Source organism: Frigoribacterium faeni (assembly GCF_007988805.1).
Classification (GTDB): Bacteria; Actinomycetota; Actinomycetes; order Actinomycetales; family Microbacteriaceae; genus Frigoribacterium; species Frigoribacterium faeni.
Window position 1 is genome coordinate 1 of sequence record NZ_BJUV01000025.1, and the last position, 41,753, is coordinate 41,753.

Annotated in this window: 33 protein-coding genes; 14 read left to right on the forward strand and 19 right to left on the reverse strand. The window is 73.4% G+C overall.

All coding sequences use genetic code 11. The annotated features are described in order from the left end of the window. From FFA01_RS11585 to FFA01_RS11600, 4 genes are all read left to right on the forward strand, one after another. On the forward strand, positions 1-598 hold a 598-nt coding region (locus tag FFA01_RS11585; RefSeq protein WP_146856273.1), incomplete at its 5' end, for a glycosyltransferase. Positions 599-714: 116 nt separating this feature from the next. Further along, a complete protein-coding gene (locus FFA01_RS11590) occupies positions 715-1,230 on the forward strand; it encodes a heme-degrading domain-containing protein (protein ID WP_146856275.1) in 516 nt (171 codons plus the stop codon). Between the two features lie 22 nt (positions 1,231-1,252). Next, the gene (locus FFA01_RS11595) at positions 1,253-1,780 is read left to right on the forward strand and encodes a hypothetical protein (protein WP_146856277.1); all 528 of its coding nucleotides are present in this window, start codon (positions 1,253-1,255) and stop codon (positions 1,778-1,780) included. A 181-nt stretch (positions 1,781-1,961) separates the two neighbouring features. Then, positions 1,962-2,558 (forward strand): hypothetical protein, encoded by a 597-nt coding sequence (locus FFA01_RS11600; protein WP_146856279.1) that lies wholly within the window; start codon positions 1,962-1,964, stop codon positions 2,556-2,558. Between the two features lie 51 nt (positions 2,559-2,609). On the opposite strand, the gene FFA01_RS11605 is transcribed toward FFA01_RS11600, so the two are convergent. From FFA01_RS11605 to FFA01_RS11620, 4 genes are read right to left on the reverse strand one after another with little or no spacing between them, the layout of a single operon-like run. Further along, positions 2,610-3,119 carry a DUF427 domain-containing protein gene (locus tag FFA01_RS11605; protein WP_146856281.1) on the reverse strand — a complete coding sequence of 170 codons (510 nt, stop codon included), beginning with the start codon at positions 3,117-3,119 and terminating at the stop codon, positions 2,610-2,612. A gap of 34 nt (positions 3,120-3,153) precedes the next feature. Further along, a complete protein-coding gene (locus FFA01_RS11610; RefSeq protein WP_146856283.1) occupies positions 3,154-3,699 on the reverse strand; it encodes a hypothetical protein in 546 nt (181 codons plus the stop codon). 35 nt (positions 3,700-3,734) lie between these two features. Continuing rightward, positions 3,735-5,069, reverse strand: coding sequence for a hypothetical protein (locus FFA01_RS11615; protein WP_146856285.1), 1,335 nt, complete (start codon positions 5,067-5,069; stop codon positions 3,735-3,737). Next, on the reverse strand, positions 5,066-6,235 hold the full coding sequence (locus tag FFA01_RS11620; protein ID WP_146856287.1) for an OmpA family protein: 1,170 nt from the start codon (positions 6,233-6,235) through the stop codon (positions 5,066-5,068). Before FFA01_RS11620 ends, FFA01_RS11615 begins: the two co-directional genes overlap by 4 nt. 243 nt (positions 6,236-6,478) lie before the next feature. Here FFA01_RS11620 and FFA01_RS11625 point away from each other — a divergent pair, with 243 nt between their 5' ends. Then, positions 6,479-7,561 (forward strand): NAD(P)/FAD-dependent oxidoreductase, encoded by a 1,083-nt coding sequence (locus FFA01_RS11625; protein WP_146856289.1) that lies wholly within the window; start codon positions 6,479-6,481, stop codon positions 7,559-7,561. On the opposite strand, the gene FFA01_RS11630 is transcribed toward FFA01_RS11625, so the two are convergent. The 4 genes from FFA01_RS11630 to FFA01_RS11645 all read right to left on the reverse strand — a co-directional run bounded on the left by FFA01_RS11630 (position 7,548) and on the right by FFA01_RS11645 (position 14,024). Then, positions 7,548-10,688 (reverse strand): glycoside hydrolase family 2 TIM barrel-domain containing protein, encoded by a 3,141-nt coding sequence (locus FFA01_RS11630; protein ID WP_146856331.1) that lies wholly within the window; start codon positions 10,686-10,688, stop codon positions 7,548-7,550. The genes FFA01_RS11625 and FFA01_RS11630 overlap by 14 nt on opposite strands. Positions 10,689-10,759: 71 nt before the next feature. After that, positions 10,760-11,731 carry a carbohydrate ABC transporter permease gene (locus FFA01_RS11635; protein WP_146856291.1) on the reverse strand — a complete coding sequence of 324 codons (972 nt, stop codon included), beginning with the start codon at positions 11,729-11,731 and terminating at the stop codon, positions 10,760-10,762. Next, on the reverse strand, positions 11,728-12,690 hold the full coding sequence (locus FFA01_RS11640; RefSeq protein WP_146856293.1) for a carbohydrate ABC transporter permease: 963 nt from the start codon (positions 12,688-12,690) through the stop codon (positions 11,728-11,730). The genes FFA01_RS11635 and FFA01_RS11640 overlap by 4 nt, the downstream gene beginning before the upstream one ends. Then, a complete protein-coding gene (locus FFA01_RS11645; RefSeq protein ID WP_146856295.1) occupies positions 12,687-14,024 on the reverse strand; it encodes an extracellular solute-binding protein in 1,338 nt (445 codons plus the stop codon). Before FFA01_RS11645 ends, FFA01_RS11640 begins: the two co-directional genes overlap by 4 nt. Positions 14,025-14,129: 105 nt before the next feature. Between FFA01_RS11645 and FFA01_RS11650 the strand changes: the two genes are divergently transcribed. Then, positions 14,130-14,822, forward strand: coding sequence for a TetR/AcrR family transcriptional regulator (locus FFA01_RS11650; RefSeq protein WP_146856297.1), 693 nt, complete (start codon positions 14,130-14,132; stop codon positions 14,820-14,822). A gap of 17 nt (positions 14,823-14,839) precedes the next feature. Here FFA01_RS11650 and FFA01_RS11655 read toward each other — a convergent pair whose 3' ends face one another. Then, positions 14,840-15,292 (reverse strand): DoxX family protein, encoded by a 453-nt coding sequence (locus tag FFA01_RS11655; RefSeq protein WP_146856299.1) that lies wholly within the window; start codon positions 15,290-15,292, stop codon positions 14,840-14,842. Between the two features lie 59 nt (positions 15,293-15,351). On the opposite strand from FFA01_RS11655, the gene FFA01_RS11660 reads away from it, so the two are divergent. Both FFA01_RS11660 and FFA01_RS11665 read left to right on the forward strand, forming a co-directional pair. Continuing rightward, complete coding sequence (locus FFA01_RS11660; protein ID WP_146856301.1) at positions 15,352-15,867, forward strand: DoxX family protein; 516 nt, start codon at positions 15,352-15,354, stop codon at positions 15,865-15,867. Positions 15,868-15,983: 116 nt separating this feature from the next. After that, complete coding sequence (locus FFA01_RS11665; RefSeq protein WP_146856303.1) at positions 15,984-18,107, forward strand: RecQ family ATP-dependent DNA helicase; 2,124 nt, start codon at positions 15,984-15,986, stop codon at positions 18,105-18,107. Positions 18,108-18,142: 35 nt separating this feature from the next. Here FFA01_RS11665 and FFA01_RS11670 read toward each other — a convergent pair whose 3' ends face one another. From FFA01_RS11670 to FFA01_RS11680, 3 genes are all read right to left on the reverse strand, one after another. Then, positions 18,143-19,693: a flavin-containing monooxygenase gene (locus FFA01_RS11670; RefSeq protein ID WP_208720911.1), complete on the reverse strand. Its 1,551-nt coding sequence runs from the start codon at positions 19,691-19,693 to the stop codon at positions 18,143-18,145. Next, the gene (locus FFA01_RS11675; protein WP_146856305.1) at positions 19,690-20,691 is read right to left on the reverse strand and encodes a zinc-binding dehydrogenase; all 1,002 of its coding nucleotides are present in this window, start codon (positions 20,689-20,691) and stop codon (positions 19,690-19,692) included. The genes FFA01_RS11670 and FFA01_RS11675 overlap by 4 nt, the downstream gene beginning before the upstream one ends. A gap of 157 nt (positions 20,692-20,848) precedes the next feature. Then, entirely contained in the window at positions 20,849-22,405 is a 1,557-nt protein-coding gene (locus FFA01_RS11680; protein ID WP_146856307.1) for a cation:dicarboxylate symporter family transporter, read from the reverse strand. A gap of 178 nt (positions 22,406-22,583) precedes the next feature. On the opposite strand from FFA01_RS11680, the gene FFA01_RS11685 reads away from it, so the two are divergent. Both FFA01_RS11685 and FFA01_RS11690 read left to right on the forward strand, forming a co-directional pair. After that, positions 22,584-24,227 carry an ATP-binding protein gene (locus tag FFA01_RS11685; RefSeq protein WP_146856309.1) on the forward strand — a complete coding sequence of 548 codons (1,644 nt, stop codon included), beginning with the start codon at positions 22,584-22,586 and terminating at the stop codon, positions 24,225-24,227. Next, entirely contained in the window at positions 24,224-24,967 is a 744-nt protein-coding gene (locus tag FFA01_RS11690; protein ID WP_146856311.1) for a response regulator, read from the forward strand. The genes FFA01_RS11685 and FFA01_RS11690 overlap by 4 nt, the downstream gene beginning before the upstream one ends. A gap of 50 nt (positions 24,968-25,017) precedes the next feature. Here FFA01_RS11690 and FFA01_RS11695 read toward each other — a convergent pair whose 3' ends face one another. Both FFA01_RS11695 and FFA01_RS11700 read right to left on the reverse strand, forming a co-directional pair. After that, entirely contained in the window at positions 25,018-26,637 is a 1,620-nt protein-coding gene (locus tag FFA01_RS11695) for a molybdopterin-dependent oxidoreductase (RefSeq protein ID WP_244289823.1), read from the reverse strand. A 53-nt stretch (positions 26,638-26,690) separates the two neighbouring features. Beyond that, positions 26,691-26,987, reverse strand: coding sequence for a hypothetical protein (locus tag FFA01_RS11700; protein WP_146856313.1), 297 nt, complete (start codon positions 26,985-26,987; stop codon positions 26,691-26,693). 39 nt (positions 26,988-27,026) lie between these two features. Between FFA01_RS11700 and FFA01_RS11705 the strand changes: the two genes are divergently transcribed. Next, on the forward strand, positions 27,027-28,133 hold the full coding sequence (locus FFA01_RS11705) for an ATP-dependent DNA ligase (protein ID WP_167627356.1): 1,107 nt from the start codon (positions 27,027-27,029) through the stop codon (positions 28,131-28,133). Between the two features lie 32 nt (positions 28,134-28,165). Here the strand turns inward: FFA01_RS11705 and ligD are convergent, their stop codons facing one another. Beyond that, positions 28,166-29,182 (reverse strand): non-homologous end-joining DNA ligase, encoded by a 1,017-nt coding sequence (gene ligD / locus FFA01_RS11710; protein ID WP_182501128.1) that lies wholly within the window; start codon positions 29,180-29,182, stop codon positions 28,166-28,168. A gap of 60 nt (positions 29,183-29,242) precedes the next feature. Between ligD and FFA01_RS11715 the strand changes: the two genes are divergently transcribed. After that, positions 29,243-29,608, forward strand: a complete 366-nt coding sequence (locus tag FFA01_RS11715; RefSeq protein WP_146856315.1) for a hypothetical protein — start codon at positions 29,243-29,245, stop codon at positions 29,606-29,608. Positions 29,609-29,660: 52 nt separating this feature from the next. Here FFA01_RS11715 and FFA01_RS11720 read toward each other — a convergent pair whose 3' ends face one another. The 4 genes from FFA01_RS11720 to FFA01_RS11735 form a co-directional block, all read right to left on the reverse strand. After that, positions 29,661-32,171 carry a glycoside hydrolase family 65 protein gene (locus FFA01_RS11720; RefSeq protein WP_146856317.1) on the reverse strand — a complete coding sequence of 837 codons (2,511 nt, stop codon included), beginning with the start codon at positions 32,169-32,171 and terminating at the stop codon, positions 29,661-29,663. Then, on the reverse strand, positions 32,168-33,046 hold the full coding sequence (locus FFA01_RS16285) for an HAD family hydrolase (RefSeq protein ID WP_307725053.1): 879 nt from the start codon (positions 33,044-33,046) through the stop codon (positions 32,168-32,170). Before FFA01_RS16285 ends, FFA01_RS11720 begins: the two co-directional genes overlap by 4 nt. A 157-nt stretch (positions 33,047-33,203) precedes the next feature. Next, entirely contained in the window at positions 33,204-35,771 is a 2,568-nt protein-coding gene (locus tag FFA01_RS11730) for a carboxylate--amine ligase/circularly permuted type 2 ATP-grasp protein (protein ID WP_146856322.1), read from the reverse strand. A 100-nt stretch (positions 35,772-35,871) separates the two neighbouring features. Beyond that, the gene (locus FFA01_RS11735) at positions 35,872-36,546 is read right to left on the reverse strand and encodes a TetR/AcrR family transcriptional regulator (RefSeq protein WP_146856324.1); all 675 of its coding nucleotides are present in this window, start codon (positions 36,544-36,546) and stop codon (positions 35,872-35,874) included. A 75-nt stretch (positions 36,547-36,621) separates the two neighbouring features. Here FFA01_RS11735 and FFA01_RS11740 point away from each other — a divergent pair, with 75 nt between their 5' ends. Together FFA01_RS11740 and FFA01_RS11745 are read left to right on the forward strand one after the other, a co-directional pair. Next, positions 36,622-38,214, forward strand: coding sequence for an MFS transporter (locus FFA01_RS11740; protein ID WP_146856327.1), 1,593 nt, complete (start codon positions 36,622-36,624; stop codon positions 38,212-38,214). A 112-nt stretch (positions 38,215-38,326) separates the two neighbouring features. Beyond that, the gene (locus tag FFA01_RS11745) at positions 38,327-41,701 is read left to right on the forward strand and encodes a DEAD/DEAH box helicase (protein WP_167627357.1); all 3,375 of its coding nucleotides are present in this window, start codon (positions 38,327-38,329) and stop codon (positions 41,699-41,701) included. Positions 41,702-41,753: the final 52 nt, after the last annotated feature.

The following is a 41,753-nucleotide window of genomic DNA, read 5'->3' on the forward strand; positions in this document are numbered from 1 at the left end:
CCCGCCCGCCCGCCCCTCCGTCGTCGTCGCCGGCCGCCTCGAGCCGCTCAAGGCCCCCGACCTCGCCATCCGCGCGGTCGCCGCGGTGCCCGCCGACGTCCGCCCCGACCTCGTGATCGCCGGTGGCGCCTCCACCGAGTTCGCCGGCTACGAGGACGACCTGCTCGCGCTCGTCGGGGAGCTCGACCTGACCGTGCGCTTCGTGGGTCCCCGCACCCGCACCGGCCTCGCGAGCCTGCTGCGCGACGCGAGTCTGGTGCTCGTGCCCTCGCACTCCGAGACGTACGGCCTCATCGCCCTCGAGGCGGCCGCCAGCGGCGTCCCCGTCGTGGCCGCCGCGTCGGGCGGGCTGCGCGAGTCCGTCGTCGACGGGGTCACCGGCGTGGTGCTCGAGTCCCGCGACCCCGGCGACTGGGCGACGACGATCACGCGGATCCTCCGCGACGGCGAGCTCGCGTCCCGGCTCTCACGCGCCTCCAGGGCCCGGGCGCTCGACCACCCGTGGTCGCTGTCGGCGGCCGAGCTCGCCGACGTCTACTGCCGCGTCTCGGGCAGCGAGGACTGCACCGAGCTCGTCGCCGTCGGCGGGCGGCGCTGACCGATCCCGGACCGGTCGCTCCGCCGTCGTCGCGCCGTCGGCGACACCGGAGCCGACCGTCAGGGGCCGCGCCTAAGCTCGGGTCGACAGCACGCCCTGCACCGACCGGAGGCCCCATGACCGACGACAGCCAGCCCACCGACGATGCCTCCGGCACCGACGACTCCCTGCTGACCCGGCTCGCCGAGCAGGAGGAGCGCCTCGTCTTCCGCCGGTTCAGCACCGACACCGCGCTCGACCTCGGCGCGTCCCTGCTCGCCGAGGCGCGTCGCCGGGGGCTGCCCGTCACCGTGACCGTCCGCAAGGGACGCCAGCGCGTCTTCCACGCCGCCCTGCCGGGGACGTCGCTCGACAACGACGACTGGCTCGACCGCAAGGCCCGGGTCGTCGAGCGCTACGGGCAGAGCTCGTTCCGGGTGGGCGAGTCGTTCCGCGTCGCGGGCTCGACCTTCGATCAGAAGTCCCGCCTCGACACCTCCCTCTACGCCGCCCACGGCGGGATGTTCCCCGTCACGGTGACCGGTGTCGGCGTCGTCGGAGCGGTCGGTGTGTCGGGGCTCCCCCAGGCCGACGATCACGCCTTCGTCGTCGAGGTGCTCGAGGACTTCCTCGCCCACGGCTACGACTCCTGACCGGGCCGTGGCGCACGATGCCGTGACCGACGGCGACCCCGGGGCCCGCGCCGAGGCCGACGCCCGGGCCGCCGCCGGTCTCCGCGACCTGCTCGCCGAGACGGTGCGCTCCCTCGCGGCCCGCGACGCCCGCACCGAGGCGCTCGCCCGCTACAAGCCGGCTCGGCGCCTCGTCGTCGTCACGACGGCCGAATCGCTCGAGCCGGTTGGCCGGGCCTGGCGCCTCGGCGTGCTGCTGCTCGAGACCGACGGCCGCGTGCACGAGACGGGTCGGATCACCCGTGCGCTCGAGCCGACCCGGTCGCAGAACCTCTCGGCCTCGGTCGAGAAACGCAAGGCCGAGCGACGGGCGGCCGTCCGCGGCCGCTTCGCCGAGGGCGAGGTGATCGACTACGCCTACCTGCCGATCGACCTCTCGACCGAGGCTCTGCTGGCGGGCGACCAGCGCCTCCTCGTCTCCGACGGCCGTGCGCTCGTCCGCTGGGGGGCCGCCTCGGGCGAGGTCCGCGACGCGGCCGCCTACCTCGCCGACCGGGGCGATCTGCTCTAGGCGACGCCCACGAGGGCGACGCCCACGAGGGCGACGCCCGGCACGGACCGGCGACCGGCCCGACGGGGCCCGGCGGCGGCCCGGCCGAGGGAGGACGCCGGGAAGACCGTTTATCCTCGACTCTCGGAGCCCGCCGACAGGGGCTCCGACCGACCACCGCCGCCCCTGCGAGAGGACCCCGATGCGCCGAGCACTCATCGCCGTGTCCGTGGTGTTCTGCGCGGCCGTCCTGGCGCTGATCGTGGCGCTCGTCATGGTCGTGTCGTCGCTGGCGTCGCCGCGGGTCGAGGCGGAGAGACCGACGACGCCCCCGGTGACCTGCCCCGTGGTCGACCCCGTGATGGTCGGCGGCATCGAGGTCCCCGCCGGTCCGGTCGCCGGCTACTGCCAGGACCGCCTGATCAACGCCGCCTGGATCATGGAGGCCGCCAAGGCGCAGGGGATCGGCAAGCACACCCAGGCGATCGGGGTCATGACGGCGATGGGCGAATCGAGCCTGCGCAACATCGACCACGGCGACGCCGTCGGTCCCGACAGCCGCGGGCTGTTCCAGCAACGCGACAACGGGGCCTGGGGCACCTACGCCGAACGGATGGACCCGTACACCGCGGCGTCGCGCTTCTTCTCGAAGCTCGTCGCGATTCCCGGCTGGAAGGAGCTCTCGCCCACGGAGGCGGCCCACGCCGTGCAGATCAACGCCGACCCCGACCACTACACGCCCTGGTTCCCGGCGGCCGAGCAGGTCGTCGCGGTGCTCTCGGGCGACGTGCCCGCCTGACCGGGCGGGCAGCCGGAGCCGAGGAGGCGCGGGGCGGCCCCTCCGGGCCCGTCACCACCCGAGAGTGCCGGGCGGACCCTTGAACGGGCCGACGACGGCGTCGGTGATCCAGCCGCCGTAGAAGTCGCCCTCCTGCGCACGGACGGTCTCGCCGTCGATCTCGATGGAGTCGACCCGCCCGGGGTAGAGCGCCACGTGGTCGACGAGCTGCTCGTAGCCCTGCCACGGAGACGGGTAGAACCAGCCGGCGCCGTGCGCCGTCGCTCCCCCGCCCCGCAGATCGACGTACCCGGCGCTGCCCTTGAACTCGCACATGCTGGCTCCGTCGCCGCGCGAGAGGGCGCCGTCGACGAAGGCCGACCGGGGCAGGTAGTAGACCGGCGGATGACTGGTCTCGAGCACCCGGAACGAGCGGGTCGTGTCGGCGACCACCTCGCCTCCGAGGCGCACGACGATGCGCTCGCTCCGCGCCTCCACCCGGGGAGGCCGGGGGTAGTCCCAGACGGACTCCTGCCCGGGGCCGGGGATCTCACGGTGCGGGGTCCGGACGCTGCGTCTCATCCCGCCATCGTGCACCCGTGAGCCCGGGACGCTCTCAGACGCGGGCGGCGTCCTCGGTCGCCCGGAGCGAGCGGGCGAACCCGTCGAGCGACGCGAGCCCGCCGCGCGAGCGCCGCGCCGAGGCCACGAGCAGCTCGAGGGCGGCCCTGGCCGTCGAGGGCGACACGTCGACGTGCTGGGCGACGCTCAGGGCGAGATCCTCGAGGGCGAGCGCCAGATCGGCGAGCGACCCGGCCAGGGCGTCGTCGGCCGGACGGCCGGACGCCCCGTCGAGGGGTGGGTCGCCGGACGGGTCGTCTACGGGCGGTCGGCTTCCGGCGGAGCGGCCGTCGAGCCGGTCGAAGGCGGCCCGGGCCTCGGCCGCGACCGTCGTCGCCGTCGGGTGGAGCGTCGTCACGCGGGTCGCCGGCGTGTCCGCCGCCGTGACGGCGAGGCACCCTCCGAGCGCGGCCGCGACGTCCGCGACCCGGAGCCCGTCGCGGACGGCGCCGAGCGACCAGGTCGAGGCGACCTCGGGCCGGCCGAGCAGCTCGACGGCCACGGAGGCGCAGGCCAGGTAGGCGAGTCGGGTCTCGGTCACGAGGTCCATCCTCGCACCGAGCCTCGCCCCCGACGTCACCGACGCAGGAACCCGAGGTTGGGACGGGGCTCGCGCAGCTGGGCCGTGGCGGTGTCGAAGGGGGCGCGCGCCGGGTCGACGCGAGGGAGCCGCGCCCCTTCCTGCGGCGAACCCGACAACGACCTCGTGTAGTGCAGCGTGCGCGCGCTGGGACCCCGGTTGGCGATCCGGTCGCCGCGCTGCTCGATGCGGACCGCGGCGCGCTCCGCCGACATCGCGACCCGGACCGCCCGGCGTTCGAGGCGGTCGCGGGCGAGCTCGAGCCGCGCGTCACGACGACGGGCGGCCTGCAGAGCGCGGCCGAGGTGGAGCAGCCGATCGGTCTCGGCCGTCCCGTCGCGCAGCTCGGTGCGGTAGATCATCTGGTTGACGCCCGACATCACGATCCCGATGGCGACCCCGAGCAGGATCGCGAGGCCCCACGCGGCTCCGGCGAGGAGGGCGTCGTCGACGATGCGGACGCCGATGAGCACCCCGGGCAGGACCATCAGCAGGTGCGCGAAGACGAGCTGGACCCGCAGCGACGTGCGACCGGTCGGCACGACCACCTCGCCGTGGTCGTCCGTGAACGCCCGGTGCCCGTGCCCCAGGTGATGCAGCGTGTAGGCGATCCCGAGGGTGAACAGGAGGGCGAAGACGATCGAGGTCGTGAACGCGATCGGGTCGGTGGCCGGCAGGAACAGATCGACGTTCAGGATGCGCGACATGAAGTACGCGAAGAGGGCGAAGTCGGCCAGCACGAAGAACAGCAGCACGCGCTTGCGCCAGCGCGACTCGGTCCGGTGCCTCTCGGAGCCCGCCGCCAGCGAATCGTCCAGCGCCCGGCCGAGTCGGTCGACCGCGTCGTGCGCCTCGCTCCTCGTCATGGTGCGGCCCGTGATGTCGACGACGAGGTCGTCGGCCGCGCGGTCGAGTCGACGCGTGACCGCGTCGTACCGGGCGACCAGCGCCGACAGCCGCCGTGCCGCCGGATCGAGCCGCGCCCGGGCGCCTCGGGCGAGCGACCGCTCGGCCGCGAGCTCGGGTCGGAGCCGCAGGGCGCTCTCGAGCGGGGTGTGCTCGCCGGCCTGCCCCACGGCGGCGACTCGGAGCCGCTCCTCGTGCAGCCGTGGTGCACTCGCGGCGTACCGGGCGGGGATCGGACCGACGCCGAACAGCGAGAGGACGATGTCCCGCCTCGGCACCGAGGCGCGCGCCGTGCCCCGACGCGGAGCCGCCGACCCGGGCGTCGAGGGCGTCGGGGGCGTCGTGACGGACGCCGGCTCGAGAGGGGGTGTCGCGGGCCACGGCAGGACGCCGTCCGGGACGGGGCGGGTGGTGGTGCCGGTCATCGTGCGTCCTCGTTCGTGAAGGTGATCTCGACCCGGCGGTTCTGCGCCGCCAGGGACTCGTCGAAGACGCCGCCGGGACGGTCGTCGACGACCGGATCGGTGTCGCCCCGACCGGCGACCGAGCCGAAGACCGAGGAGGGGACCCCGCTCCCGACCAGGGCCTCGTGCACGGCGGACGCACGCTCGAGGCTCAACGCCTCGCCGTCGACCGCGTCGGTCACGTCGGCGGCGTGGCCGACGACGTTCGCGGCGACACCGGACGGACAGCGTCCGAGCTCGTCCACGACGTCGGTGAGCGCCGCGTCGGCATCCGAGTCGAGCACCGCCGAGTCCCCGCCGAAGAGCACGGCCGTGGAGAGCACGAGCGGCGTCGTGCACGGCGTCGCGTCGGTGGACACCGGGACGATCGGGGTGTCCCGGGAGGCGGTGGGAGCCTCGAGGGCCGACCCCGCGCCTCCCTCGGTGCAGGAGTCCGCGCCGGCGGCCTCGCAGATCGCCAGCCAGAGATCGCTCAGCCGGGTCGTGGTTGAGAGGGCCGGAGCAGGCTGGTCGCCTCCCGTCACCCCGAGGCCGACGAAGGTGACGTCGTGACGCGAGAGGTCGGGCAGCGCGCCCCGCTCGGCCAGAGTCGATGCGATCGTGGCGGGGTCGAACGACCAGCCCAGCTGACGCAGATCGACCGGGTCGGCGGTCTGCAGCCCGCTCGACACGACCACGATGGAGCCCGAGTCGTGCAGCCGCGACGCGTCCGCGAGGACGGAGAGCAGGTCGAGGCCGTCGTCGCCGGCCTCGAGGCCCGAGACGCGGGCGTCCAGGTCGTCGAGCGACTCCGCGACCGCGGCCTCCCGCTCGTCGGGGACCTGCTGCACCCGGTCGGCGCCCAGCATCGGCGTCAGATCGACCGTGTCACCCGCCGGCACCCCCTGCACCACCAGGTCGATCGCGCCGTCGGCCGGGCGGTGGGCGGCCAGGGCGTGGGTCGACACGGCGTCGCGGGCGCTCGCGGCGAGGGCGGGACGCGGCTCGGCCGACGTCGCCGTGAATCCGAGCACGAGCGGGGCGGGGGCCTCGAGCGTGCAGCCGGACAGCGCGGTCAGAGCGAGAGCCGCCGCGGCGAGACCGACGGCGGCGCGCATGGGGCGGATCCGGTGGAGCGGGGATGTCACGGGTCGTTCCTCCTCGGTGCCCGGCCGGGGTCTCCGGCACGGGCGGACGGCACGCGTCCGATCCCCGAGCGTAGGGAGCGCCGTCCGGGCTGCGCAGCCCGCCCGGGGATGACTCACCCCGCCTCCGGGATGACTCCGGATGCTCCCTCCGGCTGCCTCATCACGCGAGTTCTTGCCAATACGGCAACAACCCTTGCCGGAGTCTCACGAGGCGACGAGCATCGAGGCAGGAGGTCACCCATCATGACGAACACCGCATCCGCATCAGCCGCTGCATCCGGCACCCCCACCGCCCCCGCCGACGAGCTGGTCACCGGCAGCCCCGCCGCCCCCGCCGCTGAGCCGGTCACCGCCGTCCACGCCGACGACCGACTGCACGACGCCGTCGTCGTCGGCGGAGGCGCCGCCGGCCTCAGCGCCGCCCTGACCCTCGCCCGGGCTCGCCGCGACGTCGTCGTGATCGACTCGGGCGAACCGCGCAACGCGGCGGCCGCCGGCGTCCACGGGTTCCTCACCCGGGACGGCGTCTCGCCGCTCGAGCTGCTCCGGCTCGGCCGGGCCGAGGTCGAGTCCTACGGCGGCGTGGTCGTCGCGGGCACCGCGACCGACGCCCGACGGGACGGCCGGGGAGGCGCACTCGGCTTTGTCGTGTCGTTCACGACCGAGGGCGGTCGCCTCCGCACCCTCCGCGCCCGACGCCTCGTCGTCACGACCGGCCTCGTCGACGAGCTGCCCGACGTCGAGGGCCTGTCCGACCGATGGGGCCGGGACGTCGTGCACTGCCCCTACTGCCACGGCTGGGAGGTCCGCGACCGTGCCATCGGCGTGCTCGGCACCGGTCCGAACTCCGTCCACCAGGCGCTGCTCTTCCGCCAGTGGAGCGACGACGTGACGCTCGTCACGAACGACGCCCTCGAGCCGAGCGACGCCGACCGGAGCGCGTTCGCCGCCCGCGGCATCCGGATCGTGTCCGGACGCGTCGCCTCCGTCCGGATCGACGACGACCGCCTCAGCGGGCTGGTCCTCGCCGACGGCCGGGTCGTCGACGTGGGTGCCGTCGCCGTCGCCTCGACCGTCGTGGCCCGCGACGGCGTGCTCCGATCCCTCGGACTCGAGGCCGAGCCGCACCCGTCGGGCATGGGGTCGGCCGTGCCGGCCGATCCCCTCACCGGCATGAGCCGGGAGCCCGGCGTCGCCCTCGCCGGGAACGTCACGAACCCGGGTCAGCAGGTGGTCATGGCGGCCGCCTCCGGGGTGATGGCGGGGGCCGTGATCAACATGGACCTCATCACCGAGGAGACGGCCGCGGCGGTCAGAGCGCTCTGACCCGCAGCCGCATCGCGTGCGCCGACGGGCGCAGCACGTGCGGTGCGGACACGTCGGGCCCGCAGGCCCGCGAGCCCACCCCGTTCTGGGCGGCGTCGAGCCAGAGGTGGGTCGCCTCGGGCACGGGCAGCTCGTACGGGTGGTCGGCCGCGTCGACCTGCTGCGCCGTGTGCCGACGGACGGTGAAGCCGGGTCGACGGCCGGCCGCGTCGGGCGTCACGTCGAGACGGAGCCAGCCTGCTCCGTCCCCGGTGCGCAGCTCGAGGCTGCGGAGGTCGCTCCGGTGCCCGCTCTCCTGCGGCCGGGCGTAGTCGACCGTGAGGTCGTCGACGCTCGACTCGTAGCGGCCGACCAGGGCGGATCGACGGCTGTCGGGGTACGACTCCCGCGGTCCGGTGCCGAACCACGACACGGCGTCGACGTCCGCGGGCAGGTCGAAGCGGACGCCGACCCGCGGCCAGGAGAGGTCCCACCCCGCCGTCGGCACGAGGTCGAGCGCGAGCTGGAGCTCGCCGCGCTCGAGCGTCCAGCGCTCGTCGACGGTGACCGCCTGACGGGCGTCCGCGGCGGCCCAACGGGTGCGCACGTGGACGCCCGCCGCGGTCGCCGCGATCGACTCGACGCGCGAGGTCAGCCGATCGAGACCGGCGCGCTTCGCGATGGTCTCGGCGCTCGGCAGCAGCTCGTCGGCTCGCAGATCGGTGCGGTGCCGGTCGCGCATCGGGTCGGCGTCGATGTCGCGCGGGGCGTCCCAGTGGCCCCGCTCGTTGTCGGTGGTCGCCCGCCACAGCTCGAGCCGCGGCCCGTCGACCGGGCGTCCCGCGAGCGAGACCAGACGGCCGTCGACGAACGACGCCGGTCCCAGGTCGATGCGCCCGGAGGAGGCGCCGGCGAGCTCCGCGCGTCCGTCTCCCGGCATCAGGGGCCGCGGATACGCCGCCCCACGCCGGACGTCGACGTGGGCTCCGAGCTCGACCTGGCTGGCGGAGAGGACGTGTCCGGCGTCGGCCCACCCGTGGTCGGCGCGGAGGACCGCCTCGACGGTCAGCCACGTCTCGCCGGTCGCCGAGACCGGGAGGTCGGGCAGGGCCAGCGAGACCTGCTCGCCGGCGGCGAGGGCGCGGCCGGCGCCGTCGAGGGGCTCGAGCACGCCGGTGAGGACGACGTCGCCGTCGTGGGCGACCGTCCAGCGCAGCTCGACGTCGGCCGTCGTGGCGCTGTGCCGTCGGTTGTCGACCGTGATCGACGCCCCCGTGCTCGCCTCGTCGCCCGCCGACTCGACGCGACGCGCCGTGAGGCGGATCGGCGACACGACCTGGGCCCACTCGAACAGGCCGGGGCTCGGCGTGCCGTCGGAGAGCACCATGCCGTCCATCACGAAGTTGCCGTCGTGGACGACCTCGCCGAAGTCGCCGCCGTAGCCGAAGTACTCGACGCCATCGGCGGTCCGGGTGCGGAGTCCGTGATCACGCCACTCCCAGACGAAGCCGCCGTGCAGCCGGGGGAACTCGTCGACGAGGTCCTCGTACTCGTCGACGGCGCCGGGGCCGTTGCCCATGGCGTGCACGTACTCGCAGAGCACGAACGGCTTCGAGCGCTGGCGGGCGGCCTCGGCGGCCGAGCAGCCCAGCAGGCGGACCGACTCGTCGCCGGCGCCGATCGCGCGGGTCTCGTCGATCCACGAGTACATCCGCGAGTAGACGTCGGTGTAGGCGCCCGTGTAGTCGCCCTCGTAGTGCACCGGGCGGCCGCGGTCGCGGGCATGCGTCCACGCGGCCATCGCGGCGAGGTTGCGTCCCGTGCCCGACTCGTTGCCGAGCGACCACATCACGATGCTCGGGTGGTTCTTGTCGCGCTCGACCGTCCGGACCATGCGGTCGACGTAGGCGTCGTGCCAGCGGGCGTCGTCGCTCGGGTTGTCGACCCAGCGGTCGCGCTCGAACCCGTGGGTCTCGAGGTCGCACTCGAGCACGACCCAGAAGCCGAGCTCGTCGGCGAGGTCGAGCAGGCGCGGGTGCGGCGGGTAGTGCGAGGTGCGGATGGCGTTGACGTTGAACCGCTTCATCAGCTCGAGGTCGCGGCGGGCGAAGTCCTCGTCGAAGACGCGCCCCTGGTCGGGGTGCACCTCGTGCCGGTTGACGCCGTGGAACACCACGCGGCGGCCGTTGACCTCGAAGAGGTCGCCGACGATGCGCACCGTGCGGAAGCCGAGCCGCTGCGAGATCGTCTCCGCGCCTCCCGCGCTCGTCACGGTGGCCTCGTAGAGGCGGGGCGTCTCGGCGCTCCACGGCTCGACGTCGATCAGCTCGATCGGGGCGACGTCGGCCGGCGACTCGAACGTCACGTCGACGCCGAGCTCGGGGACGGCGAGGGTGACCGGCCAGGCGGCGGGACCGGCGGTGATCTCGGCGACGATCGTCGCGCCTCCCGCCGTCTCGCCCGCGGTGCCGTGCCACTCGCTGCGCAGCCAGACGTCGTCGAGGCCGCCGACCGGTCGCGCCTCGAGCGTGACGCTGCGGAAGATGCCGGGCAGCCACCACTGGTCCTGGTCCTCGACGTAGCTCGACGCCGACCACTGGTGCACGCGCACGGCGATCGTGTTCGCGCCCGGGCGCACCAGATCGGTGACGTCGAACTCCTGGGCGAGCCGGCTCCCGACGCCCACGCCGACGTGGACGCCGTTGACCCAGACCACCGACCGCGACTCGACGCCGTCGAAGCGCAGCAGCACGCGCTCGGCGCCCTCGAACGAGGCGGGGAGCTCGAAGGTGCGACGGTGGTCGCCCGTCGGGTTCTCGTCGGGCACGTTCGGCACGTCGGTCGGGAACGGGAACTGCACGTTCGTGTAGATCGGCGCCCCGCGCGTGCCGTCGCCGGTCAGCACCCAGTGCGACGGCACGGCGATCGTCTGCCAGCCGGAGTCGTCGAGGTCGACCGACCCCACGTCGTCGGGGCCCTCGCCCTCGGGCAGGACTCCCCGTCCGCCGACGGTGCCGGGAGCGCCCGCCAGCAGTCGGAAGGCCCACTCGCCGTCGAGCGACAGGGTGGGGGCGTCGGTGTGCAGCCACGACCGCGCCGGCGAGCGACGGCCGGAGCCCGGCCCGGTGTCGGTGAGGTAGCCGGCCAGCGGGGCGGTCGGCCCGGCGCCCGTCGTGGTGGTGGGAGACGAGGAGGCGCGGGTCGGGGAGACGGCGGGGGTCACTTGACGGATCCTTCGGTGAGGCCGCCGCGCCAGAAGCGCTGCAGCACGATCATGGCGATGACGAGCGGGATGATCGACAGCAGGACGCCGCCGGTGGTCAGCTGGTAGAACTCGGGCAGTCGGTCGGTCTGGCTGAGCCAGTTGTTCAGACCGAGTGTGACGGGGAACTTGTCGACGTCGCTGAGCATCACCAGCGGCAGGAAGTAGTTGTTCCAGATGCCGACGAGCTGGAACAGGAACACCGTCACCAGGGCGGGGCTGAGGATGCGCAGCCCCAGGGTGTGGAAGATCCGGAGCTCGCTCGCGCCGTCGAGCCGGGCGGCCTCCATCAACGAGGTGTCGACCGTGGCCTGCGCGTAGATCCGGCAGAGGAACAACCCGAACGGCGACACGAGCGACGGCAGCAGCACGCTCCAGTAGGTGTTGGCGAGGCCCAGCTGGCTGAAGAGGAGGAAGAGCGGCAGGGCCGTGGCCGTGCCGGGCACGAGCACGCCGCCCAGGATCGCGCCGAACACCAGGTTGCGGCCCCGGAACTCGTACTTGGCGAGGGCGTAGCCGCCGGCCGCCGCGAAGTAGGTCGCCAGGACGGCGCCGACGCCGGCGTACAGCAGCGAGTTGCCGAGCCAGCGGACGAAGATGCCGCCCTGGAACGACAGCACCTGGCCGAGGTTGCTCCACAGCGCGAAGTCGGGGGCGAACCAGAAGCCGAAGGTGCCGAACAGGTCGCCGGTGGTCTTCGTGGCCGCGACGACCACCCAGTAGACCGGCACCAGGAAGTACAGGGCCACGACGACGAGCACGCCGGTGACCAGGATGGTCGACGTCCGGGTGCGACCGGCCGAGCGGTCGGGGCCGGCCGAGCGCGACCGGCGGGCGGCGGCGGACGACGACCCGCGCCTCCTGCCCTGGGAGGTCACGATCGACTCGGTCTCGGTGGCGTGCTCGGAGGGCCGCGTCGTGGTGCTCATGCGCTCTTCCTGTTCGTGATGCTGAGGAACGTGATCGAGAGGGCGAAGGCGACGAGGGCGATCAGCACCGATTGGGCCGCCGCGACGTTGTAGTCGTTGTAGGCGAAGGCCGTCGTGTAGGCGCTGAGGTTGGGCGTGTACTGGCTGTCGATCGCCGGCGCCACGCGCTGCAGCACCTGCGCCTCGGCGAACAGCTGCAGCGTGCCGATGATCGAGAAGACGGCGGTGAGCAGCAGGGCCGGGCGGATCAGCGGCAGCTGGATGCTGACCGCGACGCGCAGCGGCGACGCTCCGTCGACCTTGGCCGCCTCGTACAGCTCGACCGGGATCGATTTGAGCTGGGCGATGATGATCAGCATGTTGTAGCCGGTGTAGCTCCAGGTCACGATGTTCGCGATCGACCAGAGCACGGTGTCCGCACCGAGGAAGTCCGGGCTGAGACCGACGACCTCGCCGATGTCGATGATCGGGCTGAGGCCCGGCACGTAGAGGAACGACCAGAGGATGGTGGCGATCACCCCGGGCACGCCGTACGGCAGGAAGTACGCGGCGCGGAACACGCCGGGCCACTTCGCCGAGGCGGACTCGAGCAGCAGTGCCAGCACCGTGCAGAGGATCAGCATGACCGGCACCTGCACGACGCCGAAGAGGAGCATCCGTCCGATCGAGGCGAGGAAGTTGCCGTCGCCGAGCACCTGCGCGTAGTTGTCGAAGCCGGCGAAGCCGCTCGTGACGCCGCCCTCGCCGAACAGCCCGGCGCGGGTCACCGAGGTGAAGCTCGAGAAGACGGCGATCACGATCGGGATCATGAAGGTCAGCACGAACAGCGCCAGGAACGGCGCGAGGAGGATCCAGGGAGCCCGCTTCGTCGCCCCCTTCGAGCGGGAGCGACGGGGGCCCGAGGAGGCGCGGGTCGAGTCGGTCGCGGGCGTCGGCCGCGCGTCGGTCGCGGCGCTCATGCGCCGGCCCTGCGGATCGACAGGCCCTTGTTGCGGAACACCGAGATGATGTCCTGCTCGGCCTGCGCGACGGCGTCGACGAGGGTGCCGCCGGACGCCTTGCCGCGGAACCCGTCGCTGAGGATGTTGAACGACTGCTGGGTGACCGGCCACCAGCTCCAGTCCTGGTTCTGGCTGCTCTGCTCGGTCGCGGGCACGAAGACCTCCTGGTTGTAGTCCTGCCCGCTGAAGAAGGCGCTCGGCTCCTGCCGGGCGGTGCCCACGACGTCGCGGGCGGGCGACCAGCCGATGCCGCAGTGCTCGATCATGGCGTCGACCCCCTCACGGGTGGTCGTCATCCAGACGGCGAAGTCGAGCGCCTCCTTCGGGTGCGCGCTGTTCGCCAGGACGGCCGAGGTGGAGCCGCCGATGAAGCTCGAGGCGTAGCCGCCGCTCCAGGTGGGCATAGGGGCGACCTCCCACCGGCCCTCGGCACCGCTGACGCCCTCGATCAGGGCGTCGCCCCACGAGCCGGTGGTGCAGGTGGCCAGGCCGTCGTTCGCGGCCGCGGCGAACCAGGCGGGCGAGTAGGCGGTGTACGAGGTCGTGACGATGCCGTCGTCGATGGCCCGGTCGAAGAACGCGGCGACCTGCAGCGTGGCGTCGTCGGTCATGTCGATCACCCACCCGTCGTCCTCCGCGCGCAGCCAGGCGGCGCCGGCCTGGGTGGCGTAGGCGGCGAAGACCGAGGCGTCGGACAGCGGGAAGACGTCCATGTAGATCCCCTGGCCCGTCAGCTCGGCGCCGGTCGCCGCCCAGTCGTCCCACGTGCGGGGCGCACCGGCGCCGACGGACTCGAGGATGTCGGGTCGGTAGAACGTGCCCATCGGCCCGCTGTCCTGCGGGATCGCGTAGACGCCTCCGGCGTAGTTGACCTGGTTCCAGAGGGTGGGGTCGTAGAGCTCGGCGTACTCGTCGGCGCCGTAGCGACGGAGGTCGACGACGCCGTTGGCGAGCAGGAACTCGGGCAGCGAGCGCAGCTCGACCTGCGCCAGGTCGGGTCCGGCGCCGGCCGCCAGAGCCGAGTAGAGCTTCTGGTAGCCGCCGACGTTGCCGCCCGGGATGAAGACCGCCTCGACCTGGACGTCGGGGTGCGAGCGGTTGTAGATCGCGCAGACCTGGTCGAGTCCCTTGAGCCACGCCCAGTACTGGAGCCGGACGGGGCCGTCGGCCGGCGGGATGGTCGGGAGGCTGTTCACCGAGGTGGTGCCGGGCGTCGCGCACCCGGCCAGCAGGGCCGCGGCCCCGGCGCTCAGGCCGAGGCCCAGGAGCTGTCGTCGACTGAGGGGACTCATCTGCACTCACTTCATCGTGGACCGGACCAGGCGAACCTAACACAATGTCGAGTGCTCGCTCGAAATTCACCCGGGGAGGCGCGGGCGAGCCGTAGGCTGCCCCTCATGACCGCAGCCGACCGCTCCGACGCCTCGCCCGCGGACGGCGTCGAGGCGACGCCGCGCCCGGCCGCGCCGGGCCGAGGGCGCGGCTCGCGCGGCCCCTACGCGAAGTCCGCGGAGCGGCGTGCGGCCATCGTCGACGCCGCCTTCGACGTGTTCTCGTCCCGCGGCTACCGGGGCGGGTCGCTGCAGGAGGTCGCCGACCGCGTCGGCGTCAGCCAGACCAGCCTGCTGCACTACTTCCCGTCGAAGCGCGATCTGCTCCGGGCCGTGCTCGAGCGGCGCGACGCCGTGTCGATCCGGGGCGACGGGTCCGGAGGCGCGGGTCCCGGCTCCGCGGCCGACGGCGACGAGGACTTCACCGAGGCCGTCCTGCGACAGGCCCGCCACAACGAGGCGGTGCCCGGCCTCATCGGGCTCTACACGGCGCTGGCCGGCGAGGCGACGACGGACGACTCCCCCGTGCGCGACTACGTGGCCTCGCGCTTCGACGACCTGCGGTCCGAGTACGCCGCGGGCTTCCGGGCCCTCCGTGAGCAGGGCCGCCTGGTCGACGGGGTCGACCCCGACCGGGCGGCGGCCGCGCTCGTGGCCCTGTGGGACGGCATCCAGCTGCAGTGGCTCATCGATCCGACGAGCGTCGACGTCGTCGCCCAGCTGCGGGAGCACATCGATCGGATCGTGCTCCCCGCCTGACACCGGGCCCGCGAGCGCTACTTCGAGGAGGTCAGCTGCGCGCGGAGGGCCTGACGGTCGCGCCAGGCGCCGGTCGACCAGAGGGCGAGCAGCACGAGGAGGGGCTGGCCGATCAGACGGACGGCGCGCTTCGTGTCGGTGTCGAGCCCGAACGCGCTGGTGTGCGTGACGAGCTGCGAGATGTTGCCGGGGAAGATCGCCACGAAGAACGCGGCGACGAGCCAGCCGACGGCCACCCGCTTCCTGCCGAGGACGAGCAGCGCGCCGCCGAGGGTGATCTCGACGAAGCCGGAGGCGAGCACGACGGCGTCCTCGTCGAACGGGAGCCACTCGGGCACCTGCGCGCGGAAGTCGTCCCGGGCGAAGGTGAGGTGGCTCGTTCCGGCGAAGGCGAGCATCGCACCGAGGGCGAGGCGCCCGATGGTGCGCGGGAGGGAGGTGGGGCGGGGGCGTGTGAGTCGGCGGGCCATCCGCCCAGTCTGCTCCCCCCGGGCGGGCGCTCGCGACCCGGTCGGGGTAGGAACGAGCCATGAGCCTCGCATCCACACTCCTCCGCCTCACCGTCGGCGGCTTCTTCGTGGGCCACGGCCTGCAGAAGCTCACCGGCGCCTTCGACGGGCCCGGCCTGGCCGGCACCGAGCAGATGATGGCCGGCACGGGCATGCACCCCGCGGCCCGCAACGCCCGCCTCGTCGCCGTCACCGAGACCGCCGGCGGGGCCGCTCTCGCCCTGGGCGCGGCCACCCCGCTGGCCGCGGCCGGGATCGTCGGCACCATGGTGACCGCCATCCGCAAGGTGCACGCCGCCAAGGGCCCGTGGAACACCGAGGGCGGCTACGAGTACAACGCCGTGCTGATCGCGGCGGCGGCCGCCGTCGCGGCCGGCCCGGGAGGCCCGTCGATCGACCAGGTCTTCGGCAGGAGGTCGTGGGGCGCGGGCGGCACGGTGTTCGCCCTCGTCGCGGGCGTGATCGCGTCGTTCGTGGCGGTCGAGCTCGGCCGTCGCGCGACGCCCGCCGAGACCCCGGCTCCCGACGCGGACTGAGCTCCGTCCACCGACCCCGCCTCGTCCTCCCCTCCCCCGGCGCGGCGACTCCTCGCGGAGTCGTCGCGCCGTCCGGTGTCGCCGGCGCTGACGGTGGCCTCTGACACCATGGGCGCATGACACCGACGAGCACCGCGACCGACATCGACGCCGAGGCCCTCGAGCTGCTCCGCGCCCTCACCGGCCGTGACGACGCCGTGTTCCACGACGGCCAGCTCGAGGCGATCCGGGCGCTGGTGGCCGACCGGCGTCGCGCGCTCGTCGTGCAGCGCACCGGCTGGGGCAAGTCGGCCGTCTACTTCATCGCGACGCTGCTGCTCCGCCGCCGCGGCACCGGGCCGACCCTGCTCGTCTCCCCGCTGCTCGCGCTGATGCGCGACCAGGTCGCCGCCGCCCGCCGGGCCGGCGTCCGCGCCGTCGCCGTCAACTCCGCGAACGCGCATGAGTGGTCCGACGTCCAGCAGCAGCTCGTCGACGACGAGATCGACGTCCTCCTCGTCTCGCCCGAGCGCCTCAACAACCCCCGGTTCCGCGACGAGCAGCTGCCGGTGCTGATCGCCCGGCTCGGCATGCTCGTCGTCGACGAGGCCCACTGCATCTCCGACTGGGGACACGACTTCCGACCCGACTACCGCCGCCTGGCCGACCTGATCCGCACCCTGCCCTCGGGCGTGCCCGTCCTCGCGACGACCGCGACGGCCAACGCGCGCGTCGTCGCCGACGTGGCCGAGCAGCTCGCGGTGGGGCCGGGCGACGACGTCCTGACCATCCGCGGATCGCTGGCCCGCGCCTCCCTGCGGCTGGGGGTGCTGCAGCTGCCGACCTCGCGCGACCGGCTCGGCTGGCTGCTCAGCCACCTCGTCGATCTCCCGGGCAGCGGCATCATCTACACCCTGACCATCGCGGCCGCCGACGACACCGCCCGTCTCCTGCGCGAGGCGGGGCACGACGTCCGGTCGTACTCGGGTCGCACCGACCCGGAAGAACGCGAGCAGCTCGAGCAGCGCCTGAAGGACAACGACCTCAAGGCCCTCGTGGCGACGAGCGCCCTCGGCATGGGGTTCGACAAGCCCGACCTCGGCTTCGTCGTGCACCTCGGGGCGCCGTCGTCGCCCGTCGCGTACTACCAGCAGATCGGCCGCGCCGGTCGGGCCACGGACAACGCCGACGTGCTCCTGCTGCCCGGCACGGAGGACGCCGAGATCTGGCAGTACTTCGCGACCGCGTCGATGCCCTCCGAGGCTCGCGCGTCGGCCGTGCTCGCCGAACTGGGCGATGCCCCGCTGTCGACCCCGGCCCTCGAGGCACGGGTCGACGTGAAGCGCACGCCCCTCGAGCTGATGCTCAAGGTGCTCGACGTCGACGGCGCCGTCCGGCGCGTGCAGGGCGGCTGGGTCAGCACCGGCACCCCCTGGGTCTACGACGGCGAGAGATACGACCGGATCGCAGCCGCCCGCGTCGCCGAGCAGGAGTCGATGCTCGCCTATCAGCGCGCGACCACCTGCCGCATGCAGATGCTCCAGGTCGATCTCGACGACCCCGACGCGAAGCCCTGCGGCCGCTGCGACGTGTGCGCGGGCGCGTGGTACCCGACCGGGATCACGGGCGATGCGGCCACCTCGGCCTCGAGCTCGCTCGATCGGGTCGGCGTCGAGATCGACCCGCGCGCCCAGTGGCCGACGGGCGCCGACCGCGCGGGGGTGCCCGTCAAGGGCAAGCTGGCGGAGGGCGAGCGCATCGAGCAGGGCCGAGCCCTCGCCCGGCTCACCGACCTCGGCTGGGGCAACACGCTGCGCGAGGTGTTCGCGACCACGGCGGCGGACGCGCCGCTGTCCACGCACCTGCTCGACGGCGTGGTCCGGGTGCTCAAGGAGTGGCCGTGGGCCGAGCGTCCCGTCGGCGTGGTGGCGATGCCGTCGAGCTCGCGTCCGCAGCTCGTGGGGTCGCTCGCGGAGGCGATCAGCACCGTCGGACGTCTCCCTCTGCTCGGCACGCTGTCGAGCACGCGGCCCTCGACCGGGCGCGGCCAGGGCGGGAACAGCGTCTACCGGCTCGCCGACGTCTGGCAGTCGTTCACGGTCGGGCCCGAACTCGCCGAGGCGCTGGCCGGCGTCGACGGACCCGTGCTGCTCGTCGACGATCTCGTCGACAGCCGCTGGACGATGACGGTGGCCGGTCGCGAGCTGCGCCGTGCCGGGGCGAGGGCCGTGCTGCCGTTCGCCCTCGGCGTGGTCGGCTGAGGGTCGCCGGTACCTCCGTCCCGCGCACCCCGCCCTCAGCGTGAGAAGCGCATGCCGTCACGGGTCAGGGTGCTGTGCCGCATCAGCCACACGTCGCGGGGGTAGTTCTGGTGCAACCGCCAGGGCGACCTCGCGCCCTGGCGGGGCATCAGGTGGATCCCCCGGGTGACGTAGCCGCTCGTCAGATCGATCAACGGGCTGGTCCGCCCCGGGTCCGCCGGTGCGACCGGCGTGGCCGAACGGAGGCCGCGGCGGTCCATGCGGCGCAGCATACGCGACAGGTACCGGCCCACCAGGTCGATCTTCAACGTCCACGACGCGTTGGTGTAGCCGATCGCGAACGCGAAGTTCGGCACGTCGGCCAGCATGAACCCCTTGTAGGTCAGCTTCGTGGCCGGGTCGACGGGCTCGCCGTCCATCGACAGGCGCAGACCTCCGAAGAGCAGCAGATTCAGCCCGGTGGCCGTGACGACCACGTCCGCGGGCAGCACCCGCGCCTCCTGACCGTCGCGCCCCTCCACACGGACGCCCTCGGCCGTGAAGCGATCGACGCCGTCGGTGACGACCGACGCCGCGCCGGACCTCAGACTCCGGAAGAGCGCGCCGTCGGGGGTGATGCAGAGGCGCTGGTCCCACGGGTCGTAGCTCGGCTGGAAGTGCCGGTCGACGTCGAATCCCTCGGGCAGGCGGCGCTCGACGCCCGAGCGCAGGAACGCCTTCATCCGCTCGGGTGACCGGCGACTCGCCTGATAGCTGAGCAGCGCCATGCCGATGCTCCGCCACCGGACCAGACGGTCGTCGACGGACCTCGGCAGCAGGCGGCGCCAGGCCCGGGGCTCCTTGCGACGGGACGGCAGCGAGAGCACGTAGGTCGGCGACCGCTGCAGCATGGTCACGTGCTCCGCCTGCTCCGCGAGGGCCGGCACGAGCGTCACCGCCGTCGCGCCCGAGCCGATCACGACGACGCGCTTGCCGGACACGTCGAGGTCGACGGGCCAGTGCTGCGGATGCACGACCCGGCCGGCGAAGTCCGCGCGCCCCGGGAACTCCGGCGACCAGCCCTCGTCGTAGCGGTAGTACCCCGAGCAGACGACGACGAAGCCGCAGGTGATCGTGACGCGCCGGGTCGGCGGGACCGGTTCCGTGCCTCCTCCGGGTCCGGTGACCTCCATCGTGATCGTCCAGCGCGCGTCGGCTGACGACCAGTCGGCGGCCACGACCCGGTGGCCGTATCGCACGAGGTCGGCCACGCCGGTCTCGACGGCGGTGTCGCGCACGTAGTCGCGGATCGCCTCGCCGGGAGCGATCGACCGCGGGTCGCGCCAGGGACGATCGGCGTAGCCCAGCGTGAACATGTCGCTGTCCGAGCGCACCCCGGGATAGCGGAAGAGGTCCCAGGTGCCGCCCATCGCGTGGCGCGCCTCGACGACGGCGAGGCTGCGCGCCGGGTGGTCCCGACGCAGGCGCGCGGCGATGCCGACGCCCGACAGGCCCGCCCCGATCACGAGCAGGTCGACGTGCTCGGACGCGCCGTCGACGGGGACCCCGGGTCCGGACGCCGTGGAGGCGCGGGTCGGGTCGGTCACGGGACCAGCACGATGCGGATCGGGTCGCCCTCCTTGCGCTCGAGCATCTCGACGGCGCGGGCGGCCTCGGCCAGCGGCACGGTCGCGCTCACCGAGCGGGAGAACTCGAGTCGGCCGAGGGCCGTGAGGGCCACGAGCGTCGTCACGTCGGCGGGCTCGGAGCCGTAGTGACCGAGGATCTGCTGCTGCAGGTAGCTGAACCTCGTGCCGTCGGCGACGGTGATCGGCTGGTCGGTCAGACCGACGAGGGTGAGCCTGCCGCGGTAGCCGAGGCAGGCGACGGCCTGCTCGCGCACCGCGGGCACCCCGGCGAAGTCGAACGCCCGGGCCAGGCCCGCCCCGCCCGTCGCGGCCCCCATCGCCTGCGCGAAACCGGGGTCGGCCGGATCGAGCGCGACGTCGGCCCCGAAGGCGAGTGCCCGTTCGCGGGCGCGAGGCAGGGGGTCGACGGCGATGATCGGCGCCGCGCCGAGCAGAGCCAGCAGCTGGACGGCGTGCGCGCCGAGACCGCCGACGCCCCAGACGCCCACGGCCGTGGCGGGACGGGTCTGCGCCGTGGTCGTCAGTGCGGCCCATGGCGTCGAGACGGCGTCGGGGATGAAGCAGGCCTGCTCGAAGGGCAGGGAGTCGGGGATCGGCACGACGGTGTCCGCGCGGGCCACGGCGTACTCGGCCCAGCCGCCGTCGTAGTCGACCCCGCGGGTGTGCACCGTGCCGTCGCGCTCCTCGCCGGCCTGCAGCAGCACCCGGTCGCCGACGCTGAGGTGCCGGACGCCGTCGCCGACCTGGTCCACCGTGCCGGCCACCTCATGGCCGAGGGTGACGACGTCGCCCTGGAGGTGCAGGGGCGTGAGCGCCCCCTGGATCAGGTGCACGTCGCTGAGACAGACGCCCGCGGCGGCCACCGCGATGCGGACCTCTCCGGGGCCGGCGTCGGGCGTCGGCACCTCCTCGACGGAGAGACGACGGGTGGCGAGGGAGAGACGTCCGGCGAGCATTCTCGAATCCGTTCTGCGGCGGCCTCGACCCGGTCTGCTCTGACCGGTGGGTCCGTTCCGCGAGGTGGACGTTACGCCGCGACCCCGGGACGAGGCTCGGACGGCGCTCGACCCCTCGCCGGGACGAGGGGTCGGGCGCCGTCCGAGGCCGCCGGCGTCAGCGTCGTCGGCGCTCGTCGTCGGAGACACCCTCGGCGAGGTGCTCCTCGGCGCGACGGCCGTCGGTGCCGACCATGGCGTGCAGCGAACCGGTCGAGATGCGGTCGGGCGAGGTGCCCTCGAGCGATCCCGGGCCCCCGGTGCGTCCGTCCGCGGCGGTCCCGTCGACCTCCGCGGCGCCGTCGGACGCCTCGTACGAGGCGCCGTGCCCGTCGGCGTTCATCGTGGCCTCGTCGAAGGGGGCCCCGCCCGAGAGCACCGTCTCGACGCGCTCCTTGTCGATCTGCCTGGTCCAGGTGCCGACCAGGATGGTCGCGACGGCGTTTCCGGTGAAGTTCGTCAGCGCCCGCGCCTCCGACATGAACCGGTCGATGCCGACGATGACGCCGACGCCGTCCACGAGGTCCGGACGGTGCGCCTGCAGCCCGCCCGCCAGGGTCGCGATGCCCGCGCCGGTGACGCCCGCCGCGCCCTTCGAGGCGATCATCATGAACAGCAGGAGCGAGACCTGCTCTCCGACGCTCAGCGGCGTGCCCATCGCGTTGGCGATGAACAGCGAGGCCATGGTCAGGTAGATCGCCGTGCCGTCGAGGTTGAACGAGTAGCCGGTGGGCACCGTGATGCCGACGACGGGCTTCGAGACCCCGAGGTGCTCCATCTTGGCGATCAGACGCGGCAGCGCGACCTCGCTCGACGACGTCGAGACGATCAGCAGGTACTCGCGGCCGAGGTACTTCATCACCCGGAAGATGTTGACGCCCGTGACGAGCTTCAGGATCGTGCCGAGCACGACGGCGACGAAGAGGATGCAGGTGATGTAGAAGGCGACCATCAGCGTGCCGAGGGCGACGATGGCGGCGACGCCGGTCTCGCCGACGACCGCCGCGATCGCGCCGAAGGCGCCGATCGGGGCGACCCACATGATCATGGCGAGGATGCGGAAGACGAGCAGCTGCAGGTTGCGGACGCCCTCGAGGATCGTCTTGCCGCGGTCCCCCATGCGCTGCAGGGCGAAGCCGACCAGCAGCGCGACGAAGAGCGTCTGCAGGATCGATCCGCTGGTCAGCGACGAGACCAGCGTCTCGGGGATGATGCCCAGCAGGAACGCGGCGGTGCCGCCCGCCTCCTCGGCCGCCGGGGCCTCGTAGCCGGTGGAGCCGACCATGAGCCCCTCGCCCGGGTGGATGAGGTTGCCGACCACGAGACCGATCGCGAGCGCGAAGGTCGACATGGCGATGAAGTAGCCGAGCGCGAGCCCGCCGACCTTGCCGACGGTCGCGGCCTTCGCGATCGAGCCGACGCCGAGCACGATGGTGCAGAAGATGACCGGTGCGATCATCATCGAGATCAGCGACACGAAGGCGGTGCCGATCGGCTTGAGCTGCACGGCCACATCGGGCGCGGTGAGCCCGACGACGATGCCGGCCGCGACGGCGACGATGACGGCGATGTACAGCCAGTGCGAACGGTCGATGCGGCGGCGGGAGCGGACGCCGTTCGCCAGGGTCGAGCCGCCGGGGGCGGGGGTCGTGGGGCCCTTGTGCGTCTTTGCCATGGGGACTTCCTCGTTCTCATGACCGGCGGCGTCGTCGTCGACGGTCTGCGGAGTGCGTTCGGGCGAGCTTGGCGCGCGTCGCGGTCCGGGTCGAGGTTCTGGTCATACTGGTCGCGGCGGTGCGGCGTCCGACCGTGCGTCATGATGGATCCCGCGCAGCGCAGCGAGGAGCGACCCGATGATCAGACCCCACCCGAGGTGGAGCATCGCCGCACGCCTGTTCGCCCTCCAGGTCGTCTTCGTCGTGCTGATCGCCGCCATCGCGACGGTCTGGACGATCCGCTCGGCCCGGGCCGACGCCGACGCGTCGGCCGCCCGCGCCTGTCTGGCCCTCGCCACGGGCGTCGCGGACAACCCGTTCGTGGTCGACGCCCTCGCCACGAGCGACCCGAGCGCGACCCTGCAGCCCTACGCGCTCGACCTCATGCGCGACACGTCCACGGACTTCGTCACGATCATGGCCCCCGACCGCACGAGGTACACGCACCCCGACCCCGACGAGATCGGACGCCCCTTCGTCGGCACCATCGCACCGGCCCTCGACGGGCGCTCGTTCACCGAGACGTACGCCGGCACCCTGGGGCCCTCGGTGCGCGCGGTCGTCCCCGTGCGCGACGCCGACGGCGAGGTCGTGGCGATCGTCGCCGCGGGGGTGACCGTGCTGGCGATCGCCGACGCGCTCGGCCAGCGCCTCCCCCCGGTCCTCCTGGCGGCCGCGGCGACCGTGCTGATCGGCGCCCTCGGCTCGTGGCTGCTCAGCCGGTACCTCCGGCGTGTGACGCGGGGGCGCGGGCCGGAGGAGCTCGGACGGCTCCTCGACTACTACCAGGGCGTGCTGCACTCCGTGCGCGAGGGGCTGCTGCTCGTCGACGACCGCGGGCGGCTCACCCTCTACAACGACCAGGCCGCCCACCTGCTCGACCTGCCGCCCGGCGGCGTCGACCGACCGGTGCCGCTCGACCGACTCGACCTGCCCGACTCGCTGGCGCAGCTCCTCGTCGACGGCCGGCGGGCCGACGACGAGGTGCACGTCACGGACGACCGCGTGCTGGTCGTCAACCAGCAGCGGACCGGGATCGGCTCCCCGGGAGGCGCGGGTCGAGACGGCGCGCCCCGCACCTCCGGCACCGTGACCACCCTCCGCGACCACACCGAGCTGACCCAGCTCGCCGGCGAGGTCGAGACGATGCGGACGCTCTCGGACGCCCTCCGGTCGCAGACCCACGAGTTCTCGAACCGTCTGCACACGATCGTCTCGCTGATCGAGCTCGGACGCGGCGACGAGGCCCTCCGCTTCGCCGCGACCGAGCTCGACGTCGACCAGCGGCTCGCGGACAGCCTCGTCGCGTCGATCGAGGAGCCCACCCTCGCGGCGCTGCTGCTCGGCAAGTCCGCCCAGGCGCGCGAGCGCTCGGTCGAGCTCGTGATCGACGTCGACCCGCTCCTCGGGGTCGTCGACGTCGAGCCGCGCGACCTCGTGACGGTGCTCGGCAACCTCGTCGACAACGCCCTCGACGCGGCGACGACGGGCGTCCGGTTCACCGCGGTCCGCGAGACCTCGGGGGCCCGGTTCGAGGTCGCCGACGACGGGCCGGGGGTCGGCGACGTCGAGCGGGCCTTCCACCGCGGATTCAGCACCAAGCGGCCCGGCGAGACCGGCCGCGGAGTCGGGCTCGCCCTCGTCCGACAGGCGGTGTCGCGCGCCGGCGGACGGATTCACGTGGCGACGGGCGACGGCGGGACGGTCTTCTCGGTGACGTTCCCCGACGCGCGGCACGACGACGGCCCGGACGCTCCGGACGAGAGCGGGGCGGGGCGATGACCCGCGCCTCCTCGGAGTCGACCGGCTCGGGGCCGCCGACGGCGGGGCGCGACGGCTCCGAGCCGCCGATCCGCGTGCTCGTGGTCGAGGACGAGCCCCTCACGGCGGAGGCCCACGTCGCCTACGTCGAGCGCGTCGACGGGTTCGCCGTGGCCGGCCTCGCCCGCGACGGTCGCGAGGCGCTGGCGCGACTGCGCGACGATCCCGGCATCGACCTGGTCCTGCTCGACATGAACCTGCCCGACACCCACGGGGTGTCGCTCTGCCGTGCGCTGCGCTCGGCGGGGTCGACGGTCGACGTGATCGCCGTGACGGCCGTCCGCGACGTCGCCGTGGTGCGCGCCGCCGTCTCGCTCGGCATCGTCCAGTACCTCATCAAGCCGTTCACCTTCGCGGCGTTCGCCGAGCGCCTGACCGGCTACCGGACCTTCCGCACGGCGCTGCGCGACGGCGACGGCCTCGTCACGCAGGGCGACGTCGACGCCGGGCTCGCGACCCTCCGGCCCGCGGCGCCCCCGGTGCTGGCGAAGGGGCTCACGCCCGAGACCCTCGACCGCGTCACCGCCGTCCTGCGCGCCTCCGACGACCGCTGGACCGCCGAGGGCGTGGCCGCGTCGGCGGGGGTCTCCCGGGTGACGGCACGGCGGTACCTCGAGCATCTCGTGGCGTCGGGGCTGGCCCGACGCGAGCAGCGCTACGGCACCCCGGGCCGACCCGAGAACACCTACCGCCTGCGGTGACGGCGCCGGGCGCGCGGTACGACGTCAGCGCACGGCGTCAGCGCACGGCGTCAGCGCACGCTGAAGGTGTGCTCGTCCCAGCCCTCGGCGCCGTTCGGCGCCGGAGGCAGCGGCGACTCGGACTGGGTCACGCCGTCGGCGCCGGTCGCCCTGACCTGCACCGTGTGGTCCCCGGACGCGGCGTCCCATCGGTGCACCCACTGCACCCAGGTGTCGGCGGACACCGAGTCGGCCAGCTCGGCCTCGACCCACTCGCCGCCGTCGATCCGCACCTCGACACGCGAGACGCCGGTGTGCGGGTGCCACGCCACGCCGGCGATCGGCACGGTGCCGGCGTCGACCGACGCGCCCGCCTTCGGGGTGTCGATGCGCGACTCGAGCTTGACCGGGCCGAGGGCGTCCCACCCGCGGGGCGTCCAGTAGCCCTCGGCGTCGGCGAACCGCGTGACCTCGAGGTCGACGACCCACTTCGTCGCCGACACGTAGCCGAACAGCCCCGGGACGACCATCCGCACCGGGAACCCGTGCTGCTGCGGAAGCGGCTCGCCGTTCATGCCGACGGCGAGGATCGCATCGGTGCCGTCGTCGAGCAGCACGTCGAGCGGGGTGCCGGCGGTGAACCCGTCGCTGCTGGTCGAGAGCACCATGTCGGCGTCTGCGGCGGGCCCCGCCCGACCGAGCAGTGTGCGGATCGGGTGGCCGAGCCAGAGCGCGGTGCCGATCAGGTCGCCGCCCACCTCGTTCGAGACGCAGCTCAGCGTCGCGTAGTGCTCCTCCAGCGGCAGGGCGAGCAGCTCGTCGAACGTGATCGTGACCTCGCGATCGATGAGTCCGTGGATCCGCAGGCTCCAGTCGGCGGGATCGATGGAGGGCACCTGCAGGGCGGTGTCGATCCGGTAGAAGTCGCCGGTCGGCGTGACGTAGGGGGTGATCCCGTCGACGTCGAGCGAGGCGCCGGCCGGTACGGGGTCGGCCGCGACGGCGGGCTTCGGCAGTCTCAGCGCGTCGCGCAGGGCGCGGACGTCGGCTTTGGTGGCGTTGACGATCCGCGCGCCGGTCCCGGCCAGGGCGGACACGACCCCGACGGCGACGGCCATCGTGAGGAACCCGCGACGCTCCATGCCCTCGCCCCGCAGCGGCGGAGACGGCTCGGTGGCGGCGGCCCAGCCCGGCGCGCTCGAGGTCGTCCACCGGCGCAGACGCGTCATGAGGGTGGTGAGCACGAGGAGCGAGACGAGGGTCCCGACGGCGGTCGGGGCGCCGTCGATCGAGCTGCCGTCGGCCCGGGTGAGCACCGCGACCAGCGCGATGACGCCGCCGAGCCCGAAGACGACCTTGCCCCCGGGCGGGCGGCGCCATTCGAGGACGCCGGCCCCGGCGGTGATGACGACGAGCAGCACGCCCATCAGCACGAAGAGCGCGACCTTGTCGCCGGTGCCGAAGAGCGACACCATCAGGTTCTTGACGGCGGCCGGCGCGAGGTCGATGGCGGCCGAGCCGACGCCGAACAGCGGACTGCCGCCCGGGCCCGTGGCGAGGGCGACGATCTCGGCCGAGGCCAGGAACGCCGCGACGGAGACGACGCCGGCCAGAGCGGCCCAGCCCGAGGAGGCGCGGGGCGTCATCCCCACGTCGGCGGGGCGAGGCGGGTTCTCGAGTCGGACGGACATGCCCTCAGATTAGGCCGCGCCCCCTGGGGGTCCGGCCGCCCCGACGGGCCCGATCAGTCGTCGTCGTCGCCGGCGAGGCTCTCCATCAGCTCGGCGACGAGAGCGACGGCGGACTCCGACCCGGGCGGGTCGCCGGCGGCGGCGTCCGCGTCCGACGCGTCGACGACGAGCAGCGGGATGCCGGGGCCGAGCAGCAGCTGGGCGATCTCGGCGCGGCCGTCGAGGCGGCAGGCGACGGGCACCCGGAAGGTCCGGTCGTCGTCGGCGAACTCCATCGACGCGGCCAGGAGCACCTCGGCCAGCTCGTCGGTCACGGTCAGGCGGGCTCCGGCGTAGTGCAGGGTCTTCATCCCCACACCTTAGGTGCCCGATCGGAGCACACTCGGGTCATGATCCCCGACGCCGCGCATCCTGTCGTCCCGATGCTCGCCAAGGCCGTGTCCGAGGTCCCCGCACCCGACTCGGTGCCCGGCGGGCTGTCGTACGAGCCGAAGTGGGACGGCTTCCGCGGCATCGTCTACGCCCGCCGTCGCGAGGCGGAAGCCGGCGGCGACACGGACGACCGGTCCGACGCCCGGCCGGCGCTCGACATCGAGATCGGCAGCCGCGGCTCGAAGACGCTGACCCGGTACTTCCCCGAGCTCGTGGCCTCGCTCGCCGAGCTGCTGCCGGGGCCCTGCGTCCTCGACGGCGAGATCGTCGTCCGGACGGGCGAGCCTCATCACGGACGACTCGACTGGGAGGCGCTCGGACAGCGCATCCACCCGGCCGCCTCCCGCGTCGCGGCCCTCTCGGTCGAGACCCCCGCGCTCTTCGTCGCCTTCGACCTCCTCGCCCTCGGCGACCGCGACCTGCTCGACGCGCCCTTCGCCGAGCGCCGCGCCCTGCTGGTCGAGGCCGTCGGCCATGCGGGGGCTCCGCTGCACGTCAGCCGCGCGACCGACGACGTGGTCCTCGCCCGGCGCTGGCTCGCGGAGTTCGAGGGCGCCGGACTCGACGGGGTCGTCGCCAAGCCCCTCGACGCCCCCTACTCGCCGGGCAAGCGCACCATGCTCAAGATCAAGCATCACCGCACCGCCGACGTGGTGGTGCTCGGTTACCGGGTGCACAAGAGCGGCACGGGCGTCGGCTCGCTCCTGCTCGGCCTCCACGACGCCGACGGCGCGCTGCGGAACGTCGGAGGCGTCTCCGCCTTCTCCGACGCCCGACGACTCGAGCTCGTCGACGAGCTCGCCCCGCTCGTGGCCCGCGACGACGACGGCGAGGTCGTGCACGCCGAGACCGACCGCAGCCGCTTCTCGTCGGGCGCGGACGTCTCGTACGTCCCGCTCCGACCCGAACGGGTCCTGGAGGTGCGCTACGACCAGATGGAGGGCTCCCGGTTCCGGCACACGGTGCAGTTCGACCGCTGGCGACCCGACCGCGACCCGCGATCGTGCGGGTTCGACCAGCTCGAGGTGCCCACGGCCTACGACCTGGACGAGGTGCTCGGCTAGACGACCCGCGCCTCCTCGGGGCGGCGCCCGCCTCAGTCGGCCGCGGCCGCCCGTGCGCGGCTCGGCTGCACGCGAGGCGGCTCGCCCGGCATCTTCGGGAAGTCGGGCGGGAACGGCAGCTCGCCGAGCCCGTCCGCCAGGTCGCGGTCCCACCAGGCGAGGAGGGCGTCGATGCGGCCCGGCCGCTCGTGCATCCCGGCCCAGGGGTCGCCCTTCCGCTGCAGCCGGTCGGGCACGGTCAGCACGGTGTGCTCGGCGGGATCCACGGTCGGCAGCTCGTCCCAGGTGACGGGCAGGGACACGGAGGCACGGGGCAGCGCCCGGGGAGACCAGGCCCCGGCCATGGTCCGGTCGCGGTTCGCCTGGTTGTAGTCGACGAAGACGCGCTCGCCGCGCTCCTCCTTCCACCAGGCGGTCGTCACGCGGTCGGGCGTCCGGCGTTCGAGCTCGCGGGCCGCCGCGATCACGGCGTGCCGGACCTCGAGGAACTCGTGCTCCGGCTCGATCGGCGCGAAGACGTGCAGGCCCCGGTTGCCGCTCGTCTTGACGAACGCCGTCAGCCCGGCCTCGTCGAGCACGGTCCGCAGGTCGAGGGCGGCCGCGACGGCGTCGGCGAAGGACGTGCCCGGTTGCGGGTCGAGGTCGATGCGGAGCTGGTCCGGGAGGTCGGGACGCTCGGCCCGCGAGGCCCACGGATGGAAGACGAGGGTGTTCATCTGGGCCGCCCACACGGCGGCGGCCGGCTCGTCGAGCACGAGCTGCGGATGCACGCGCCTGCTCGGGTAGGTGACGTCCACGGCCCGGACGTGGTCGGGCGTCCCGCGCGGCGGGTTCTTCGAGAAGAACTGCTCGCCGTCGACGTCTCCCCCGAAGCGCTGCAGCGAGATCGGCCGGCCGCCGTTCGCCTCGATGAACGGCGCGCCGACCTCGATCAGATAGCGGGCGAGATCGAGCTTCGTGACGCCGAGGTCGGGCCAGAGCACCCGCGAGGGGCTGCTGATCCGCACGTCGCGGTCGCCCACGCGGAGGGTCGTCGATTCGGAGGCCATGCGCGGGACGGTAGTCCGGTGCGGCGGCGGCGGCCCGGGCGAGAGCGCTAGCCTGTGCGCATGAGCAGCCCTCGAGAAGCCAGGGGGCCCCGGATCGAGCGGGGCGATCCCGACCTGACCCGCGCCTCCCTGGATCTGGCCCTCCCGCCCGCGATGCTGGCGGGCCTCGTGCGCCGAGCCGTGCAGACCAGCCCGTCGTTCACGGTCACGACCATCGACGACGCCGGCGCCGTGCTGTCACGGCGCTCGGCGTTGGCGACGGGCGACCTGGCGTTCCGCCTGACCTTCACCCCGGTCGACGGGGGCACGCGGATCGACGGCGAGCTGCGCCCGCCCTCGGGGACGATCGGCGCCTCCGTCAAGCGCCGCGACGACGACGCGACCGCCCTCTTCGAGGCGATCGCATCGGCCGCCGGGCCCTTCTGACCCCGCGCCGTCGTGGACGGACGGCGAGCGTCCGGGCCGACGGGCGCCGCGGCTAGGCCGCGCCGTCGTCCTCCGCGTCGTAGCGGTCGACGCTGATCGTCGGGATCGACGCGGTGATGACCGAGCCGTCGGCGCGGACGAGACCGCGCAGGTCGCTCGTGGTGGGCACCTTCGTCGTGATGCGCGGACCCTGGTCGTCGAGGGCGACCCGGACGGGAGCCTCCGGCGTGACGCGCACGGGCTGGTCGCGCACCGAGAGGTCGACGGGGCCGCCGCTCTCGACGGTGAAGACGATCTCGTGCTGGGCCAGGTCGACCCGCACGCGGCTGCCGCGGATCTGCACGCGGAAGGCCAGGTCGGTCCAGTCGCCCGGCAGACGCGGGTCGAAGCTGAAGGTGCCGAGCCAGTCGCGCATGCCGCCGTAGCCGTTGACCAGAGCGCTCCAGATGCCTCCGGTGGACGCCACGTGCACGCCGTCCGCGGTGTTGTTGTGCAGGTCGGCGAGATCGACGAACAGCGACGACAGGAAGTACTGCTGCGACAGCTGGTGGTGCCCGACCTCGGCGGCGACGATCGACTGCACGACGCCCGAGAGGGTCGAGTCGCCGGTCGTCAGCGCGTCGTAGTATTCGAAGTCGCGGAGCTTCTGCTCGGCCGTGAACTCGTCGCCCTGCAGGTAGAGCGCCAGCACGACGTCGGCCTGCTTGAGCACCTGGAAGCGGTAGATGACCAGCGGGTGGTAGTGCAGCAGCAGCGGGCGCTTGTTGGCGGGCGTGGCCTCGAGGTCCCACAGCTCCTTGTCGAGGAACTGGGCGTCCTGAGGGTGGATGCCGCGGTGCTCGTCGTAGGGGATGTGCATCGCCTCGGCCGCGAGGCTCCAGTCGGCGGCCTCGTTCTCGCCGAGGCCGAGACGGGCGACCAGACGGTCGTACGCGGCCGGCGAGTCGCTCTTCAGCCAGGTGACCGCGCGGACCGCCGCCCGCAGGTTCGCCCGCGCCATGACGTTCGTGTAGAGGTTGTCGTCGACCACGGTGGTGTACTCGTCGGGACCGGTGACGCCGTCGATGTGGAACCGGCGGTCGCCGTTGGACCGCCAGAACCCGAGGTCGGCCCAGAGCCGCGCGGTCTCGACGAGGATGTCGGCGGCGCCCCGTTCGAGGAAGTCCTGGTCGCCGGTGGCCTGCACGTACTGGCTCAGGGCGTGCGAGATGTCGGCGTCGATGTGGTACTGGGCGGTGCCGGCCGCGTAGTAGGCCGACGACTCGAGACCGTTGATCGTCCGCCACGGGAACAGCGCGCCGCGCTGGTTCAGCTCGACGGCCCGGTCGCGCGCGGCGTCGAGCATGCCGAGCCGGAAGCGCAGGGCGTTCCGGGCGACGTTGGGCGCCGTGTACGACAGGAACGGCAGGACGTAGATCTCGGTGTCCCAGAAGTAGTGCCCGCCGTAGCCCGACCCCGTCACGCCCTTCGCGGCGATGCCCTGTCCGTCGGTGCGGGCGGTGGCCTGAGCGAGCTGGAAGAGGTTCCAGCGGACGGCCTGCTGGATCTCGGGCTGGCCGGCGATCTCGACGTCGCTCCTGGTCCAGAAGTCGTCGAGCCAGGCGCGCTGCGCCTCGAAGACCTCGGCGACGGGTCGCTCCTTCACCCGGTCGAGGGTGCGGTCGCAGCGGTCGGCGAGCTCGCGCGGCGGCACGCCCCGCGACGTGTGATAGGCGATCGCCTTGGTCAGTCTGACCTTCTTCCCGGCCTTCGCCGAGATCCGGTAGACGTGCTTGGCGATGTCGGCGTCGATCTGCGAGGACTCGTCCCACTCGTTCTCGGTCTCGAGGTCGTGCTCGGCCCCGACGGCGATGGTCATGCCCGAGTTCGTGGTGCGGTAGCCGAGGATCGCGCGCGTGCCTCCGTTGCGCTTCAGCACCGGCTGCAGCACGCGATCGTCGAACGACTCGGCGCGGCGCGGGTCGAAGGCGTCGGCGGCGGCCCGCATCCCGGCGTGGTACTCGTCGCCGAGGTCCTGACGATTGAGGATCTGACTCGAGATGAGCAGCGACGCGTCGGCGTCGAGCACCGTGACCTCGTACTCGATGACCGCCAGGTGGCGCTCCTCGAACGAGACGAGCCGGCGGCTGCTGACCAGCACGCGCTTGCCCGACGGCGTCCGCCACTCGATGTCGCGCACCAGCACGCCGTCGCGGAAGTCGAGGCGGCGGCAGTGCCGCAGGATGTCGGCCTCGAAGAGCACGAAGGGCTCGTCGTCGACGTAGAGGCGGATCACCTTCGCGTCGGGCACGTTGACGATGGTCTGACCCACGCGGGCGAAGCCGAAGGCCTCTTCGGCGTGGCGGATCTGCCAGGTCTCGTGGAATCCGTTGATGTAGGTGCCGAACGAGTGACCGCCTCGACCCTCGTCGGGATTGCCCCGGAGGCCCAGGTAGCCGTTGCCGACGGCGAAGATCGTCTCGGTGCGACCCTCGTCGCCCTGGTTGTACTCGTCCTCGACGAGGGCCCACTCGTCGACGGGGAACCGGCTGCGGTCGAGCGGGTCGGACGTGATCTGGTTCACGAGCGTTCCTCCGTGGGGCGGGTGCTGCTGTCGGTCGATGGGGCGCGGGATCCGGGCGTCGTGTGACGGGGATTCGGAGCGGACCCGGGAGGCGGCGGGTCGGCCGGCCCGTCGGCCGACGTCCGCGAGGAGCCCAGGGAGTCGACGACCTCCCCGAGGTCGTCGACGACGACGTCCGCGCCGAAGTCGAGCAGGGCCTGGGCGCCGGTGCCGCGGTCGACGCCGAGCACGAGGCCGAACGCGCCGCGCCTGCCGGCCTCGACGCCGGACTGCGCGTCCTCCACCACGACGCAGTCGGCCGCGGTCAGCCCCAGACGACGGGCTCCCTCGAGATAGGTGTCGGGGGCCGGCTTGCCCGCGATGCCCTCGGTCGCCGCGACCACGCCGTCGACGATCACGTCGAACCGGTCGCGGAGACCCGCGGCCTCGAGCACGGGCACGGCGTTGCGCGAGCTCGAGACGACCGCGACCCGCACGCCGAGCTCGATCGCCCGGTCGAGGAACGCGACCGACCCCGGGTAGGGCGTGACGCCGTTCTCGGCGAGCTCGGCGGCGAAGGCCGCGTTCTTGCGGTTGCCGAGGCCGCGGACGGTCGGCGCGTCGGGGCCGTCGTCGTCGGACCCCTCGGGCAGGGTCACGCCGCGGGCGGCGAGCATCGCGCGGACGCCGTCGTAACGGGGACGGCCGTCGACGTGCTCGAAGTAGTCGGCCTCGGTGTAGGGCGCGAGGCCGCGCGGGGCGAAGTACTCGGTGAACAGACGCGACCAGGCCCGCATGTGCACCTCGGCGGTCGGCGTGAGGACCCCGTCGAGGTCGAAGAGCAGAGCGTCGAGCCGCGCGAGTCGGTCGGCGTCGCGAGGGGAGGTGTCGGGCACGGGCCGCTCTCTTTCGGGCGCGAGGGTGGGTCGGGGGAGGCCTTCGGAGCGGCGGCGATCCGATGAGGCGGGACGGCACCTGCTGGCGGGGCCGCCCATCAGTGTGGCAGGTCGGAGGCGACCGACGGGAGTCCGACTCGCGGACCGGCGCCGCGCCTCAGACGATCGCGCCCGACCCGCCGCCCGACGGTCCGACGATCCAGGTGTCCTTCGCGCCGCCGCCCTGAGACGAGTTGACGATCATGCTGCCCTCGGGCGCGACGCGGGTCAGGGCCAGGTCGGCGAGCGCCGCCTCGCCGGGCTCGACCCCGGTGAGGTACACGAAGCAGCGCAGGTCGACGTGCCGGGGCTGCAGACCGCTCGAGGTCAGCGTCGGGTGCGATGAGAGCAGCACGACCTCCTGCGCGACCCAGTGCGCCGGATCGGCGGCGATCTCGGCCCGCCGCTCGGCGACCCGGGCGGCCGACGCCGACGGCCCGATCAGCACGCCGTGCCCGCCCTGGCCGTCGACCGGCTTGGTGACGAGCTCGCCGACGCGGTCGAGCACCGCCAGCCGCTCGGCCGGGTCGCCCGTGCGGTAGGTGGGCACCGACTCGAGGAGGGGCTTCTCGCCGAGGTAGTACCAGATGAGGTCGGGGACGGCGCAGTACATCGCCTTGTCGTCGGCGAGGCCGTTGCCCGGGCCGTTGGCCAGCACGACTCCCCCGCCCTCCGCGACGTCCATCAGGTGGACGCCGAGCAGCGGGTCGTCGGGCGACGCGAGGTCGATGAGCTCGTCGTCGAGCCGCAGGTACAGCGCGTCGACGACGGCGCCGGTCGACGCCTCCACGACGCGTCCGTCGCGCACGGCGAGGTCGGCCGGCTGCACGAGCAGCAGCCCCGCCCCCTCGGCGAGCGCCCGGTGCTCGTACCAGGCCGAGCTCGTCGGACCCGAGCTGAGCAGCGCGGCGACGGGTTCGCGCTCCTCGTGCGGCCCGGGAGGCGCGGTGCGGGCCAGCAGCGTCCGTCTCAGCAGGGCGAACACGGTCGTCGGATCGAGCAGGCCGGAGGGTCGGGGGGCGTCGGGGACGACGGCGTCGAGGAGGTCGCGGACCGCGAGGGAGAACGCCGCGCCGCTGGGCGAGCGGACGTTGTCCTCGAGCACGCGCCAGCCGCCGAACTCGGTGCGGATCAGGTCGAACCCCTGCACGGGTGCCCGGACGGCCCCCGCCGGCAGGCGCGTCGCCTCGTCGCGCCAGCCGGCCGCCCCGACCACCTGGTGCGCGGAGAGGATGCCGTCGGCGACGGCACGGCGCTCGCCGTAGGCGTCGCGGAGGAACGCCTCGATCGCGCGGGCCCGTTGCGTCAGGCCGGCCTCGAGCTGCGACCACTCGTGCCGGCTGACGACGCGGGGCACGAGATCGCAGTGGAACGGATCCTCGTGACCGTCGACGACGAAGCCGACGCGCGCCTCCTCGGCCCATCGGTCGCGTTCGGCGGTGCGGCGGCCGATCTCGGCTGCGCCGAGTCCCTGGAAGAAGGCGGCGATGTCGGTGTAGGCGGTGCGCGGGTGGAGGCCGGGGCCGATGGCCTCGTCGCCGGCGCGGAGGCGGTAGCCGGTGAGGGTCGGCAGGGCGGCGCCGACGCCGGCGGCCGGCCCGCGGGTCTCGTCGATCACCTGGGCGACGACGTCGTCGAGCTCGCCGCGCTCGGCGAAGGCGGCGCGCTGCCGGTCGGCGCTGTTGCCCCGGGCGAGGGTCCCCTGGACGAGCTCGCGGACGTCGTCCCAGTCGCCGAGCTCCTCGAGCTGGGGACGGAGGCGGTCGACGAGACCGAGCACGGCCTCGCGGGCCGGGAGCCGGGTGGGGTGCGCCTCGAGGTCGAGCAGCTCGCCGGAGAGGCCGCTGCGGGCCGCCTGCCACATGGCGGCGCGGTGCAGGGGCTGGGCGCGGAGCTCGTGCGGGCGGTCGTCGAGCACGTCGAGCTCGGCGCGGCGGACGGCGGCCCGGAACAGCCCGGCGATCAGCACGGCGTCGTCGACGAGAGGGCAGGCGTCGCAGGTGCGCAGCTCGAGGGTGGGCGCGTGCGACGAGGGACGCACGTCGAAGTAGGCCATCTTCGCGTCGGCGATCACCCCCGAGCCGATGAGGTCGTCGAGGAGGCGCTCGTACTCGGCGGCGTCCTGCATCGGTCCGGTGGCCCCGGCGCTGGGCCAGCGCTGCCAGATGATCGAGCGGATGCTGGCGTATCCGGTGTCCTGGCCGTTCCAGAACGGCGAGCTCGCCGACAGCGCGAGCAGGGCGGGCAGCACGGGGGCGACGCGGCCCGCTATCCGCACGGCCATGTCGCGGTCGGCCACGCCGACGTGCACCTGCAGGCCGCAGATCAGCTGCTCGTCGACCAGCAGGCGGTACTGCTCGTGCATGCGGCCGTAGCGGCCGGTGGTGGTGAGCTCGAAGTCGGAGAACTCCGATCGGGGCGCCGTGCCGACCGCGCCGATCGCGAGGCCCTCGGCCGCGGTGACCTCGGCGAGCTCGCGCCGGAGCTCGAGGATCTCGCGGCGCAGGTCGGTCAGCGTCCAGACCACGGGGACGTTCGTCTCGACCGTGGTGCGCTGCAGCTCGGCGCCGAACCTGTCGGCCGGCAGCCTGCTGAGCAGGTGCGGGGCCCTGGCGGACAATCGCCCGGTCTCGACATCGATGAGGTGCAGCTCCTCTTCGGCCCCCAGCGTCAACTCCGCAGTCATGGCCCGACCCTACGGCGAGGCCCGGGTGTCGTCCTCGGTTTCATGAGGAGTTCACACGATCGGAATACGAGGAGGCGCGGGCCGGGCCCGCGGGAGGGCGTCAGACCTCGGCGGTCTGCCTCACACCGGCCGCGGGGAGGAGCACCCCGTCGATGAGCGAGACGAGGAACTCGCGATCGACGGGCTTGCGCAGCACGAGGACGCGGTACGAGACCATCGACGGCGTCACGAGGGCGAGCGTCTCGATGTCGGTGTCGGCGCCGATCTCGCCGCGATCGCGGGCGCGGCGCATGAGCAGCCGGTTCGCCTCGGCACGGGGCTGCACGATGGCGGCGTCGACGGCGTCGGCGAGCTCGGGCGTGGTCGACAGCATCGTGACGACGCCGGCCATGACGCGCATCTTCTTCTCGGCCTCGTCGATGCTGTGCGGCTTGATCATCGCGACGAGGTCGCCGCGCAGGGTGCCGGTGTCGGGCAGGCTGCCGAGGTCGACGTCGCCCTGCTTGAGGCAGGCGACGGCGTCGACCACCAGTTCGCCCTTCGACGCCCACCGACGGTAGAGCGTGGCCTTGCCGGCCTTGGCCCGGGCGGCGACCATCTCGATGGTCATGCCCTCGAAGCCGGTCTCGGCCAGCACGTCGATGGTGCAGCGGAGGATCTCGGGGTCTCGACTGTGGTCGCGCTTGCGACCGGGGCGCGCCGGCGCGGAGGGGTCGGTCTCGGTGGCGGAGTCGCTCTCGGCGGGCGTCGTCGCCTCGCCTCCCCTGTCGGTCATGCCGCCGAGCATACCTCTCCGCTTTGCGAAACTCGCCATATCCGAAACTGCTCGGACTCGTATATGCTCGCCCCCATGTCTCGGACTCACCCCTCTTCTGACGACGCCACCCGCGCCTCCTCGTCCCCCGCCGGCTCCGCCCATGCCGTGCACGCCACGACCGGCGGCCGCGCCGGCGCCACCCCGCCGCCCGCCCCCTCGTCGCGCCGCTGGTGGACCCTCACCACGGTCGCCCTCGCCCAGCTGATGGTCGTGCTCGACTCGACCGTCGTCAACATCGCCCTGCCCGCGGCCCAGAGCGACCTCGGATTCTCGGACGGCGACCGCCAGTGGATCATCACCGCCTACTCGCTCGCCTTCGGCAGCCTGCTGCTGCTCGGCGGCCGCGTCGGCGACCTGATCGGCCGCAAGCGCACGTTCATCATCGGCCTGATCGGCTTCGCCCTCGCCTCGGCCCTCGGCGGCGCCGCGGGCAGCTTCGGTCTGCTCGTCTTCGCCCGCGCCCTGCAGGGGGCGTTCGGCGCACTGCTCGCCCCGACCGCCCTGGCCGTGCTGACCACGACCTTCACGATCCCGAAGGAGCGCGCGCGGGCGTTCGGCGTCTTCGGCGCCATCGCCGGAGCGGGCGGCGCCATCGGCCTGCTGCTCGGCGGGTTCCTGACCCAGTACGCCTCGTGGCGCTGGAACCTCTACATCAACGTCGTCATCGCCGTGGTCGCGATCATCGGCGCGGCTCTCTTCGTCTCGCACGTCACCCGCACGGGCCCGCGCCCCAAGCTCGACGTGCCCGGCACCGTGCTCGTCTCGGCGGCGCTGTTCTCGCTCGTCTACGGCTTCTCGAACGCCGAGAACGAGGGCTGGGGCTCTCCGCTGACCTGGGGCTTCCTGGTGATCGCCGTCGTGCTGCTCGCCGCCTTCGTCGCCTGGCAGCGTCGCGCCGAGCACCCGCTGCTGCCGATGTCGATCGTGCTGGACCGCAACCGGGGCGCCGCCTACAGCTCGGTGACGATCGCCGGCGCCGGCATGTTCGGCATCTTCCTGTTCGTCACGTACTACCTGCAGACCTCCCTCGGCTACACGCCGACGAAGACCGGCCTGGCCTTCCTGCCGATGATCGGCATGCTCGTGCTGGCCGCGCAGCTGTCGACGAACATCTTCGTACCGCGCTTCGGGCCGAAGATCATGGTGCCGTTCGGCATGACCCTCGGCGTGATCGGCATGCTGCTGCTCACCCGCCTCGACCTCGACAGCACCTACGCCGCCACCGTGCTGCCGGCGCTGATGGTGCTCGGCTTCGGCATGGGCTCGATCATGCCCGCGTCGATCCAGACCGCCACGCTCGGCGTCGACCGCGGGCACGCGGGCGTCGCCTCGGCGATGGTCAACACCAGCCAGCAGGTCGGCGGCTCCATCGGCACCGCGCTGCTGAACACCCTCGCCGCGACCGCCACGGCGGACTACCTCGCCGACCACCTGCCGACCACGGGCGCCGTCGCGGCCGAGGCCGCCGTCACGGGCTACGCCGCGGCCTACTGGTGGGGCGCCGGCTTCTTCGCGGTCGGAGCCGTCGTCGCCGCGCTGCTCTTCCGTCGCCGCGTGCCGCAGACGGACGACGCGTCGCACGGGTCGACCGGATCCCTCGCCGAGGCCCCCGCGACCGCCCGCTGACCCGCGCGCATCGAGGTGCCCCGTCGAGGGTCCGGGGCGGTCCCGACCGCCCTCGACGGGGCACCTCGATGCGCGCCGTCGACTGTCGGCGGCGGCTGACATCATGGACGGCATGCACGACGACGACCGGCTCGACGACGGGCTCGACGACGGGCCGCACCTGTTCTCGACGGTCGCGCCTCTCGTCGACGCGGTCGACGTCATCCGGCTGGTCGGGCCCCGCTCCTTCAACCGCGCGAAGGAGTACGCCCGGCAGGGCCAGGTCCTCGAGGTCACCTGGGATCCCGACGCCGAGCGCATCGCCGGCACGGTCCAGGGCGCCGATGCGCAGCCCTACCGCAGCGTCGTCGACGTGCGCGCCACCCGGGGCGAATACAGCCGTCCGGTCCGCAGCACCTGCAGCTGCCCGATCGGCGGCGAGTGCAAGCACGTCGCGGCCCTGCTGCTCCAGAGCAACACCCTGGCGCTCGCGCAGCGTCGCGACGCCTCCCCCGCGTCCGGAGGCACGGCGGCGGTCGATCCCGCCGGCCTCGCGGGCACGGGGCGGGCCGACGCCACGGCGACCCCGGGCGACGGCGACTGGCGTTCGGTCGTGGGGGCGATCGGGCGGACGACCCGCGCCTCCTCGGCTCGGACGACGTCGATGGGTCTGCTCTTCGAGCTGCGCGACCGCGCGCACTCGCCCCGGGGCCGATCGCTCGGTCGCCCGGCACCGGGCCCGCGAGCCGGCGCCGCCCCCCGGCTGGGCGTGCGCCCCGTCACCCTCAGCGGCACCGGCAACTGGGTCCGTGGGACGCTCACCTGGTCGTCGCTCCCCTATCAGCTCAACCGGCTCGCCATCGCACCGGAGCAGCACGCCTGGTTCGGCCAGTTCGCCGCCCTGCACCGCTCGGCCGTGTCCACCTACACGGCCGGCGAGGCCGAATGGCTGCATCTCGACGAGTTCTCGAGTCCGCTGCTCTGGGCGCTGCTGGCCGAGGCCGACCGGCTCGGCATCTCGCTCGTCACCGGCAAGCGGGCCACCGACGTCATCGTGGCCGCCGAGGCCCGGGTCACCGTCGACGCCGTCTCCTCCGACGACGGCTCGCTGCGACTGACCGCCGGAGTCGCCGTCGACGGCGTCGTCCGACGGCCGGAGGTCTCCGGGGTCGTCGGCGACCACGGGGTCTGGACGGCCGATCGCACCCCCGCCCTCGAGATCACCCTGGCCCCGACGGCGAGACCCCTCGACGACGACCAGCGCCGCCTGCTGACCGTCACCCCCGAGCTCGTCGTGCCGGCCGGAGACGCCGACGAGTTCCTCCGCGACTTCTACCCGTCGCTGCGCCGCAGCGTGGACGTCGTCAGCTCGGACTCGTCGGTCGTCTTCCCCGAGATCGTGCCGCCGACGCTCGGCCTCACCGCCACCTTCGAGAAGGGGCACACCCTCCGGCTCGCCTGGGGCTGGACCATCGACGGCCGACGGCTGCCGCTCGACGCGCACGGGCCCGTGCCGGCCCTCGGCGAGCTCGACGCTCCCCCGCGCGACGCGGTGCTCACCGGCATCGCGGCCGCCGAGTTCGCGGCCGACACCCTGCCGGCACTCGAGGCCCGACCCGACGTGAGCGTCGACCTCGTCGGCACCCGCCCCGACTACCGCGAGCTGACCGACGCGCCCCGCCTCACCGTCACCACCCTCGAGACCGACAAGCGCGACTGGTTCGACCTGGGCGTGCTCGTCACGGTCGAGGGCCACACCATCCCGCTGGCGCCCCTGCTCACCGCCATCGCCAGGCGTCAGCGCAAGCTGCTGCTCGTCGACGGGTCGTACCTCTCGCTCGGGGCGCCGGTGTTCGACGGGCTCAAGCGGCTGCTCGACGAGGCCGCGTCGCTCGACGAGTGGGAGGCCGGCCCGCGGATCAACCGGTACCAGGCGAGCCTCTGGGCCGAGATCGACGACCTCGCCGACGAGACCGTGCAGGCCGATCGCTGGCGCGAGAGCGTCGGGGGCCTGCTGGCCCTCGGCGCCGCCGTCGCCGGCGACGAGCCCGAGGCGCCCCTCGCCGTCGCGGCCCCGCCCGTGCCCTCCTCGGTCGCCGCGACCCTGAGGCCCTACCAGCGCGAGGGCTTCGAGTGGCTGGCGTTCCTCTACGAGCACCGGATCGGCGGCGTGCTCGCCGACGACATGGGCCTCGGCAAGACCCTGCAGACCCTCGCCCTGATCGCCCACGTGCGCGAGACCGAGGCGCCGGCCGACCGTCGCCCGTTCCTCGTCGTGGCGCCGACGTCGGTCGTCGCGAACTGGGTGTCCGAGGCGGCGCGCTTCACCCCCGGACTCGTCGTGCGGGGCGTCACGGCGACCGAGGCGAAGAGCGGGCACGGGCTGGCCGCAGCCCTGGCCGGCGACGACGCACCCGACGTCGTCGTGACCTCGTACGCGCTCTTCCGGCTCGACGCGGCGACCTACCGCGGGAACCAGTGGGCCGCCCTGGTGCTCGATGAGGCGCAGTTCGTCAAGAACCGCGCGTCGCAGGCGCACCGCTGCGCCGTCGAGCTGGGCGCCCCCGTCACCATCGCGATCACCGGCACCCCGCTCGAGAACAGCCTGATGGACCTCTGGGCGCTGTTCCGCATCGTCGCGCCCGGCCTGCTGTCGAGCGCGAGCGCGTTCACCGAGAACTACGTCAAGCCGATCGAGGCCGGCGGCAGACCCGAGCACCTCGACCGCCTCCGCCGCCGCATCAGGCCGCTCCTCCTCCGCCGCACCAAGGAGATCGTCGCGACCGATCTCCCGGAGAAGCAGGAGCAGCTGCTCCGCGTCGACCTCGCCCCGGCGCACCGCGAGCTCTACGACACGTTCCTTCAGCGCGAGCGCCTCAAGCTGCTCGACCTCATCGACGACCTCGACCGCAACCGGTTCATCGTGTTCCGCTCGCTCACGCTGCTGCGCATGCTCTCCCTCGACGCCGCCCTCCTCGACGACGCCTACGCCGACATCCCGTCCGCGAAGCTCGATCAGCTGATCGACGAGCTCGACGACGTGATGGCGGGCGGGCACCGGGCGCTCGTGTTCAGTCAGTTCACGTCGTTCCTCGGACGGGTCGCCGCTCGGCTCGACGAGCGGGGCATCGCCCACGAGTACCTCGACGGGTCGACGCGGCGACGCGCCGAGGTGATCCGGCGCTTCACGACCGGCGACGCCCCCGCGTTCCTGATCAGTCTCAAGGCCGGCGGGTTCGGGCTGACCCTGACCGAGGCCGACTACGTCTTCATGCTCGATCCCTGGTGGAACCCCGCGACCGAGGCGCAGGCCGTCGACCGCACCCACCGGATCGGCCAGACGAAGAACGTCATGGTCTACCGGATGATCGCCAACGGCACCATCGAGGAGAAGGTGCTGGCGCTGCAGCAGAAGAAGGCGCAGCTCTTCGACGCGGTGATGGACGACGACGCCGTCTTCAGCTCGGCGCTCACCGCCGACGACATCCGCGGTCTCCTCGACGCCTGACGCGACGTCGCGGACGGGCCGAGGAGGCGCGGGTCGACGACCCGCGCCTCCT

Bases quoted from the DNA above. Each gene is read 5' to 3' on its own strand.
- FFA01_RS11590 (WP_146856275.1), top strand. From the start codon at position 715: ATGACCGACGACAGCCAGCCCACCGACGATGCCTCCGGCACCGACGAC.
- FFA01_RS11600 (WP_146856279.1), top strand. From the start codon at position 1,962: ATGCGCCGAGCACTCATCGCCGTGTCCGTGGTGTTCTGCGCGGCCGTC.
- FFA01_RS11605 (WP_146856281.1), bottom strand. From the start codon at position 3,119: ATGAGACGCAGCGTCCGGACCCCGCACCGTGAGATCCCCGGCCCCGGG.
- FFA01_RS11615 (WP_146856285.1), bottom strand. From the start codon at position 5,069: ATGACCGGCACCACCACCCGCCCCGTCCCGGACGGCGTCCTGCCGTGG.
- FFA01_RS11625 (WP_146856289.1), top strand. From the start codon at position 6,479: ATGACGAACACCGCATCCGCATCAGCCGCTGCATCCGGCACCCCCACC.
- FFA01_RS11635 (WP_146856291.1), bottom strand. From the start codon at position 11,731: ATGAGCACCACGACGCGGCCCTCCGAGCACGCCACCGAGACCGAGTCG.
- FFA01_RS11640 (WP_146856293.1), bottom strand. From the start codon at position 12,690: ATGAGCGCCGCGACCGACGCGCGGCCGACGCCCGCGACCGACTCGACC.
- FFA01_RS11645 (WP_146856295.1), bottom strand. From the start codon at position 14,024: ATGAGTCCCCTCAGTCGACGACAGCTCCTGGGCCTCGGCCTGAGCGCC.
- FFA01_RS11650 (WP_146856297.1), top strand. From the start codon at position 14,130: ATGACCGCAGCCGACCGCTCCGACGCCTCGCCCGCGGACGGCGTCGAG.
- FFA01_RS11655 (WP_146856299.1), bottom strand. From the start codon at position 15,292: ATGGCCCGCCGACTCACACGCCCCCGCCCCACCTCCCTCCCGCGCACC.
- FFA01_RS11660 (WP_146856301.1), top strand. From the start codon at position 15,352: ATGAGCCTCGCATCCACACTCCTCCGCCTCACCGTCGGCGGCTTCTTC.
- FFA01_RS11665 (WP_146856303.1), top strand. From the start codon at position 15,984: ATGACACCGACGAGCACCGCGACCGACATCGACGCCGAGGCCCTCGAG.
- FFA01_RS11675 (WP_146856305.1), bottom strand. From the start codon at position 20,691: ATGCTCGCCGGACGTCTCTCCCTCGCCACCCGTCGTCTCTCCGTCGAG.
- FFA01_RS11680 (WP_146856307.1), bottom strand. From the start codon at position 22,405: ATGGCAAAGACGCACAAGGGCCCCACGACCCCCGCCCCCGGCGGCTCG.
- FFA01_RS11685 (WP_146856309.1), top strand. From the start codon at position 22,584: ATGATCAGACCCCACCCGAGGTGGAGCATCGCCGCACGCCTGTTCGCC.
- FFA01_RS11690 (WP_146856311.1), top strand. From the start codon at position 24,224: ATGACCCGCGCCTCCTCGGAGTCGACCGGCTCGGGGCCGCCGACGGCG.
- FFA01_RS11695 (WP_244289823.1), bottom strand. From the start codon at position 26,637: ATGTCCGTCCGACTCGAGAACCCGCCTCGCCCCGCCGACGTGGGGATG.
- FFA01_RS11700 (WP_146856313.1), bottom strand. From the start codon at position 26,987: ATGAAGACCCTGCACTACGCCGGAGCCCGCCTGACCGTGACCGACGAG.
- FFA01_RS11705 (WP_167627356.1), top strand. From the start codon at position 27,027: ATGATCCCCGACGCCGCGCATCCTGTCGTCCCGATGCTCGCCAAGGCC.
- ligD (WP_182501128.1), bottom strand. From the start codon at position 29,182: ATGGCCTCCGAATCGACGACCCTCCGCGTGGGCGACCGCGACGTGCGG.
- FFA01_RS11715 (WP_146856315.1), top strand. From the start codon at position 29,243: ATGAGCAGCCCTCGAGAAGCCAGGGGGCCCCGGATCGAGCGGGGCGAT.
- FFA01_RS11730 (WP_146856322.1), bottom strand. From the start codon at position 35,771: ATGACTGCGGAGTTGACGCTGGGGGCCGAAGAGGAGCTGCACCTCATC.
- FFA01_RS11735 (WP_146856324.1), bottom strand. From the start codon at position 36,546: ATGACCGACAGGGGAGGCGAGGCGACGACGCCCGCCGAGAGCGACTCC.
- FFA01_RS11740 (WP_146856327.1), top strand. From the start codon at position 36,622: ATGTCTCGGACTCACCCCTCTTCTGACGACGCCACCCGCGCCTCCTCG.
- FFA01_RS11745 (WP_167627357.1), top strand. From the start codon at position 38,327: ATGCACGACGACGACCGGCTCGACGACGGGCTCGACGACGGGCCGCAC.